The following is a 57,671-nucleotide window of genomic DNA, read 5'->3' as shown; positions in this document are numbered from 1 at the left end:
GCATGGTACAACTACTTACTCCACAATTGATCACTTCGTAATTATTACCTAAAAGGTGTGCGAGCTGTGCTGGATACGAATCTCTTTTCGGATCAGTTGTTAACGCCCCTTCCGTAATACTCGCTCCTACACAGACTACTTTTGTCTGAGCACTAGCTATCATCTGAGAGATGAAAAGACAGAGAATAAGTATATATTTCATGCTGTGCGTTTATTTCCTTTTATATTAGCATGGTGGGATGAAAATCAAAAGAGTAAGTCACACTTTCTTAATACTAGAGCTTAATGTTCATTTCTTCACCTTGATATAGAATTTCTTTATCGGGTTGTGAAGTAATATTTATGCTTTTTCCTTCCTCTATTACTGTAATATTAAAAGATCTGGTTTTCAACATGCCCGGAAATTCTCCTACTCTCTTCCCTATAGTCAATACCTCCGTTCTGTCATTCCATTTGATTGTAATTGTTGAATAGATCCCTTTTTCGTAATTATAGTTGTTGTTCTCATCCTCATATAGTACAAATTCTGCATCTTTTCCGGAATAAACAAATAGCTTAAGATTATCCCATTTTCTTTCCTCTGCATATTGTACTTTCGGGCCCCATGGGAGTATAGTGCCCGCTTTTATATATAGTGGAATAATATCTATTGGTGCTGCTTTGCTGACTTCCTGTCCTCCGTTAAGCTTTTCTCCTGTCCAGAAATCATACCAGTCGGCTCCTTCCGGCAAATATACTTTTCGAGATTTTACTGCATTGAAATCTTCTACAATGCTGCCATTTATACGGTTTACATACATCGAGTCTGTTACAGCTGCAACTAGTATTGACTTACCAAACATAAACTGATTGTCTATATTATGTACTTTTTTGTCTTTGGCAAAATCCATGCTTAAAGCCCTCATCATAGAGCCTGCATTTGCTGTAATATCATGACCAATAGAATACATATATGGCAAGAGGCTATAACGAAGATTGATATATTTCTCCTGAGCATCATAAGCCCAATCTCCTTTTTTGCCGAACAGATATATCTCTCGGGGAGTATTTGTTCCATGCGAACGCATCATTGGTGTAAATGTAGCGAACTGCATCCAACGCACATATAATTCATGGAATGCTCTATCTTCAACCCCTTTAGGATAGACACGCCCTGCCCAAAAACCACCTATGTCTGTGTTCCAGTAAGGAATTCCGCAAAGAGAGAAGTTTAGGCCTGCCGAAATTTGATTGCGAAGCACATGCCAACGTGAATCGATATCTCCCGACCAAGAGTTTGCTCCATAGCGTTGCTGTCCTGCAAAGGCTGAGCGGGTAAGTATATATACGCGCTTTTCAGACGTCGTCTTGCGTTGGTTGTCGTACACACCACCAATAGATGCCAGTGGATACGCATTTGCTATGTCTCTGTATGACCCAAGATATGTAGTCTCATTAAAAGATTTTTCACTCACATTGTATTCTGGCTCAGTGGCATCCAGCCACCAACCGTCCATACCGATAGAGAATATATTTTTATTCATGAAATCCCAATACACTTGGCGACCTTCGGGATTAAAAGCGTCATATACTTTTACTCCATTATCTTGAGGAAATGTATCGAAGTTGAATAAGAGTTTTTTATTTTTTAGTTCTTTATGGATATTTGTATTCGGGCCAAAGGATGGCCAAACGGAGATGGCTATATGTGCATTCATTTTGTGCACATCGTCTATCATTTTCTGAGGATTAGGGAAAGTCGGATTTCCAAATTCTACAGCGTTCCACTGCTTGTTGTCAGTGCTCCAGTATTGCCAGTCCTGCACAATGCCGTCAAGAGGTATGTTTAGACTGCGGTATTTTTTTACCACATCCAGTAGTTCATCTTGCGATGTATATCGTTCGCGGCTTTGCCAAAATCCGTATGTCCATAACGGAAACATTGGAGCCTGCCCTGTCAGTTCTCGTATCTGTGCAATGACACCATCAGCATTTTGTCCATACATAAAATAATAATCAATACATTTACCCGAAGCAGAAGTAAAAGACAATCCTTCTGCCGAATCTTTATAAACTGTAGGCGAGTAATTATCCCAGAAGATGGCATATCCTTTTACCGAATGAATAATTGGTATTGCTATTTCCGTATTTCTCTGGCGAAGCTCTACCTCTTGTCCGCGTTGATTCATATGTCCTTGTTGATGCTGTCCCAGCCCGTAAATGGCCTCTTGCTTATCCAATAGAAATGTTTGTTGTACTTCGTAAGACTTACCGCTCTCGTAGTTTTTTGGCGTAAAGATGGAAGAACTATTCTTCTCTGCTATAAAAGGTCTCGTGTCAGTACCATTAAATAATACATCTCCCGTCTTGAGATTTAGTGTAACAATAACCTCTGATGAAGTTAATGTTATCACATTGTTATATTCTTGTATTTGAAAATTTGTGTTTTCAGCTTCTTTAATCACCGAGAGGCTTTTTTTGTTTGGTATTTCTCCCTGTGGATATTTTAAAATCCTTATGATTTTAGAATTAAAAAATTGAATTTCAATGTTTGTTGAATTTACATCAGCCTTGATGCCTTGAGATGTACGCTGATAATTTTGTGCAGCAAGCTGACTGCAAAAGGTGAGAATGAAAAGTATAATGAGTGCTTTTTTCATGATTGTATCGATTTTTATATTCTCCCTGTGATGTTTTATATTATTTAGCATCACAGAGAGAAATGACTTTTTTATAGTTTCTCGGCTGAAGGTGGAGCTTGGTTTGCTCCCCATGCTTTATTCGCCTTATTACCCATTATTAATACAAGTTTGCCGCCATTTTCTATATCCGAATGATTGAACCAAGGTTTGTTCCACTCTTTTCCATTCAATGTAGCCGATTGGATATACTTGTTGTCTTCGGAATAGTTTTGAGCTACTACTTCAAATACTTTACCATTGCTCAATGTCATATTAGCTTGAGAAAACATGGGGCTTCCAATATTATAAACAGGCATACCCGGAGTAACAGGATAGAATCCCATCATAGAGAATACCACAAAAGCAGATGTTCCTCCTCCGTCTTCATCGCCGGGAACGCCCATCAGGTCGTTTCTAAACCACTGCTTCAATAAAGTATGAATACGTTTCTGTGTTTTCCACGGTTGTCCGGCATAGTTGTACAGATAAGGAATATGAAGGCTTGGTTCGTTGGCCATAGAGAATTGTCCTACATTTCCTGTATGATCGGGCAATTGTGCATAAAATTCGTATTTGCCACGTCCAAGAGGTTCGTTAAAAGTTTGATCCAGATTTTTTATGAATTGTTCGTTTCCTCCCATCAGACTTACAAGGTCCCCCACATTATGAGGTACATCCCAACGATAAACCCAGCCGTTATTTTCTCCGTAATAATCTCGTGCACCCATGCCTCCCGAGAAGCGGTAATCGAACGGTTCTATAAATTTCCCTTCTTTATCTTTCGGGTGGAAAAAGCCTGTTTCTGCATTGTAGACATTTCTATAGTTGTAAGAACTCTTCAGATAATACTTTGCTTCATCTTCTTTTCCCAAGGCTTTGGCTATTTGCGACAAGCACCATTGATCGTATGCAGTGCCAAGGGTTACGGCTATCGGTTGTCTTTTTTCGAAAGGGCTAACATTGGCTACCGTTTCTTTTTCGCCCGGATATAACGCCGGAATATATCCTTTTTCTTTATAAAACTCGTCTAACCATCCGGCAGGAGCTCCCGACCATGGAATAAGCGTTTTTTCTTCGATTCCTTTTTTGCATGCGATATATGCCTTTTCCAAGTCAAAACCTTTTAACCCTTTTGCATAGCCATCTATAACTGTAGCTACGGCATGATTGGAGTTCATCCGGCGAGAATCGCCTGTAATCTCAGGGAAGGTAGGCATCCAGTTGTTGCCCATTTGTTCGGCCATCAACAAGTATGAATTAATGATATTCACTTCTTCCTCAGCATCGATCATTACACGCAAAGGATGAGTTGCACGATATGTATCCCAGATCCAGTCGTCAGTAAAGAACGGTTTACCCCCGTCTTCATGTACTTTTCCGTCGAAAGCACTAAAGTAACGACCGCCTTCGCTGATGCATACCGGGCGTTCATAACAACGGTAGAGAGAAGTATAGAATACCGTTTTGTCAGTATCGCTGTCTCCATTAACCTTGATTTTGCCTAAAGCGTCATTCCATATTTTGCGGCCTTTATCAGCCAGTTGTTTAACTTCATAGTCTTTTTGTTCTCTGCGTAGGTTCTCTTTTGCCTGTTCTTCGCTGATGAAAGATACCCCGTAGCGTAAGCGCAAAGTTTGTGCATTATCTCCATAATATAATACGACACAAGCATTGCTGCCTTCTGCCCTTTTTTCTTTGTCGTTGATTACATTGTCTTTCAATACTCCTGTAAGTACAGGGCTTTGTTCTGTTTCCAGATATATATATACATTCGTATTATTCGCTAGTTTTTGGTATCCGCTTACTGTATTTCCGTCTGTCCTTATCGCTCCGTTGCGCGAATTGAGTATCAGGTAAGCAGGAGTGTTGGGCAAAGTATAGTCTATCTGATAAATAGCGGATTGGTGAGAAAGTGCGTATTGGATATGCGTTTGTTGATCGTCCAAGTCAACCTCATAACTGTACGGCGTGATCTTTTCACGATCGTAGCTGTAGGATATAACAGGTTTTATTTTGCCTTTATCACCCTGATAAGGACTCAGGTTGAAGGCCGAACTACCTCTGTGACTCGTGATGATCAGAGGTAGCCCCTTGATCATATCGCTCGTGAAATCGGCACGTTCGGGGTAAACCCGAAGCATACTGTTAGGCAGATGGATGGTCGGATACGTGGGTACCAATAGGTGACTGATGTTTCCCATATAAGGGTTTACATAATCTATCGGCTGCTTGTTGACACCGCTGTTGTTACTTGCTGTGCAAGCTGATAAAATAGAAATAAAAACAATGGTGAATGCATTTCTAAGCTTCATGATAAGTTTTAATTTAAGTTGGCATTTATTTAATTTCGAGTACAAAGTAAACATATACCATTCGTATAAAGAATTAAGATTTGTATTTTCTATTCAAAGAATGTTTATTAACATATATGTCGAAATAATTTTATCTCCGGATTTTATGATATTTTTATATCACAAAGTAATGTGAGGGCAATTAAAAAAATACGTCGCTAGGTGTTAATAGGAGTATTAAAATGTAATTAAAATGCGATATTAACCGATGATTACATGAAAAATGGGTCTTTTTTGATGCAAAAGCAGTAAAATTTGGGTAATCTCCTTTTTTTAATAAGATATTAAGTCTGCATTAATTTGATTTTTAATATATAAGCTTTTTCTTTGTTCTCGAATGAATACTTGTAAATATCATGAAGAAATACCTTTTGTTTTTATCAATTTTTACTTTAAGTACTATTTTTTGTAAAGCGGAAGACACTAAGCTTTTCTATAAGCGTCCGGCCAAGGAGTGGGTAGAAGCATTGCCTCTAGGAAATTCTCGGTTGGGTGCAATGGTCTTTGGGAATCCTGCAAGAGAACAGCTCCAACTCAATGAGGAAACGATGTGGGGAGGAGGGCCTCACAGAAATGATAGCCCTAATATGTTAAAAGTGCTGGATGAGGTGCGCTCTCTTATCTTTGCCGGAAAAGAAAAAGAAGCAGAGGCTTTGTTGGAAAAAAATATGAGAACTCCGCATAATGGTATGCCCTATCAAACAATAGGAAGCTTATATTTAGATTTTGCAGGACATAATAAATATTCTAATTATTCAAGACAACTTGACTTGGCTACAGCAGTAGCTACGACAAAATATACTGTAGATGACATTAATTATACTCGTGAGATATTCTCTTCTTTTACTGATAATGTCATTGTTATGAAAATCACAGCTGATAAGGCGAATAGTATTAGTTTCACAGCAGGATATGACTCTCCTGTAAAAGATTATAAAGTTCAAGCTAAGGGGGATAAGCTTATTCTCAAAGGTATGGGGGCAGAACACGAAGGAATAAAAGGCGTGATTCGGTTCGAAAACCAAACTCAAATAAAAGCTGAAGGAGGGAGTGTAAAAGTTGGGGGTAACAAACTCTCAGTAAAAGCTGCCAACTCGGTTATTATTTATATTTCTATAGCCACTAATTTTGTGAATTACCAGGATGTGAGTGCTAATTAATCAACAAAGGCTACTCATTTTTTGAAAACCGCAATATCGAAGCCCTATGACAGAGCATTAGCAGATCATATAAAATACTATAAAAAACAATTCGATCGGGTCTCATTAGATTTGGGAAAATCGGACAGTATTCTTGAAGAAACAGATGTAAGAGTTAGAAACTTCAAAGAAGGAAAAGATCAAAGTCTGGTTACCCTACTTTTCCAGTTTGGGCGTTATCTACTTATTAGTTCATCCCAACCGGGAGGGCAGCCTGCAAATCTGCAAGGAATATGGAACGACCAATTAGTGCCGCCTTGGGATAGCAAATACACCATTAACATCAATACGGAGATGAACTATTGGCCTGCGGAGATTACCAATCTAAGCGAAACACATCAACCTCTTTTCCAGATGTTAAAGGAGTTGGCGGTGACAGGGCAGGAGACTGCAAAGGTAATGTATAATGCCAATGGCTGGGTTGCGCATCATAATACGGATCTTTGGCGTACTACAGGTCCTGTAGATGGAGCATTTCATGGTATGTGGCCTAATGGAGGGGCATGGCTGAGTCAGCACATGTGGCAACATTACTTATATACAGGAGACAAGAACTTCTTAAAAGAAGCATACCCTGTGCTGAAAGGTGCAGCAGATTTCTTTCTCGACTTTTTGGTGGAACATCCTACATATAAATGGATGGTAACATCACCGTCTACCTCTCCCGAACAAGGCCCTCCTGGAAAAAACACGAGTATAACGGCAGGATCTACAATGGATAATCAAATTGTATTTGATGTGCTTAACAATGCTCTGGAGGCATCCAAAACCTTAGGCGTAGGTGATGAAGCATATAATCAAAAACTCGAGAATATGATTTCTCACCTTGCACCTATGCAGATAGGAAAATACAATCAATTGCAGGAATGGTTGGGAGATTGGGACGATCCGAAGAATGATCATCGTCATGTCTCTCACTTGTATGGGTTATACCCAAGCAATCAGATTTCGCCATATTCACATCCAATGCTTTTTCAGGCGGCAAAAAACTCACTTCTCTATCGTGGAGATATGGCTACAGGCTGGTCGATAGGTTGGAAAATTAATTTCTGGGCACGTCTGCTCGATGGTAATCATGCCTATAAAATTATTTCGAATATGCTATCTTTGGTAGAGCCGGGTAATAACGATGGGCGTACTTATCCGAATCTGTTTGATGCCCATCCACCATTTCAGATAGATGGAAATTTTGGATTCACTGCGGGGGTAGCAGAGATGCTTCTGCAAAGTCATGATGGAGCAATACATTTACTACCGGCTTTGCCTGATAAGTGGAAGAACGGAAGTGTTAAAGGGCTAGTGGCTCGTGGTGGTTTCGAAATTTCATCGATGGATTGGAGTGATGGTGAGATATCTTCTGTAACAATTACATCTAAACTAGGCGGAAATATGCGACTTCGCTCTTATGTGCCATTAAGAGGTGATGGATTGCAGGAGGCAAGGGGCGTGAATACTAATCCGCTATATAAAACGGCAGATATAAAAGAGCCGTTGGTATCGAAGGAAATAAATCCTCAATATCCTCTGTTGTATAAAGTTTACGAATATGATATAATGACTCAACAAGGTCAGTCATATATCTTTAAGAGAGGAAAGTAAGTTTTCCTGCACTGGATTAAAAGTGTTTTTCGCTATCAATATTATTCTCTTTGTCATTCCTAAATGTAATGAAGAATCTCATTTTCTTCAGGATATTAAAAACTGACAAGGAAATAACGAAAAATACTTTTAATCGCTTACTTACTATACTATAATTTACTGTGTTTCTTTATCCAGTCCAGCATCAAATAACATCCCGGAGCATATACGTTGCCATGATCAAATCCTTGTAGCTCATATAATACAACATCTTTGTTATTCAGCGATTTTAGAATAGCTTCTAAATGTGCATTTTCTTCGTATCTGGCTGTTAACTCGAGTTTACGATCTCCTGTAATTAGTAAAGTGGGAGGGATACCGGTTCTTGCCTTATTCAGAGGAGCGTATTCGTCAATAATTGGGATATTATATGGTATGCCTCTTTCTTTTCGGATGGTGAAATGTGTATTTGTTTGTCCGCTGATAGGTATAAGTCCTTTAATCTTATCGGCATCTACTCCATATTTTTCAAGGTAACTTTTATCTAAACCGACCATCAGGGTCAGATATCCTCCTGCCGAATGTCCCGATACATAAATATCTTTGGTGCTGCCTCCGTAAGATGCTATATTATTGAATACCCAGGCAATGGATGCCGCAGCATCTTCGATATAAGCCGGATTTGTTGCTTTCGGGCTCAGACGGTAGTTAACAGCTACTACAGCAATACCTTTATTCTTTAGTTCGTTAGGTATTCCTTTTTCTCCACCTTCGAGTCCTCCGCCGTGAAACCATACAACAACAGGGAAATCTTTCTTATTTACGGGATAATATACGTCAAGCTTGCAACGCTCCTTTCGATAATTATCTTTTTCGTCCGGACTGATATAGGATATATCTTTATCCGTTTTATACTCGTTACTAACAGAATTTTGTGCAAAGATTGATATTGCACATAACCAAAAGATCAAAAAAATACCTTTTTTCATGACATGAATTATATTAAGTAGAAGAATTTGTGATAAAGGTATAGATTTTTAGTTTTTTGATAAAATAAATGGGGCTAAACACAGAGTTAATAAGAGTATAAAAAATAAAAGCGGGCATCCCTGACCACTTTTATCTTTAGATTGATTCCTCAATCTTACTGAACTTAACTTATTAACTTATTCCTATCTTTTGTTAGTATTATTCTTATTTTCAGGTTTTCTGACTTTTATATATAGAGAGTCTTTTGATTTATCTTTCGAAACAAAATTATATACAAATTATTTCGTAGAAAATAATAATCGATAGAAAGGGCCGAACTCTCGACAAAAGGATGAGATATTTCTTGTGAAAGCTGATAGTAAGTAGTATGTATATTCTAAAAAAGTCTTGGTATCTATGGCTTTGGATGGAGAACGATCTATTCTAATTTCTCCGTAAAACATTTATATCTCCACCCATACTTTTACGTCTTCCTTTCGAGTTGGTATACTCTATCACGTAATAATAGACGCCGGTAGATACATATTTGCCGTTGTGTCTTCCGTCCCAACCTTTCGATGGGTCGTTCCATTGATATATTTTTACTCCCCAACGGTTGAAAATGGTACACTTAAACTTCACGATGGATTTGTAGTAAACCTTAAACTCGGCATTTGTAGTTCCTCCGGGAGAAAAAAAGTTAGGGGCTTTAATGTCTGATTCTTCTATGTTAAGTTCTAAAGTGCTTATATTAGCACAAGTTGCAGATTGATCTGCATTATTAGCCACTTCGAGTTTTATGACGTAATTACCATCTTTTTCGAAGGTGTATTTTTTTACATCACTACCTGTATAGCGTACAATATAGTTTGCGGTATCTTCCTTGTTATATATACTCCATGTATAGAAATAAGCTGCATCACTTCCCCGTCCATATAAGTTGACTGTGACAGGTGCAGAACTTCCTATTTCCCCATTATTTTTCCCTTCTTGCTCTGCTACAATATGTCCTTCTACAGCAATAGCATTGTATTCTTCCGAACTCTTCTCATGTGGTATCTTGAAGTATTCTGCAAATTGATCCCCCTTAAGTTTGAAAACGGTGTTCATTAAAGGTGCATCTATTGTTTCTTCAGTATCTATATTTAAGGTTCTTATGCTTTTTATAAAAGCCTTGTTGTTTTCGTCCCATTCTTGAATGTCGTAGCTCACAGTATACTTTCGGGGGATTTCTCTTCTGCTTCCGTTTGTTGTATAGAAGAATAGTTTATCTTCTGTTTTTCCAACTAGTAATTTAAGAAATTGGCATTTGTCATCATTTTCTCGGGCTTCGATGGATCTTAATATTGATTTATGTTGGTTATAATCAATAATCCAAACAGCGCTTTTGGCAATATTATTGTCTTCTGCAAAATAGCCGTATCCATCTTCCAGATTTGATACAGTATATGTAGAGTTTCCGTTGATAGATGTTATTGAGATATCGGAGTCCGGAATTTGTGTTTTATTTCCAAAAGATTGTTTGTATTTGTAAAATCTGACCGAAATAGCCGATGAACTATACTTTATTGTAGCGCCTGCAAAAGTGTTGAATAGATATACTTCTTCTATGCCTGTACCGGTAAGGCTTTGACCTGATTCTTTTTTATAAGCGTAAGGTGTTCCCAACCCTCCAGAAACTGTATAGGTTTGTGCAAATATTGAGGTCGTAAAAACCAATAAGGTTATTAAAAAGATAGACTTTCTCATAAGTATATTCGAAGAAAGGAAAAACCCTCTATCTTTTAACGGACAGAGGGTTTTCTTATTTTATATTTGAAGTATATTCTTTTGCTCTACCCTTTTTTAGGCTTTTGCATGTAATAATACTCCCATTTTTTTGAATATTGATTCTATTTTCTCAAAAGCAATGTCTACCTGCTCTTTTGTGTGCGTAGCCATCAGTGAGAAGCGAATCAAAGTATCGCTTGGCGCAACAGCCGGAGATACTACAGGATTTACAAATATGCCTTCTTCGAAAAGAAGTTTTGTAATCAGGAATGTTTTCTCATTATCTCTGATAAATAGAGGTATAATAGGTGTAGATGTGTGCCCTATTTCAAATCCGCGCTCACGGAAGCCATCTAATGCATAATGCGTAATATCCCACAATGCTTTTATTCTTTCCGGCTCAGATATTATGATATCCAATGCTGCGCTGGCTGCAGCTGTTGCAGCAGGAGTAGCACTCGCGGTAAAGATATATGGACGGGAATTGTGACGTAGATAATCAAGTATTATTTCGTTACCTGCAATGAAGCCGCCAATCGAAGCTAGCGATTTACTGAAAGTTCCCATAATGAGCTCGACATCATCGACAAGTCCACATTGATCGACAAGTCCTTTTCCACTATAATCGCTTCCTAACACACCTAGACTGTGTGCTTCGTCAACCATTACACTTGCATTATATTTTTTTGCTAATTCAATTATTTCAGGAAGATGTGCCACATCCCCTTCCATACTGAACACACCATCAATAACGATTAGTTTAACCTTATCCGGTTCACATCTTTGAAGTTGCTTTTCCAAAGAATCCATATCGTTGTGACGGAACTTGAGTTTGGTAGAATAAGATACTCGTGCACCTTCTATGATAGAAGCGTGATCCAATTCATCCCATAAGATATAATCTTCACGTCCGGTGATACATGAAATAACACCTTGGTTTACGTTAAATCCTGTGGAGTAAACGATAGCATCTTCTTTTCCAACAAATTTAGCCAGCTTTTTTTCTAGTTCTACGTGGATATCTAATGTCCCATTCAAAAAACGGGAACCGGCCATGCCCGTTCCGTATTTTTTAGTAGCATTGATTGCTGCTTCTTTTACTTTTGGATGATTAGTAAGCCCCAGATAGGCATTTGACCCGAACATCAATACTTTTTTCCCGTTGATAACAACTTCTGTATCCTGGTCGCTTTGGATTTCTCTAAAATAAGGGTAAATACCTGCAGCTCGTGTATTTCGTGCTGCGTCATACCGATACAACTTATCAGTTAATAGACTCATATTAAACTTATAACAAATGTAATTATTATAGCTGCATGTAATAAAATCACGTTATTTCACTAAAATGCAGGCTGCAAAAATAGCTAAAAAAAATAAGATTGTAATCATTTTGAATTAAATATTTAAAAAAAGGACTATTTGACCTAATCTTGTGTGGCTTCAGGTAAAGGTATATCGCTTTTTTTCTTAAATTTGTAGCTTGGTCTATAGTGTGTCTTGTGTGCAAAGTTTATAGGCACACCATCAGTAGTAGCGTGATCAAAAAAATGAATGGTTAAGAAGAAAAAGAACAAACATGATATATGGAAGCGGTTACATTTCAAGTACCGTCTTTCTGTAATGAACGAAAATACACTTGAGGAAGTATGGAGCATAAAGGCATCCATGTTTTCAGGATGTGTGTTGTTTCTGTTATTTGCTATATCTCTCGTTACTATTACCTCGTTTCTCATTATCGCTACACCTATACGATATTATCTGCCCGGATATCTCGATGCTGAAGTCAGAGAAAAGGCTCTGAGAGCTGCTATCAGGGTTGATTCGCTACAGCAACAACTCAACTATCAGGAGGCATATATCAATAATCTGAAGAATGTTTTTACCGGCGTTCTGGATGTTGATTCTGTGAAAATAACCGATACGATATCCGTTTCGGAAAATGATCCGTTGTTGAAAAGGACAGAGAAAGAGAAAGTCTTTGTAGATCGCTATGAGGATAAGGAACGGTATAATTTATCCGTTATCTCTCCTACTGCTTCGGGTCCTATGGAAGGAGTTGTTTTCTTTAAGCCATTGAAAGGATTGGTAATTAGTAAATTCAATCCGTCAAACGACCGATATGGTATTAATCTGAAAGTAGCATCTCAGGAAACTGTTTTGGCAGTACTTGAAGGTACAGTTGTTTTCTCGGGTTATGATTTTACAACAGGATATACTATGCAAATTCAACATAAAAATGGGTTTGTCTCAATTTATAAGAACAATACGTTACTTCTAAAAAAAGTAGGGGATAAAGTTCGTACCGGAGAAGCGATTGCCGTTATCGGTGATGGCAAGGCTAAAGACAATGCTGATTTAGTTCTTGGCTTTGAGCTTTGGTATAAAGGAAATCCTGTAAACCCTGAAGATTATATAGCTTTTTAATAAAAGCCCAGACAAGAAATAGAATATACATGAAACGAAATATTGCAATACTTGGCTCTACCGGCTCTATAGGAACACAGGCTCTTGATGTGATCAGGGAACACAAAGACGAGTTTGAGATATATGCACTTACAGCCAATAATAATGCAGATTTACTAATTGCGCAGGCTCGGGAGTTTATGCCCGAGGTAGTAGTGATTGCCAATGAGGAAAAGTATGCGTATGTAAAAGATGCTTTATCTGATCTTCCTCTAAAGGTTTGGTGTGGATGTGATGCTATCGCCCAAGTGGTAGAGAGCGAACCTATCAATATGGTGTTGACAGCCATGGTGGGTTATTCGGGCTTGAAACCTACGATAAATGCAATCAAAGCAAAAAAGGCGATTGCGCTTGCCAACAAAGAGACTCTCGTTGTAGCCGGAGAATTAATCACAAATCTGGCTATCGAAAATAAAGTACCTATTCTCCCTGTCGATTCAGAGCATTCTGCGATATTCCAGTGCCTGAATGGGGAGAATTCTCAAATAGAAAAAATATTATTAACTGCTTCGGGTGGGCCATTTCGTAAACATTCGAAAGAGCAGCTGCAAAGCGTTACTAAAAAAGAAGCCCTAAAGCATCCCAACTGGGATATGGGTGCAAAGGTGACTATCGATTCAGCCTCGTTGATGAACAAAGGCTTGGAGATGATAGAAGCCAAATGGCTATTCGGTGTCGAACCCGACCAGATTGAAGTCGTGGTGCATCCCCAATCAATCATCCATTCTATGGTGCAGTTCGAAGATGCGTCTATTATTGCTCAGCTGGGCTTGCCGGATATGCACCTTCCGATACAATATGCACTTGCTTATCCCAAACGGTTAAAATCGAATTTTGAAAGGCTTGATTTCTTTAAGCTGCAAACAATGACTTTCGAAAAACCCGATACAGACAGATTCCGTAATCTGGCTTTTGCTTTTGAGGCGGCAAGGCTCAAAGGAAATATGGCATGCATAATGAATGCTGCGAATGAGATCGCTGTTGAGGCATTTTTGCACGACAAAGTCGGCTTTTTGGAAATGAGCGACGTGATAGAAAAAACGATGCAGAAGGTATGCTTTGTAGATACCCCAACGTATGACGACTATGTGCAGACAGACACAGAGGCTCGCTATATAGCAAAAGAGTTTATCAAATAACACTATAATAATTTTTAATGGAAACTATTTTAATTAAGGCGTTACAACTAATATTAAGTTTATCTATACTTGTTGTTATACACGAGTTCGGGCACTTTCTTTTTGCCCGCCTTTTCAAAATAAGAGTCGAAAAGTTCTATCTTTTCTTCAATCCATGGTTCTCGCTGTTTAAATTTAAACCCAAAAACAGCGATACAGAGTATGGTATCGGTTGGTTGCCCCTAGGTGGCTATGTGAAGATATCGGGAATGATAGATGAGTCTATGGACAAGGAACAGATGGCGCAGCCTGCACAGCCTTGGGAATTTCGTTCCAAACCGGCATGGCAGAGACTATTGGTGATGGTTGGCGGAGTGCTGTTTAACTTTATATTAGCAATAATCATATATGGAATAATCCTGTTTTCGTGGGGAGACTCTTACATCCCTGTAAAGTCGGTGAAAAATGGTATGACATTTTCTCAGACGGCAAAAGAATTGGGCGGATACCAAGAACGTGATATCATTCTTAGCATAGATGGCAAGGATATGAACAACCGCAGTGGCGTGTTGAACATGAATACCTTTATGCAATTCCTTGATGCGAAGCAGGTTGTTGTAGAACGCGAAGGCAAACAGGTGACTTTGACCATGCCCGAAAAATTTGCAGAAAATGTTATTGGTGCTGAAGACCTGCAACCGCCATATTATTATTGGACATCAACACGTCTGGATACAGTTTCCGATGCTGCTAAAGCGGCCGGTTTACAAAAAGGGGATAGTATCCTGTCTGTAAACGGAAATAATGTGACATCTTGGATGCAGCTTTCGGGAGAAATCTCTAAAAAAGAAAATAAAGGAAAATATATAGCAATCACTTATATGCGAGACTCACTAACCGCAACAGTGAAAGTCTTGGTAAACGATGAAAATAAAATAGGGATAGGTGGTGTAAGTCCTATATACGATGTTAAGACAGATAAGTTTAGTTTCTTGAAAGCGATACCGTCAGGTGCAGTTCTTGGTGTGGAAACGCTGAAAGGCTACGTAGCTCAGATGCGTTTTGTGTTTTCTTCTAAAGGAGTACAAAATTTGAGTGGCTTTGCCGGAATTGGTAACCTTTTCCCACCTGCATGGGACTGGCATGCTTTCTGGTCGATGACTGCGTTTCTATCTATCGTTCTTGCATTTATGAATATATTGCCTATTCCTGCTCTGGATGGCGGCCATATCATGTTCTTGTTGTACGAAGTCATTACAAGACGGCAACCGAACGAAAAGTTTATGGAAAGAGCCCAGATGGTAGGTATGATTTTCTTATTGCTCTTGCTTGTGGTGGCAAATGGAAATGATATAATCAGAATCTTTTTCAAGTAAAAAATATGACTATTACAGAATTAATCAATAAAAGTGATAAAACCGCTTTCTCTTTCGAAATTCTTCCTCCGTTGAAGGGGAACAATGTAGAGAAAGTATATAATATAATAGATAAGCTAATTGAGTTTGATCCTCAGTATATAAATATAACAACTCACCATAGCGAGTACCTCGATCAGCAAATGCCCGATGGTACAGTAAAAAGGGTGAATATACGCAAGCGTCCGGGTTCTGTGGCTATTGCGGCTTCTATTCAGCACAAATACAATGTGACAGCTGTTCCGCACATGATATGCAAAGGGTTCTCTCAGGAGGAAACTGAATATGCGCTTATCGATCTCAACTTCCTGCATGTGCAAAATTTGCTGTTGCTTAGAGGAGATACAAAACGACTTGCGCCAGAGCAGATATATCCTAACCGAAATGAATATGCGACAGATCTTCAGCTACAGGTGAATAACTTCAATGAAGGTATTGCGGCAGATGGAAGCTTATTCGAAAAAAATGCGACTCCTTTTTCTTATGGAATGGCATGCTACCCGGAGGTTCATGAAGATGCGGTCAGCGCAGAATCTGATATTTTCTATATGAAGCAAAAAGCAGACAATGGTGCAGAATATTTTGTAACTCAAATGTTTTTTGACAATCAGAAGTATTTCTCGTTTGTAGAGAAATGTAGAGAAGCCGGAATTACCCAGCCTATCATACCGGGTGTAAAGCCTATTGTTTTGATGAGCCAGTTGGAAGTATTGCCAAGAATATTCCGTTCGAGCATACCAGAGGAGTTAGCCGTTGAACTAAGAAAATGTAAGACCGATGACGACGCAAAAGAAGTTGGAATAGAGTGGGGTATTAAGCAGTCTAAGGAGCTTATTGAATATGGAGTTCCTAGTATACACTTTTATTCTTTGCTTGCAACGGAGAGTGTAAGACGTATTGCTAAAGAGATTTACTAGAATTTATCTCTATATAAGAGAGTTCTTATAAAAAAGGTAACAATAAAGTAACAACAAAATAGACGTTTATTCTGTCACTTTTGTCACCTTTTGAAAATAAATATTTGAATATTAATTTTTTATGTTTCTAAAGGTTTGTTACTTTTGATGTGTGACAGATAACTGAAAAAGAATGTTTTTTAAAGATATTGTAGGGCAGAGTGAAGTAAAAGAGAGGCTTGTTACATCGGCAAGGAAGGGGCTTATTCCCCATGCTCAGCTTTTTTGCGGACCTGAGGGAGTCGGTAAATTCCCTTTAGCGTTAGCTTACGCCCAATATCTTAACTGTGAAAATCCGACGGATAACGATTCGTGCGGAAAATGCGCATCTTGCGTCAAATATGCTCATTTGACTCATCCCGATCTTCACTTTGTTTTTCCTATCGTAAAGAAAGCAGCGAAGAAAAAAGAGGTTTGTGATGATTATATAGCCGATTGGAGAGAATTTGTAAAGCAACACAACTATTATTTTAACCTTACCCAGTGGTTAGATCATATAGATGCCGAAAACTCTCAAGGGCTTATTTATGCTAAGGAAAGCGAGGAGATTCTGCGTAAGTTGAGCCTTCGTATATATGAAGCTAAATATAAGATAATGATTATCTGGCTTCCCGAAAAGATGCATGAGTCTTGTGCAAATAAGTTGCTGAAGATTATAGAAGAACCGACAGATAATACTATATTTCTGCTTGTATCCGATACGCCGGATAATATTATAACAACTATTCAGTCTCGTTGTCAGCGTATCAATGTGCATGGCGTAGCCGAAAGTGATATTGTGCAGGCTCTCGAATCTGAATATAATATCTTGCCTGATGATGCAGCTACTGTTGCACATTTATCGAAAGGTAGTTACCTGAAGGCTGTGGAAACGATCAGCCTGAACGAAGAACATAAGTTTTTTTTCAATCTGTTTGTGCAGATGATGAGAGCTTCTTATGCTCGTAACATAAAGGAAATAAAAACCATCGGTAATGAATTGGCAGCAATAGGACGGGAGAATCAAAAAAGCTTCCTGATATATAGTCAGCGCATGGTTCGCGAATATTTTGTAAGTAACTTGCATCAGCCCGAAATTACCTATTTAGCTCAGGATGAGGCTAATTTCGGAATACGCTTTGCGCCGTTTATCAATGAACGTAATATTGTAGGTTTTATGGATGAACTGGCTTTGGCAGAAAGACATATAGAACAAAATGTAAACGCCAAGATGGTGTTTTTCGATCTTTGTTTGAAAATAACAATGCTGATTAAACAATAAATATAAACCCACAAAGCTAGAAAAGGGGCTTTGTCTTAATTAATTAAAATGAATAACAATGGATTCAAATCAAAATACATTTAATCCTGCCATGGACTGTCAGGGCACTTGCAAAACACCGATAGGGTGTACTTGTGCCAGGGCAAACCGAAAGGCACTTGTTACAGTTGCTACTAGCGAATCGCAGAAGCAGGCGGTAACTAAAACGTGTGGTTGTCAATCCGGTGGAGGTTGCGGCTGTCAGTCGGGAGGCGGCTGTGGTTGCCAATCGGGAGGCGGTTGTCAGTCTAAAAAAGGCGGATGTTGCAGCGGTACTAACAAATTGGAAGTTTATAATTGGCTTGAAGATCTTCCGGAGATACCGGGCGAATCGCAGATGGTTGAGGTTCAATTTAAAAATACACGTAAAGGCTATTATCTCAACAGTAATAATATAGAACTATTCAGAGGAGATATCGTTGCTGTAGAAGCCACACCGGGACACGATATTGGAGAAGTAACGCTTACAGGCAAACTGGTGAAACTTCAAATGCTAAAGAATAACTATCGTGGAGAGACTAAGCGTATTTACCGTATAGCTAAACAAAACGATATTGAGAAATGGGAAGACGCTAAATCGAAAGAACATAAAACGATGCTTCGTTCGAGAGAGATAGCCGAAGAACTTAATCTTGCGATGAAGATCAGTGATGTCGAATATCAAGGAGATGGGAACAAGGCTATTTTTTATTATATAGCGGACGAGCGTGTCGACTTTCGTCAGTTGATAAAAGTATATGCTTCCGAGTTTCGTGTGAAAATAGAAATGAAGCAGATCGGAGCACGTCAGGAAGCCGGTAGAGTGGGTGGCATTGGCCCTTGTGGGCGAGAACTTTGTTGTTCTAGTTCGATGTCTAACTTTATCTCGGTGTCTACATCTGCCGCTCGATTGCAAGATATTCCGCTAAATCCTCAGAAATTGGCGGGGCAATGTGGTAAACTCAAATGTTGTCTCAATTTTGAAGTAGATACTTACGTGGAGGCTCAACGAAAATTGCCATCACGCGAAGTAATCCTTGAGACAAAAGATTCGTCTTATTATCATTTCAAGACCGACATACTTTCGGGGACAATGACCTATTCCACAGATAAGAATTTTGCGGCGAACCTTATCTCTTTACCTAAAGACAGGGTTTTTGATGTTATAAGGATGAATAAGAGAGGAGACAGACCTCTGCATCTGGCTATGGAATCTCAAGAGCAAACCGAGAAACCAACCTCACATGATATATTGCAAGAAAATATCAATCGCTTTGATGATAATGGAAATGGCAATAACCGTAATAATAAGAAAAAGAAATTTGTAAAAAACAATAAAGGGGAAAATCCTAAACCGGGAAATGTGCAGCCGGCTAATAATCAGCCGAATAGTAAGCCTCAAATAAATAAAGTTCAGGGAGGAAATAATAACAGGCCGCAACAACAAGCTGAAGCCAATTCTCAAGGTAATCCCAATCCGAATCAAAATTCGAATCCGAACCCGAATCGGAATAAAAATAAAAACAGACACAACAGAAACAGATCGAACCGCAATGGAAACTCGGAACAGAAGAAGCCTGAAGCATAAAGTTTTTTTTGCGTTATGTGTTATGTTGCTAACCTTTATAAATATCTCCTGTGACAAGCAGGAGATATACTATCATTTTCATGAACTGAAGGATGAGGCATGGGCACAAAACGATACGCTTGTGTTTGATATAGATTCTACGCTTTTCGAACTGAATAAGCCTTATGATCTTACAATAGAGGTTACCAATAGCGTGAGTTATCCTTATCAGAATATCTGGTTTTTTGTTCAGTCAAATATAGATGCTGACTCTGTATTCGTTGATACATCTAAAGAATTTCTGCTGGCTGATAAACTTGGTAAATGGCAGGGATCAGGGTTTGGCACATTGTATCAATCTTCCCTCCCTTTCGGAGAAATTACCTTTAAGGAAAAGCGAAACTACCGTATCAAGATAGAGCACGGTATGCGAGATCAGACCTTGAGCGGTATAGAGAAAGTAGGCATTAAGATATCTAAGCCTCAATAATCAGAAGTCTAACTTCAACTGCTTGTCGGTTAAATTGAATGTTAGCCTGTGATAAGGTGTGACACCATGTTTGTCTATTGCCTCACGATGCTTTTTTGTCGGATATCCTTTATTGTGATCCCAATCATATAGCGGATATTCTCTGTGTAAATTAAGCATGTAGTCGTCTCTGTATGTTTTAGCTAATACTGATGCCGCAGCAATAGGCAATAGCTTGCCATCTCCTTTTACAACACACGTGTGTGGAATATCTTCGTATTTGCGGAAGCGATTACCGTCAATTAATAAATGTTGTGGACGTGTCTTTAGGTTTGCTACAGCTCGTTGCATAGCAAGAAACGAAGCATTCAGTATGTTGATCTCATCTATCTCCTTCTGATCCACAATGCCGATAGCCCAAGCCAGAGCTTGCTCTTCGATAAGAGGACGTAATGCATACCTTTCTTTTTCGGTTAGTTGTTTTGAGTCGTTCAGCTTTTCACAGATAAATCCTTTGGGTAATATAACAGCCGCTGCAAATACGGCTCCCGCCAGACAACCTCTTCCGGCTTCGTCACATCCTGCTTCTACTAGGTCGGGATATAATGATAATTCCAACATTTCTAAAACTTAATATATAGGTTATTATCTTCTGGTGGGAAATCCAACTCTATTTCATTCATATTGATTGGGATATCCGTTGCTTCAGATAGTTTTTCAAGAGACTCTTTTAAGGATTTGTCAACCTTTTCGTCTCCATAAGCATGTTTGATAAATATTTGTCCTATTATATCGGCAAAGAGACCCGATGTTTCTTCCGAAAGATTATATCCTAGTTTGTTGATCTTACTTTTAGCAAGGGCAGTAGATAGTTTAAGCATTCGCTGTTTATCCTCTTCCGCCAGATTGGAGTTGCCGGGTATTGATGTCACATTTTCAGTTCTTATTTTCATACCGTTAGCATCCAGTTCCACAAAACGATAAGAGAATGGATAGGCTGATAAAGTACCGGTTTCTATATCATATATCACATTGCCTTTGTCGGAGGTAAAGGCTGTGATGTCATTCGAATGAAAGTGCCCTGTGAAGATAGCTTTTAAATCATTGTCTGCAAACAGGTTTGCTAATCTTTGATAATCTTCTACAAGGTAGTCTTTAAAGAATGAAGACTGATACATGATATGCTCTGCAAAGCCCCAGTGCATCATACCTATTACTTGTTTATTCTTTTGTTTGGCTTCTCTTAAGATCTCAAGTATCCATCTTTCGGTTTCGGGAGAGATTTTTCCAGCTGTTATGCTGCCTGTTGTATACTCTTTATATCTGGCTGCATCAATGGCGAGAAGCCATGTTTGATCATCGAGAGAAGCGACATAACTTAATGAATTATCATCTCTTTTCAGCGCATTGCTATAGCCACAATCTTTGTAGATCGACGCAAAGTCATCGGGAGAAATGTTTGCTACAGGTAACTTTTTGTCTCCCTTATATTCCGAAGCATTTGGCATATTAATATCATGGTTGCCGGGGATAACATATACTTTGATTCCTTTATCTTGTAGCGGTTTTAGCTTTTTCAGGAAGTCGAGATGGCTTAATTTTTCTCCGTCTTTGGTGATGTCGCCGCAAATAAGCAGTACTTGTATATCACTGTTAAGATACTCATTTAGCACCTTATCGAGAACCTGTGGTACATACTTGATATTCTTGCCACTGGAAGCTATATAATCATTTAAGGCTTGCCCTTCTTCCATCAATTGTTCCGACAGATAGTGGGTGTCTGTAATTACTCCGATTCTTAACGGCTCCTTGGCAATAGAACAGGATGAAATAAAAAGAAGCACATAAAATAATAGATATTTCACTGTAATTTCGTTTGATATAGACAAAAGTAAAGTATTTATTCTAGTTATTATTCCTATTTTTGTAGATGCATAATTAAATAATGTTACAATGTACAAGAACAAAGCCCTTCTTTTTTCTATACTAACAATTACTATAATTTTATTATCATCTTGCGGTTCTCAGAAACAACGTGTGAAATTCTCCGATATCTCCCATCCCAAAAGGGAGTTTAGGGGCGCATGGTTGAGCACTGCTTGGCAATCGAGATATAAGACCATGAATTCATCTCAGATGAAGGCATACTTTACAAATATATTAGATCAAATGCAGGCTGATGGCATCAACGCTGTTATATTTCAGGCTCGTCCTTATGCCGATGCTTTTTACAAATCAGATCTTGAACCGTGGAGTGCTTTCCTTACAGGGATACAAGGGAAAGCTCCCGATGGAGGCTTCGATCCTTTGGCCTTTCTTGTAGATGAGTGTCATAAGCGAAATATGGAATTACATGCCTGGTTGAATCCTTACCGTGTATCGTCGGGAACCAGCGATGTGTTTTCCAAAAATCATATTTATCATAAATATCCTGAACGTTTTGTGAAATATGACAATAAGATATATTTTGATCCGGGTATTCCTGCCAACCGACAATTTATTTGTGATGTCGTTAAAGATATAGTCATGCGCTATGAGGTAGATGCTATTCACATGGACGATTACTTCTACCCTTATCCTGTCGCAGGGCAGTCTTTCCCCGATGATAACAGTTTCAATACATACGGTAGGCAGCAAGGCTTCTCTCAGAATCAGCGAGCAGACTGGCGTCGCAACAATGTGAATCTGTTGATACAAGATGTGAAGCATACCATACAGACTACAAAGCCATGGGTGAGATTTGGTATCAGCCCTTTTGGAATATATAGGAATAAGAGAAGTACACCTGATGGTTCGGGAAGTAATACCAGTGGATTGCAAAATTATGACGACTTGTATGCTGACGTTAAGCTATGGGTGAAAAATGGGTGGATAGATTATAATATGCCTCAAATATATTGGGAAATAGGACATAATGCTGCAGATTATAAAACATTGATAGAATGGTGGGCGAATAATAATTTCGGACAACCTCTCTATATTGGTCAGGATATAAAGAGAACAATGGATGCAACAACTCAGCCTTCGGGAGACAATCAGTTGACAGAGAAAATGCTTCTGTCTCGCAGTTTTGCCACAGTGCATGGAAATTGTTTCTGGCCTGCTTATGAACTATTGGACAACTATAAGGGAATAGCTAGCCGTTTGCAATCTAATTATCACAAATATCCCGCTCTTATCCCTGCATATACGCATATGTACAAGAAGCAGCCCAAAAAGGTGAGTAACTTGAAAGAGTCGTTTACTGCAACTACTCATACATTGCAATGGGATGCAAAGTCAGATAAATATGATCCGGAGACAGCTCAATATTATGTTGTTTATCGTTTTGCAAAAGGAGAAAAGGAAAACCTGGAGAATGCTCAGAATATTGTTTTTATCACAAGGCAGAAAAGTATAGTGCTCCCTTATGAAGGAGGAGCTAAAGAATATAAATATGTTGTAACGGCTGTAGATGCTTTCCATAACGAGTCGAAAGGAAAATCTAAGAAGTTGAAATTATAAAGGATGATAAAAAGAGAGTTTAAAATGATCGCCAAAACAATGGCGGGACTAGAAGATGTGTTGGCCGAAGAATTAATAGGCTTAGGTGCAAACAATCTTGAGATAGGCAAGCGTATGGTTTCCTTCGAAGGAGACCTTGCTTTAATGTATAAGGCTAACATACAGTGCCGGACTGCTCTTCGTATACTTCGTCCTGTCTATGAGTTTAAAGCAAAGACGACTGATGATATATACAAGAAGGTAAAAGCCATGAACTGGTTTGAGCATCTTACGGAAAATAGTACTTTTGCTATAGACGCAATAACTTTTTCGGACTACTTTACACACTCTAAGTTTGTTGCATATCGCGTAAAGGATGCTATTGCCGACTATTTTATGCAGAGGACGGAGAAACGTCCTTCGGTAAATGTAGAAAACCCCGACTTGTTAATTAACTTTCATATAGCTCATGATAAGTGTACCCTTTCGTTCGATAGTTCGGGAGAGTCTTTACACAAAAGAGGTTACCGTGTTGCTCAAACAGAAGCTCCTTTGAACGAGGTGCTGGCTGCGGGAATGATACTTAAAACAGGCTGGCGCGGAGGGTCTGACTTTATAGACCCGATGTGTGGTTCGGGTACTTTGCTGATAGAGGCTGCAATGATAGCCATGAATGTGCCTCCGGGAATCTATCGTCAGAATTTTGCTTTTGAGAAGTGGAAAAACTTTAATGCAGACTTGTTTGAAACGATATATAACGATGACTCAGGAGAGCGGGAGTTTAAGCATAAGATATATGGTTCGGATATCTCATCCGAGGCTATTGCTATTGCTGCGAAGAATGTAAAGAATGCCGGATTAGATAAAAGTATTGACCTGAAAGTGATGCCTTTTGAGAGCTATACAGAGGCTCCATCCGAGAATGCTATTTTGGTTACGAATCCTCCTTATGGTGAAAGAATAAAGCCCGAAGATTTGTTCGGCTTGTATGAAAATATAGGTGAACGGTTGAAGCATGTATTTATGGGCTATTCGGCATGGATACTCAGCTATAAAAAAGAGTGTTTTGACAAAATAGGATTGAAGCCTTCTAAGAAAATCCAACTGGTAAATGGCTCTTTACAATGTGAGTTCCGTAAATATGATATATTTGCAGGAAAGAAGTATCCGAAGAAGGAAGATTAACTTAATATAGAAATATTATGAAAGCATTACTCGGTCTATTTGGTTTGATACTTGCGTTTAGTTTTCAATCTTGTTATTCTGGTCGTCCGTTAGTAGAAGCCCCTTCTCAGAATAATAAGACGTATGAGGTGTCATATCTGTTCGAACATGATGGATGTAAAGTCTATCGTTTCTATGACAGAGGAAATTGTGTCTATTTTACAAACTGTAAAGGTAATATTACGGCTATAAATACCGACTCAACAAAGAATACGGTTCAAACTGTTATTGATGCAGATTTGACTTTAAAGTAATTTACAGGCTATCTATCTTTAAACTTGATATGGGTATGCTGATATTACCTTCAATACCCATCATTGCGTTTATTAAGTACAGTTTTCTATAGTCTTCAATATCCTCGATCCGAATTACCTTTTCTTTAATAACTCTTTCTTTTAGAAGGGTTTGTCTTTTTGTCCCCGGTAGCAGGTATGTAGAAGGCGTAAATAAACCTTTATCACTTTCGAATACTACATTCGTGAATGACGTATCGGTTACAAATCCATTTTTGACAACGAGTATATCATCACAATTTTCTTTCTGTGCCATCAATTTCTCAAAGGCTGTTCTTTCCGCATACTTGAAAGAGTAATCGATCGAGTTATCATGAATGATTTTCAAACTGTTTATTTCTCTGAATGTATAATGAGAATATTCTATCTCCAGATTTTCAAGAGAGTATACAATACGGCATTTTACCAATCCTTCACGGAATTCTAAAGGAATATCTTCATCCTTCAAACTAAATGGAATAGTAGAACCGAAAAAAGATTGTAACGTAGAGTTCATTCTTTCTATATGTGCAGGAAGATTGAAAATTTTACCATTACAAATTTTTATTACTTCAGAGAATGATGGCTTCATACTATTGGTAGATAAATTTTTTCTAAAACTTCTTTATATTCCTCCTCACAATCGCTATAGGCTGTGATACCTCCTCCACTGCGAAAATGATATTGGTTGTCGTCATTTTCTATATAACGTATTATAACAGCCGAATCCAATTCGTTTCCATCATAATATCCGCATACTCCTGTATAATAGCCTCGAGGTTCTTTTTCTGCATCTTGTATAATTCTTCTTGTCGCCTCTTTCGGTGCACCCGAAATAGACCCGGCAGGAAGCATGCCAAAGATAATATCTCCATAATTAAGATAATTCTCTTCGCGTAGCGTGCCTGTTATCTCTGAGCTGACCTGTAATATATCGTTTTTATTTGTTCTGATACGATCGATATATCTGAATCTGTTTACTCTTACATTATCGGCTATGATGCTAAGATCGTTACGCAGAAGGTCTACTATTGTATTATGTTCAGCTGTTTCTTTATAGTCATTCAGTATAATCTGTTCGGCATCGGGGATGTTTGCATCTATAGTTCCCTTCATGGGATTGGTTGAAATAGTCTTTCCCTCTATTTTGACGAAACGTTCGGGAGAGAAACATACAAACTTATTCGGATATAGCACTTTGTAGGAAGCATTACTTTGAAAGAAAATATCTTCAAGATTAAGATTAAAAGAAACAGGTGTTTTTATTGTCAGGTTGGTCAAATAAGAGTATCCTTCTTTTAAGCTTTTATGTACAATATCAAATTTCTTTTTGTACTCGGAATAGGGGATAGGAATGTAATTGAATGAAGATACTTTTTTTATAACCTCTTGTTCAGGAGCATTCCCTTTTCCGCAGAACTGAAATAAAACATCAGATTGTTGCAAAGGATTATCGATAAATAAACCTTCTGTTTGTTCAAAGTTAATAGCAAAGAAGAACGGTCTCGCTTCCCTGCCATATATATTCATTTTATGTCTTATCTCATTTATAACTGTCGTTGTCATAGAACAGGTTTTGATGAAAAAGTAACAAAAGTAACACTTTTTACCCTGTTTTTATCTGTCACTTTCTCTGTATCCAGATTATAAACCCTTTCTATATAGATAAAGTTTTGTAGTTTTTGTGATTTTAAAAACCAAATACTCCCGTGTCATTGCTATCCTCTTTTTTCGGACATTTTAAGTAAACGTACTTATCTTCTATTTTGAGGATATTTTCTTTTGGGATTCTTTCTATTAGCTTTGCCATATTTTTATCATCAGTCGGATAAATGATTACAGTATTACTTTTCGAGGCGAGCCATATATCGGAGAAAGATATGCCTTCTATCCATTTCAGAAGTGATGGTTGAGCATTTGATATAGACAGATTTCCTTTTAAGTATTTTATAGACGATGAATAAGGAATCTCTTTAGTCATTTCTAACGGTAACGCTATTCTTTTCATATTGAGCGTATCTACGTACAAATACAAGAGTTCATCGGCATTCCTTTTAGCTTTGTTCGAGCCCGACTGAAAAACGATTGAAACATATTTATTCCCAATTGCTGCTTGATATTGGTATGCGGATAGGCAATTGAAAAAACGGAGGGTGTCAGCTCTCATACATTTGAATGTATGTAAGGAATATATACCAAAAGCATTTTCGGGAGACGACATTTCATAAATATCTATTGTATATTTCTCATCCTTGTATTTTATATCTCTCGTTGTTAGTTTTTCGAATCCATATTCGAGGTATAAGTCGGAACCTCCATTCATAAAACCATAGAGACCTGTCCCTACAAAAGTACGTTCCTTTTCAATCGTGATATCCGACAACGACTGCCCTACTGCAAAAAGTGGGAGTAATGATAAAAGCGTTAAGAAAAAGTATTTCATCTAGGCTAGATTTACTTCTGTTAGGTCTATTTTATTTCTGTTTGCCACCCCGAGCTTTATTTCTTCTGCCAGATGCATGAATTTGAGAGCAGCCGGTTTATCTTCCGATTGGATGCCTTCTTCTATCCTTTTTGCTATCACAATGTCATGTCCTATACGGTCAACGGCGACAGGATCCGTTCCCACCAGAATCGTATTGTAATTGCATATAAATTGAGGATTCGCTGCAGGTCCTCCTTCGAAACAACCTATCAACCCGTCCACAATATTCAAAACAACTTTGTCCCGTAGTGGCGGGAAGGCACATACATAGGCAGAAGTTTCGTGCCACAAATCCTTGTGGAGCCTTGCGGTATTTGAAATAGAACCGAACGCAAGGTTCTTCATACAAAGTGTAACTGATGATCCTGCATTTTTCAATACAGGCAGATTGATGATTTTTGTTACCTTTTGAGTACAGATCTTTGTAAAATAAGAATATTTTCCTCCATTTACCATGAAAGGCATTGTATAAGCGTCATACTCACCTTCTACATCAGCATAGAAATAATGATCTTTATCGATACGCTCTTCGCTGTATAGTTTTCCTTCGCTATTATAGTAGCTGCCCGAAGCATCTTCACACTCAGTACCGGTGATGGTTATGCCGGGATAATTTTCTTCTGTATAGCCTGTTTCATGCAGTTGCATTTCGCGCCTGTCCCATATTACCATATTGCTACGGGGTATGCCTGCATCTTCCAGTTGTTTTATTACGGCTTGTGTAACGGCATGCGAAGTCGTCAATAGTTTTCCGGCTACAGGATTAACCTTTAGTCCTATTACGTCATCTTTGCCGACAAATTGTAGCCAAGCCTTGTTGAGATCACTTTCTCCTGTAAGTTTCAGTATCGATTCTTTAAGCATCTCAAAAACGGTTTCTTCCGAAGGTTTACCATCAGTAACAGCCAAACTATGATTGACTCTGACTACTTTACCCGGATATTTCCCCGGCATAGAAGATTCGGTTCTAGAGATAGATAACGCATCCTTTATATTTGTCTCAGGCTTTATATCTGTTGAGGTGAGAGTTGGAGCAGCTTTAAGGATAGGAGAAACTGTTGCACCCAGACCACCAATAACTAATGACTTAAAGAATTTACGTCTTTCCATAGTGCGAAGGTTAAATTAACTGATTATCAAAAGTAAATAAATAATTTGATATCCAATAATAGTCTAAAAACAAAAACAAGAAAGGTGAATTTCCTTTCTTGTTTCTGTTTTATTTTAGTCGTTATCTTTATCCTTCTCCTTTTTTTTCTTTCCCGAGAAGATCGATTTTAGTTTCTTTATTACAAACCGCCATATTATTGGCTGCACAATTTCCCATATTACAGGGTAATAAGCGGTTAATCCGCTAAGCAGACCGCTTGAAGTTGAAGTTTCGTCTTGTCGTTTTTTACTTTTGGATGGTCCTCCAAAACCAAATACGCTCAGTACAGAGTTTATTGTACTTTGAAAAATCAATGAACCTGCATTGTCTGAAAGATACGCCCAATGTTCGGATAGACGTTCTTCACCTTCCTTGCATTCAAGCCTTACTAATTCTTTTTCTTGATGCAGTTCTTCTAATGGTGTCAATCTACTCTTCATCATTTGTATCTATTTTACGCATAAATCTTATAGTATTCTGTAATATCGATTGTTGTATCTTTTTCCGAAAAAGAACTACAAGCAATAAAACAAATAATGAAAACAGAGTCATGATTCCAAAGCCTACAGCCAAGCTGTTGAATAATTCTCCAAGAAAAAAAGCCATACCAATAAGCCCGAAGAATAAAATAACAGCTACAATAGCTATTATTATTAAGCCATATCCCAGACCGGAGGCAGATAAACCTATCTTCTCAAAACTATCCAGTTTAAACAAACGGATACGTCTGTTGATATAGCTTAATAAATCTAATTTAATTTCTTCAATTAAGATTCCTAAGCTTTTTTCTTCTTCGGAGTTATTCAACATCGTCTCTTAATTCTTCTAGTTTATGTTTGCCTCTGCCGGCTGCGTTTCTTACATTTCCTTTTACTTTGTCTACCAGGCTGTTTATATCTTTCAGCCATTCTTCCTTTTTGTCAGAAGCAGCAACATAGCCAACAGCTGCACCTAGCGCAGCACCTATAGCCAAGAACAATAAGTTCGAACCTGTTTTATTCATAATTATTTATTTTATAAATTAATTCTACATTAATATAATAACGTGTGAGAGTATAAATAAATTTCATCAACTCAACACTTTATTATAAATTGGATTGATCACTAAATAATACGGGCTAAACCGCTAATAATCTTCTTGCTTTCCCTAAAAGGACAGCTAATATAGCTATTTTTTGAAATATCGAAAATATTTTTCAGTAAAAATAACTATTAGCCCGATTCTTATATCGCTTCGCCGAATAGTGTAGCCGAAGTATTCCCTGTTACTTTTACGGTAACAAAGTCTCCTATACGATGGTTTCCTTTGTCAAAAATAACAACTTTGTTTTGGGATGTTCGTCCAAAAAGCTGTTCCCTCGACCGTTTAGAGAATCCTTCAACAAGTACTTCAAATACTTTGCCTACATCTCGCTTGTTGCTTTCAAGAGAGCATTCGTTTTGCAAATCTATAATTTCCTGTAAACGTTTTATTTTAACATCTTCAGGTATATCATCTTCTAATTTTTTTGAAGCGTATGTTCCCGGACGTTCCGAATACTTGAACATAAACGCCGAGTCGAAACATACTTCACGCATCAGCGATAGTGTCTCTTGCTGATCTTCTTCCGTCTCGGAGTGAAACCCGCACATGATATCAGTAGATATGCCGCATCCCGGTATGATGCGTTTAATCGCTTCGATACGGTTCAGATACCACTCTCTATCATATTTTCTCTTCATCACGTTTAGCATCTTGCTACTGCCCGATTGCACAGGTAGATGGATAAACTTACACAGGTTATCGTATTTTGCGATTACCTCCAGTGTTTCATCGGTCATATCTGTTGGATAAGAAGTCGTAAATCGGATACGCATTTTGGGTGCAGCTTTCGCTGTCATTTCCAATAGTGCGGGGAAATCTACAATGCTGCCGTCTTCGTTTGTGAAACGATACGAATTGACATTCTGTCCCAACAATGTGGCTTCCTTAAATCCTTTGTCTCGCAGATTCTCCAATTCGTTAAGGATACTCTGTGGCGAACGGCTTCGTTCACGACCTCTTGTATAAGGCACTATACAATACGAACATACCTTGTCGCATCCACGCATGATGGATATAAAGCCCGAAATGTGGTTTCCTCCAATACGTAGAGGGATCACATCTTTATACGTTTCGGTTTTGGATAGTTGAACATTGATTGCTTTGTTGCCATTTTCGGCAGCTCCTACCAGGTTAGGCAGGTCGAGGTAGGCATCGGGGCCTACTACAACATCTACATGATGCTTGTCGTGTAGCTCTTCTTTCACTCGTTCGGCCATACAACCCAGAACACCAATAATCATATTTGGCTTCTTCTTTCTCTTGAGGGCGTTGAAGTAGTCGAGACGTTGAATAACTCTTTGCTCGGCGTTGTCACGTATCGAGCATGTATTTACAAAAACAGCATCAGCTTCTTCCAGCTTATCTGTCATGATATAACCATCCATTTGCATTACGGATGCAACAACCTCGCTGTCTGCTACATTCATTTGACAGCCGTAGGTTTCGATGAACAGTTTCTTGTCTTCGGTTGAAATCGTGGATTTAAAGTCCAGTCCTTTCTCGTTGTTCATAGAAATATATTTTAGTATGTAATTAAGCTTCGATGATTTAGTTTCAAAGCATCTTTGGCTGGCAAAAATACGAAGAAAAATGGAATTGTTTATTTGTTTTGTGCTTTTTAAGGGAATGTCTAAAGAATGGTCGTTAAATATTTGAATGTTTTTTAATCAATCCATGATTATCTTTATCTTTGTCCGTTGACCTAAAAACTCTTTTATCTAAAATATATTTTATGAAAAGGAACCTATTTTTATTCCAATTATTACTTCTCGCATTTGTAATGAATGCTCAACCTAAGAAAGATTTTAAAACAGTACGTATCACCTACCAGACAAGTATGAATGGTAAAGCCTACGAAGGATCAAATACCATCGTAGAGATATGCGGAACTGATGTGCAAATAAGTCGTAAATATGCCGAAGTGCAAGAGGGTACTCCGGTACAATACACCTATCTTGATTATGCAACAAATGAAGAAACGAAAACCGCAAAGTTGGCAAATGGAAATGAGTTTTATACAACCCGATCATTTATATTAAATGATAAACTCGAATTTTTGCCCGAAACAGAAACTATTGCCGGCTACCTCTGCAAAAAAGCAAAGACTGTTATTAATTCTAATACGATAGAAATATGGTATACAACTCAATTAGGAGTCAAAGGATCTATGCAATCCGGTGTTGGTTTGCCCGATGGAGTTGTGCTCAAGGTGGTAAGAAACGGACAATACGAAGAAAAAGCAACAAAGATTGATTTGCTAAAAGAGATTGTGAATGTAAAACCTGTACTTAAAGGGGATAAATTAACAGCTCCTGCCTATAATTACCGTATACAGCAAAGCCAGGTTATTGTAGCCGACGTGTTTAGTAATCAGAGTATATACTTTAGGGATATTCCTAAGCCGGAGCAGTTGAACGATACAGAAATAATGCAATTTGCCAATGGTTCTATCGTTCTGAAAAAAGTAAAACTTCCTGCCGATAATAGTAGCTATTCTATTTTTGCTGAGCTAGCTCAACACTCTGAAGGGGATGCTTATGACCGTACGGGTAGCGTCTTTATCGTGCCTACCGATAAGAAGCAATCATTTATGGATGGATTGCTAAAAGGAAGAGAGGCATTACCTCAGTATACTGATAAACATGGAAAATCGTATGAGGGAATGGTTGCTACAGAAGATTATTTGCCGCCTCTCGAGTTGATGCGTTTTTATACTTCATTCGGAGTAAAAGGATATAACCATATTGAGGTAGCTGAATATAACTGGCCGGACTCTGTGGTGTTTAAACAAGAAATTACAGACTATGCCAAGTATCTGAGAAATGAAGTGTGGGTAGGTGCATGGATCGGAAACTATGCGAAAAACGGACACAATGTTTCTTTGAAGATTAAGTATTATCCCAATGATAAGCGGGCAGAGAAAGAAGTATATCCTCTGTTTACAACTACAAATATTATGGAGATGGCAGGACAGGCTTATCCTGACGGATTGTTCCGCAACGATTCTCTGACTGTGAACTTCAAAACAGATGTAGACCTCAAAGATGCTTATATCCGCTATATATCTACAGGCCATGGTGGCTGGGGTGGAGGAGACGAATTTAATCCGAAGCTTAACGAGATATTTATGGATGGCTCTCGCCTGATCGCTTATACCCCTTGGCGCGAAGATTGCAGTAGCTATAGAGAGTTGAACCCGGCTTCGGGTAATTTCGCAAATGGCTTATCGTCATCCGACCTGAGTCGTTCGGGTTGGTGTCCGGGTACAGTGAGTTATCCTGTGTTTATACACATTGGGGATGTAAAGGCAGGTGAACACCAATTGAAGGTTTCTATACCTGTGGGAGATCCCGAAGGTAGTGCTCTTAGTTATTGGTGTATCTCTGGAGTATTAGTGGGCGATAAGAAATAAGACTATAATATTTTCGGAGCTCTGTGACTTTTATGCTTTTGGTGCGACTAATATAAAAAGAATATAAACCATACTATAGAATATGTATTATCTCGAAGCCCACGATGTGGTGAAACAATATGGTAGTCATAGAGCTCTCGATGGCGTAAGCGTGCAAGTGCCAAAAGGTTGCATCTATGGATTGCTGGGGCCTAATGGTGCAGGCAAATCTTCCCTAATCCGCATAATAAACAGAATAACTGCTCCCGATGAAGGACAAGTCTTTATAAATGGAAGAGTATCGGTAGCCGATGATGTTTTCAATATCGGTTATCTCCCCGAAGAAAGAGGCTTGTACAAGAAAATGAAAGTTGGAGAGCATATTATTTTTCTGGCACAATTGAGAGGCCTCTCGAAAGAAGACGCAGTACAAAAAACTCAATATTGGCTAAAGAAGTTTGATATCCTATCCTGGCAAGGAAAGAAAGTGGAGGAGCTGTCGAAAGGTATGCAGCAAAAGATACAATTTATTGCTACCGTCATACATGAGCCCGATTTGTATATTCTTGATGAACCTTTCAGCGGATTTGATCCTGTGAATACAGAATTGTTAAAGAAAGAGCTGTTAGATCTGAAAGCAAAAGGCAAAACAATAATTCTTTCGACTCATAATATGGAATCGGTAGAGGAATTGTGTGACGAAATATCTCTGATAAATAAATCTAGGGTTGTATTGAATGGGAATGTGAAAGAAATACGCGCAAGATACAGAAAGCATATTTTCAAACTTCAGGTTGTGGGTGAAACTTTCGATCTGGAATCTTCTCACTTTTCGATATTATCGCAATCAACGGACAGTAATATTACGGAATTACTTATTCAGCGTAATGATGAGGCTTCCAACTCAGAGTTGATACAAGAGATAGCCAAACGCTATGAAGTGGTGACTTTTGAAGAAGTATTGCCTTCGATGAATGATATTTTTATACAAATCGTATCAGAGACAAAACAATGAGAGGATTAAAGCTAATTATACATAGGGAATTTACCTCGAGGGTAAAAACCAAAGCGTTTATCTTGACAACGTTGCTAACCCCATTCTTATTCTTGGGAGTGTCTACTATTCCTGCATTGCTTATGATGTTGAGTAGTAATGATGATATAAACAAAGTGTATGTAATCGATCATACAGGTTCTTACTTTGGTTTGTTTCAGTCATCTAAGAACTATGAGTTTGTGAAATTATCGGATAGCGATAGTAAGCCGAGCGATAAGCGGACAGCCATATTAGAGATATCGGAAGATCTGAGTGTAAATCCGAATGCAGCAACTTTCTATTCCGAAAAGCAACAGCCTCCTCGTGAGTTGACTGTTTATATCAACAACATACTTACGGATGCTGTTAGAAATAAAAAGATAGATGATTTTACCCAAAGGAGTAATATCGAACCACAACTTGTTACAGATCTGCAACAAATATTGAAATCGAAAGATCATATTAATGTTTCCACTATCCGTCTCGACGAAGCCGGACAGAAGACCGAGACACTTGGTCAGGCGGCATCTTTTGTAGGGATGGGACTTACATTGTGTATGTTCTTCTTTATCATGATGTATGGGCAAATGGTGGTGCAAAGTGTTGTGGAAGAGAAAACAAACCGTATCATTGAGGTGATTATTTCATCCGTTAGACCTTTAGATCTGATGATGGGTAAAATAGTCGGAGTTGGATTAGTTGGTTTGCTACAATTGGTTATCTGGCTTGTTATAGGAGGCGGCGCACTTGTTGCTATGCAAATATTCCTCGGGACAAGTGTAGATACCACTGCTACAATGGAGGCTCAACAGGCAATAAGTGCAATGACACAGAATAACTCGGAGATTACTTCTGCTGTTAATGGTATATTGGGCGTCAACTGGCTGCAGGTCGGGATCTGCCTTATATTATATTTTGTGGGAGGGTATCTTCTTTTCTCCTCTTTGTATGCCATGTTTGGGTCTGCTGCTAACGATTCGCAAGAGGCTCAGCAGTTGATGATGCCATTGACTATTATATTATTATTAGCCTTTTATACAGGTATTGCAGCATCTCAGAATCCTGAAGGCGCAATGGCCTTTTGGTGTTCGATCATACCATTTACCGCACCTGTCGTGATGATGGTACGTGCTCCGTTCGAAATATCTATATGGGAGTTGGTCTTGTCGGTTGTTGTGCTGTATGTAACTGCCATATTAATGGTTAAGTTGGCTGCAAAGGTCTATCGTGTCGGTATTCTGATGTATGGTAAGAAAGTAACTTTCGCCGAAATGTTTAAATGGTTGAGATATAAGTAATTTAAGATAAGTTTAGAGAAGCAATCCTGTCATATTTATTTTGGCAGGATTGTTTTTTATTATTGCTAATACTTTCCTTAGACTGTTTTTCTCAAGATATAACAAAGCAAAAGCCGGACAAGAATCGCCCTTTACTTAGAATAAATAAAAATACAGTAAGTCTATAAGCCGGGTTCTGTACTCTTCAAGAAGAGTGCTTGCCATTTATCTACGCCTGATGTCACCAACAGGCTCTAGCGACCTACCCCCCGGCATCGGACGAGCAGCCCTACATGCGCCGGTATACATGGTCTTACAACTCGCAAGTGGTACGGCTCTGTATATTGCTATACAGACCGGTGAGCTCTTACCTCACCTTTTCACCCTTACCCCTGATAGGGGCGGTTGTTCTCTGTTACCTTAACTCTGCCCTCACGAACAGCTTCCCATTAAGAAATACGATGCTCTGTGTTGCCCGGACTTTCCTCTTTCTGCCTTGCGGCAGCCAGCGGCAAACCGACCTACTGCAATTTGATGCAAAGATAGTTCATTTTCTTGGAATATATCTTACTGCTGTAAGTTTGGATTTATTCGTTACTTTGTTTAGTTCTCTTATCCTTATACATTTCATTGAACTTAGGACGAATTAGTAGCCGTAGCGAAACATCATAATTCAGATAACTCCATACCCAGTCGATGAATACAGAAACCTTATTTCTCATACCCACAATAGAAAGGATATGTACCAGCAACCACAACCACCACGCAACCCAGCCTCCAAAGCGGAGTTTCCCTAGGTCGGCAACAGCCGCATTACGTCCAATGGTAGCCAATGAGCCTTTGTCAACATATACAAACTTATCCCAATTGCCCGATTCTCCCTTGTTGATATTTTTTGCTAGTTGCTTTGCCATCTGTAGGGCTACTTGGGCTACCTGAGGATGACCGACCGGATAACTTTCGGATGTTTGTAAAGAGGTATCGCCAATTGAGAAAATATCTTTATAGCCATTTACCTGATTGTATTCGTTTACAACCAAACGTCCTCGGTTGTATGCCGTTTCGTTAAGGCCTGCTAAGCTATTTGGCTTAACGCCTGCCACCCAAAATACATTACGTGAACGTATTTGAGTGCCGTCAGCAATATTCACATAAGGGCTTTCTACCGATTTTACCGATTTCTCCTGATAAACGATAACACCTCTGTCTAGTAATGTTTTTAATGCTGTTTCGGATGCTTGTTCCGACATGCCTGCCAGTAAGCGAGAGCCTGCATTTACCAAGTGGATTTCCATTTTAGTAAAGTCTATCTCCGGATAGTCTCTTGGCAAAACAGTTCTTCTCATGTCGGCCAATGCTCCGGCTAATTCAACTCCTGTTGCACCTCCTCCGACGATAACAAATGTCAACAGTTCTTTTCGTTTTTCTTCGTCTGTTGTGATCAAAGATTCCTCGAAGCTTAGTAATATCCTGTTTCTCATCAAGAGTGATTCGGATACAGATTTTAGAGAGAATGTGTTTTCTATTAGATCTGTATTCCCGAAATAATTTGTATCACATCCTGTGGCGATAACTAAAAGATCATATGTAATGATGCCGATATTTGTTTCAATCTTCTTATCAGATGTATTCAGACTTAAAGCCTCACACATTCTGAAATGAAAGTCTTTATTTTTCTGAAAGTTCTTTCTATATGGATAAGATATCGAACTCGGTTCTAATCCTCCGATAGCTACCTGATAGAATAGAGGTTGAAACTGATAGTAATTGTTCTTGTCTATCAGTACTACCTGATATTGATTCTTATCCGCTCTTTTTGCAAGTTCGAGTCCGGCAAAGCCTCCTCCGATGATAACCAATCGTTTCTTCTTTCCGGAGTCGGGTAAGTTTGCTTTTATAATCATATTATAGATATATTTAAATTAAAAAACCATCTTACTGATAAGAGTTGATCAGTAAGGTGGTTTTATTTATATATAAAGATAAATTTAATTATCTTTCTTAATTTCCTATTTTGGCTTTAGCTTTCGCTTCCTTTTTTGATTCCCACTTAGCCTTAGCTACTTCGTAAACACCCGGAAGAATAGATACGACAACAATAATAATGACTACCTTGTCGAGATTTTTTTCTACCCATTCGTTACTTCCTATAATAGCACCTAAAGCACAAAAGATAACCACCCATGCTATACCTCCTATAACATTGTAGGAGAAGAAATGTTTATAGCTCATTTTGCCCATACCTGCAACAAAAGGAGCGAAGGTGCGAACAATAGGCACAAAGCGGGCAAGGATGATGGTTTTACCTCCATGTTTTTCGTAAAACTTGTTTGTTTTTTCGAGATATTCTTGCTTGAATATCTTCGACTTGGGATTGCTGAAGAGCTTTTCTCCAAAGAGACGGCCTATCGAATAATTTACTGCATCTCCTATAACAGCTGCTACAATCAGTATACCGACAAGGTAATAGATATGTAGTGGATTGTCGGGGCGTACAGCGATAGCTCCCGCTAAAAATAATAAAGAGTCACCCGGTAAAAATGGTGTTACAACCAAACCTGTTTCGCAGAAAATGATCAAAAACAAAATGGCATATACCCATAAGCCATATTCAGTTACCAGCATGTCTAATGTTCCGCCTGTATCTCTTAACAGGTTAAGAAAGAAGTTCCAAACTTCGTGTAAGAATTCCATTTTAATGTTGTGTTACTTAATTTTTATGGTAATACGAGAAATGATGAGATTCGCACCTCATCATTTCCCATTAAATTTTTCACTGAACCAACAAGCCGGCTGCGACTTCATCTCTCTTTGTCTTCCCTGCCAATTGTTCAACAAGGCTTAGTGCAAAATCGATAGTCAGTCCGGGACCTCTTCCGGTAGTTATATTTCCATCTATTACAACAGCTTTTTCTGTTTGCAATGTAGCTCCTTTCAGGTATTGTTCATATCCGGGATAGGCTGTTGCGCTCTTCCCTTCCAAAAGACCTAAGCCTCCTAAGACCATCGGTGAAGCGCATATTGCAGCAACCTTTTCACCTTTGTTGGCAAAAGCGAGTAGTTCTTTTTTCAAGCCCTCGTGTTCGTTGAATTTTGTTGTACCTCCGGGCAAAACAAGCATTTCTGCTTTAGAGAAGTCAACCTCGTCGAACATCAGGTCGGCTATTACAGGTATTTGATGACTGGCAACCACTTGTTTGCTATCAGTCAACGAAACTGTTTTCACATCCAAACCTCCACGGCGAAGAACATCGACTGTTCCAAGAGCTTCGATCTCTTCAAATCCTGTGGTCAGAAATAAAAATATAGTTTTCATATCCATTTAATTTAAATTAAACTTATATGTGATTGTTCCTTTTTGATTGGTGACAGATGACACCGTATTGAACTTTGTTCTTTTTGCTGCTCTTAGAGCTTCGTTCCGTAGATTTGTGTTTGGTGTATTTGTGCCTTTTCCGATAGTGGCTTCTACTACATCACCTTTAGCATTTACCAATATATCGACAACAACAGTACCGTAATCGTCTACCGAATAGTTCGGTTTGATTAGTCCGCCACTACCAAGGCTGCGCCCTCCAAGATCGAATGATCCCCAGCCGCCAACTCCTGACGTTTTACCATAACTGGCATTTCCTGTTGGTACACCTTGTGTGCCTGTTCCTTCAGTATTACCTCTGCTACCGCTGCCTGTTCCATTGCCAAACAGTCCCGCCATTTGGTTGTTGATCTGTCCTTTCTTAGCCGCTTCTTGTTGTGCTACACGGTCAGCTTCAGCTTTCTTCCGTCTTTCGTCTGCTTCTTGCTGTTTCTTTTCTTCCGCTTTTTTCTTAGCTTCTTTTATAGCTACTGTTTCTTCCAGATTTTGAGTAACGGGAGCTTCCTTTGTGTTCGAGACTGCCGGTTTTGTTTTGGTTGCAGTATTTTCTACCATCGGGATAGGATCTTCAACCACATTTGGTGAAGTGGCTTCTTCAGCACCAACGTCTCCATTGCCTCTACCAAAGGGCTCATCGTCTCCAAATGCATCGGGTACGTTGCCAAACATAACAGGAACTCCTCCCAAATCTTCGGCAGTCCTTGCCATTGGTGTCAAATCGAGGGTATAAAAAATAAGAGCTAAGATAATTAGCAAGTGAAATCCGATTGTTGCACCTAGACCTATTATTTTATCCTTCTGAGCTTCCATTTTTTAGTCTACTTCAGTTTTTGGTTTCAGGCAATCCTTGTATGCCTTTATTGTATTTTCAAGACCCAAATACAATGCGTCGCTGATAAGGGCATGCCCAATAGAGACTTCATCTATTGTGGGTATATTTTCATATAGATAATTCAAATTTTCGAGACTGAGGTCATGACCTGCATTTAATCCTAGTCCAAGTTTCTTCGCTAATTTAGACGCAGCTACAAAAGGCTCTATGGCAGCCTCTTTGTTTTTGACATAATTGGAGGCATAAGGCTCTGTATATAGCTCAATCCTGTCTGTTCCCGTTTTTGCTGCTGCTTCTATTATTTCGAGTTCTGTGCCAACAAAGATAGATGTGCGTACACCTACAGCCCTGAATGTATCAACCAAATCGGATAGGAATTGTTGATGTTCAACAGTGTTCCAACCTGCATTGGATGTAATCGCATCGGGCTTGTCCGGAACAAGTGTTACTTGTGTGGGACGTATCGTTGTAACAAGGTCTATAAACTTTTGTGAAGGATAACCTTCGATATTAAATTCAGTTCTGATCTTCGCCTTTAAGTCATACACGTCTTTGAATCGAATATGTCTTTCGTCGGGACGGGGATGAACTGTTATACCTTCTGCACCAAATTTTTCGCAATCGAGAGCAACTTGTACAACATCTGGAACATTACCTCCTCGAGCATTGCGTAGTGTTGCAATCTTATTAATATTTACACTTAACTTTGTCATGTCAAACCATTAAAAACCGCCGTTCTTCACAAATTGCCAGAGATAGATGTTAATAGATAAAACTTTTTTAGCACCTTTGTGGAACGATATCAAACTACAAATGTAATATGATTTGATGAGAATGCGCGTATCAGTTCCGTTTTATTAACAGCTTAGAAAATCATTTGTTTGTATATAAATAGGTTCCGTTAAAAGTAAATGCGATGAAAATAGCCATATTCGGTAGCAAACATCAGAAGAAAGAACAGGTTGAAAAGTTATTTGGAATCTTAAACGATAACAACGTAGAAATCTATCTTCAGGAGAAATTCTATTACTACCTAAGAGATTGTCATCACTTGCAATATAATGTCGCAGGTATTATAAAGAACGATGAGTTCGATGTTGACCTCGTGGTAACAATCGGAGGAGACGGAACATTCCTGCGTACGGCATCGGTAATAGGCAAAAAGAATATTCCGATACTCGGTATAAATGCCGGACGATTAGGCTTTCTGGCAGATGTAGGCGAAGAAGATCTGGAAGCTACCTTCGAAGATGTATTTTCGGGTAACTACCGTATCGAACATCGTAGCCAACTGCATCTGACTACCGAACATAAAATATATCATGGCTTCAACTATGCTCTCAACGAAGTGGCTATTATGAAGCAAGATACGGCTTCGATGATCACCGTGCATGCATATATCAACGACGAATACCTGACTTCGTATGAAGCTGACGGACTCGTTATGGCTACACCTACAGGATCTACGGCATACTCACTCAGTGTGGGAGGGCCGATAATAGCACCCGATGCTCACAACTTCGTTATTGCTGCCATAGCCCCTCATAGCTTGGGAGACAGACCTTTGGTTATAACAGATGATAGTATCATCACCTTTGATGTAGAAAGCCGTAACAATAGTTTTCTCATCTCATTGGACGGAAGGTCTAATGTATTTCAGGCAGGGACGAAGCTGACTGTAAAGAAGGCAGACTTTACCCTTCAGGTATTAAAACGGAAAGATAATACCTTCTACAAAACGTTGAGAAGTAAGCTGATGTGGGGCGTTGATCCCCGCCAGAGCTAAGACCTTCCCGTAAGACTATAAGAACAGCGATTCATGTATAATCTCTCCTACTGTAGGATGAGGGAATACAATTTTCTGAAATTCTTCTACAGTAAATCCTTTTTCGATGGCAATGCCCGCTATAACCACCAGTTCCGAGGCGGGATTACCTAACATGTGGCAACCTATGATTTTTGAATCTTCGTCGATGATCAGTTTACAAACACCATTTCCAAGTTCATTTTCAGCCACAAAACGTCCCGAATATGCCATTGGGAGTTTGTGAGCAGTGTATTTTATACCTTTAGCCGTAAGCTCTTCTTCTGTTTGTCCTACTCCTGCAATCTCAGGGTTGGTGTATACCACTCCCGGTATTGCCTTGTAGCTCATGCTGTCGGTCTTACCTAGAATATGATTGATGGCTACTTCTCCTTCACGTACCGCAGTATGTGCGAGCAGTGAATATCCTGTAATATCTCCGCATGCATATACATTGGGGTGAGATGTCTGCATATTCTCATTCACCTTCACGCCGTTTCTAAACAACTCGATATTTAGCTTATCCAGATTCAGGTTTGCTGTAACAGGGCGTCGTCCTGTGCTCAGTAATATCTGAGAGGCTTCGATTGTCGATTGTTCCCCGTCTTTTTCGATAATAATCTGACCGCCTTTTATTTCAACGACCTTGGTGTTCAGGTGAAAGTCGATACCTTTCTTGGTATATTCTGCACGAAGCATGGCTGATAGTTCTTTGTCCATTGCGCCGAGTATTTCGGGTAACATTTCTATCACTGTCACTTTTACTCCCAGACTATTAAAGAATGAAGCAAATTCGACACCGATAACTCCCCCTCCGATAACGGCTAAAGATTCCGGTACGTCTTTATTGTCCAACGCCTCTTTCGATGTCCAGTACCCTGATTCGCTGAGTCCCTTGATGGGAGGAATAATTGTTTCAGAGCCTGTTGATAATAACACCTTTGCTGCGGTAATCGTTTCACCGTTGCATGATATGAGGATATTACGCTCTCCGTCTTCACCTTCGATAGTTGCTTCGCCTATGATTACTGTTACATCATGAGCAGCCATTTTCTGTTTGATGCCGGCTACCAGCTTGCGTACTGTTTTTTGTTTGCGGGCAATTATTTTAGGCAGATCGAAAGTTGGGCTTCCTTCTACGCCGACTCCATACTTTGCAGAGTTTTTTACATTATCTAGGGTCTTTGCCGAGTATAGAAGTGTTTTGGTGGGGATGCAACCTTCATTGAGGCATACGCCACCCAATGCATTCCTTTCGAATAATACAGTTTTTAATCCGTTGGCAGAAGCTCTTTCGGCTGCGGTATAACCTGCGGGCCCTCCTCCAATAATAGCAACATCGTATAAAGTCATATTCTAATTATATAGTAAAAAAAGTAACAAGGTTACAAAAATAATTGATATTCATTTTCAGTATCTTATGAGCAAAAGGTGACAAAAGTGACAGTTTTATCGCTGTCTTTATCTGTTACTTTTTATCCTCTGTGCCTACTCTGATAAAGATAAAATCTTATTGTTTTTATACAAGACGAGTTTGTCATATTATAAGATATAGCAACATGGTAAAGATAGGGAATTTAGTGATTTGTTCCTCCCAATAGAAGTTAGATTATTCGACCTGCTATTGTTTTTTGCTTTACATTACTTAAATACATTGTCTCAGATTATTTGTATGAAAGATATCTACTCTTTTAATGTTATCCTTTCCCCTGTAATTATAATTAATCTTTATATACCTGAAAGTAGGTGTTTTTTCTATTCAAAATCATTATTTATGGTGATTGTAGTTTTTTGTACTGATTTATATTTTTGTGCCGAAAAAGCACTGTTTATTTTTATATAAACGAGTAAGCAAATTAAGGAGACAAAAAATGCCGGGCTCATCCCAAAGGATAACAAAAATATCTATAATCTTTTGATAGTAGAAATAAACTTTGTTTACGTATATCTGAAACATACGTGTGTTAAGCTGATTAACATACAAAATTATTATCATAAAATTACTTACAAATGCAACAACAACGTATTTCTTTACGCCTGTTCGGTATAATGTTTTTGCTTATGGGCATTGTCATATCATTGTCTGCACAGCAAAAATCGGCTGTTATAAGTGGTCGGGTATTTACTTCTGATGGAAAACCAGCTTCTAACGTTAGTATAACGATAGAAGAATTACATAGGAGCGATATGTCGAATTCTCAAGGATTCTATAAGATATCAGGCGTTCATGCCGGACGTTACACGCTCTTGTTCTCATCTGTGGGACTGCAATTGTCTAAAGTAGAAGTCGCTTTAGAGTCAGGCAAAGACCTACAGGTTCAGGATGTTTTCTTGAACGAAACGACCGAAAATCTGCAAGAGATAGAAATTATAGCAACCAAGAAGAACCCATTTGCTGAGAAAATAAGTGCATCGGTTGCTAAACTACCACTTGCCGACTTGGAAAATCCACAGGTATATAATACAATCAACAAGACGGTTATTAAAGAACAAGTCGTTACAAGCCTCAATACAGCATTGAAAAATGCAACAGGTATAACCCGTCTGTGGGAAAGTACCGGACGTGCAGGCGATGGTGCGGAATATTACACCATGCGTGGATTTTCTTTGCAACCTACCATTGTGAATGGTGTGGCTAACATCAGCAACGGAGCTTTGGATCCTGCGAATGTAGAAAATATAGAAGTGGTAAAAGGTCCTTCGGGAACACTTTACGGTGGAAACCTTATTTATTATGGTGGTCTGATCAATGTTGTTACCAAGAAACCGTACGATACTTTTGGCGGAGAGTTTGGTTACATTACAGGTAGTTATGGGCTAAATAGAGTAACTGCGGATGTAAACACACCGTTGAGTGACAAAGCCAGTATGAGAATCAATGGAGCTTACCATTATGAAAATACATTTCAGGATAATGGTTATTCAAAATCATTTTTTATAGCTCCTAGCTTTAAGTTTAAGGCTTCAGATCGCTTAACTTTCTTTATTAATACGGAATATAAATCGTTGGAGAGAACAACAGCTCCTATGATTTTCTTATACCGTTCTGCTCCTGTTACTTTCTCAAATATCGATTTGTTTGAAAAGAACTATAAAAAGTCATATACAAGTAATCGCCTTGCTGTCAATAATCCAACCTATGGTATGCAAGCTCAGGCTTTATATAAAATCAATGAAAACTGGAACTCGCAGACTATTGTGGCTGCCAGCAATACAAAATCTGACGGATATTATCAGTATTTATGGGACAATGTAAATGGTAGCGATTTTACACGCTATATTTCCAGATTAAATTCTTCTACCGATGCTATAAATGTTCAGCAAAACTTTACAGGAGATCATAAGTTTGGTAACATGCGTAACAGAGTTGTTTTCGGTGTAGATTATTTACAGAAAGAATATCAGGATAATGGTTATGCTTGGGTTGCAAACGGAGTTGTGTCGCTTGCCAATCAGACAGATACAGGCGTACTTACCGCTACAGGGGTGGATGCTCTCTTATCTGCTGATCCGGGAAGTGTATCCAATTCTACCGTTAAGATTTGGAGTGCCTATTTGTCTGATGTTGTCAACTTTACTCCTCAACTGTCGGCATTAGTAGGACTTCGTTTGGATAACTATTCAGCATCAACTTCATGGAATACTAAAGAGGTGAAAAATCAGGTGACTTTCTCTCAAAAATTAGGTCTTGTTTACCAGCCAATTTTGCAACATCTTTCTTTGTTTGCCAATTATATGAATGGTTTTCAAAATCTTGAACCTGTAACCCAGCACGATGGTTCGGGTAATACTTCTATGAAGATCTTGAAACCTGAGAAAGCGAATCAATGGGAAGTGGGTGTGAAAAGCAACCTGTATAGCGATAGAGTTTCGTTGACTGTGAGCTACTATGACATCAAAGTTTCTAACAAGACGATGGCTGATCCAGCGAATGTGTTGAATGTAATTCAAGGCGGAGTGGTAAAGAGCAGAGGGGTAGAGGTTAGCCTTATTGCCAATCCTGTTGTAGGGTTGAATATGATTGCGGGTTATAGCCACAATTACAATAAGATAACAAAGGATGCTGCCGATGGTGATTATATCGGTCTAAGATCGGAAGAGTCAGGTCCGGCAAACTTGTTTAATGCATGGGTAAGCTACAAATTGACTACAGGTTCATTGAAAGGGTGGGGAGTAGGCGCAGGTGCTAACTACGCATCAGAATATAAAACACTCAACAGACATTCTACCGGTAGTTTCACTTTACCAAGTTATACTATTTTCAATGCGTTGATTTCTTATAATGGAGATAACTATACCATCAGTTTGAAAGGGGATAATCTCGCCAATAAAAAATATTACGGAGGATGGAGTACAGTTACACCGCAGAAATTGCGTACCATATCTCTTGCATTGAATTATAGATTCTAAGAAATAATGAGGTTGTCCCAAAAGTAATATTTTAATAATGAAAATTACTTTTGGGATATCCTCTTTAAATTTTCTAATTAAAAAAAACTCTCATGACATTCAAAAAGATAGCTTATCAACTGCATCTTTACCTGGGGCTTATCTCCGGGCTTATTTTTTTTATTGTATGCCTGACGGGAGCTATTTGGGCATTAAAGCTGAATGGATGGGTAGATCAGGAGAAACTACCCGAAGTATCGCAAGGCAAACATACGACGGTTGTTTCGCCCTCATCGGTAATAGAAATTGCCAAGAAAGAATTTAAAGATAAAACGCCTGATTATATAGAGTATTCGGAAGATGCCCCAATTAAAGCAACTTTCCGTGGACAAAGTTATAATTATTCGCTACAAATGGATCCTTATACGGGCAAAGTGATATCGGTAAAAGGATCAGATGGTTCTTCGGGTTACGACTTTTGGGATTTCATTGGGATGGGACACTTTTCACTTTGGCTTCCTTACAGTATAGGACAACCCATTGTAGGCTATTCTACATTGGTTTTTGTGATTGTAATAATTACAGGACTTATTCTTTGGATTCCAAAAAGTAAAAAAGCCCTTAAATACAGTCTCTGGTTCAGATGGAAGAAGAAAACCAAAATGTATAAGAAAGTGTACGATTTGCACAATATTCTTGGCTTTTATGCCGCTTTTATACTCCTTATCATAAGCCTTACGGGTATGGTGTGGGCATTGGAATGGTGGTCGCAGGGTGTATATAAGGTTACTTCGGGTGGCAGGGTAATGCCTGAATGGAGAATGGCGCAATCTGATACATTGCATGTTGATACTCCTGCTAAAGATATTTATCTGGGAATTGATTCATTGTTTTCGGATCTGTCGCAAAAAGCTCCTACAGCTCAGGCTTTTTCGATATATCTACCCAATCTAGAAGATAAGGCTTCAGCCATTATGATAACCGTATTCCCCGACAAGAAATTGTATTATAATGTCGATAGGTACTCGTTTGACAAATATAGCTTTAAGCAGGTTGAGGTTGATCATCCGTATCAGGGCAAATATGAAAACAAAGATTTTGCGGACAAACTACGCCGTATGAATTATGATATTCATATCGGAGCCGTAGGCGGTACAGCGGGCAGATTATTGGTATTTCTTTCTACTCTATTTGGTATGAGCCTGCCGTTGACAGGATTATATCTTTACATCAGAAAGAGGAAGAAAACGAAGGAGAAAAAGAGTAATATTGCTGAATAAGATTATCTACCCACTTGCAAAACTCTTTTAGTTCAGCCGGATTATAGCCATCCTTGCGCCAATGGTTTAATAGAGAATCGGACTTGTTTAATATCTGGTTTTCTATAGGTTTTATCTTTTGCAGAATGCCGTTGCCATCAGCGGTAATGAGTGCTGCTAGATTGATATAGTCATTGTCTTCTCCCCGGTCTATGGGGAAGAGTTGTTTCTTTAGTTTCAGTGACCAATCGCATAGCTTTGCATTCCCTGTTTCATCGGCAAGCATTGTGGATGGGTACCAATTCTCTTTATTGAGCCATACGGGTACAGCCACTGTGGTAAGTGGTGAACCTAATATCGTCCACATAGTGGTGAGCGAAGCCGGTTCAGCCTTTTTCACGCCTTGCACAACGATAACCGAAGAGGTAGAGTAGCGGGGTATATAGTCTCTGAATGCTGCAAAAACAGTCTTTGAAGTGTCTTGAGGCATTATGTCATATAAGTTTGTCCCGGTCAGTCCGTGTGTGAGATGACGTGAAACATCCTGTAACAAGAAGCGGTAAGAAAGTGAGCCTGATAAAGCAGCATTGTAAAATAACGGTTCCGCAGCCTGATAGCGGCTCAAACCCTTATCTCTGGCTCTATCTCCCGAAAAAGAATAATTGGTGCGTATAATATATCCCATAGGAGCTATGGAAGGATCATTTGCATCGTATTTCTTGAAGGTATAATCGCCTGTTTCGTAATAGGCAGCTCCTCCTTGTGCGTCGATCACCCCGAAGTTTGCATTTACATAAAGAGGCTTCGGTAATGTTTCCAGCATTTTTTCGAAATCGGCGAGCGTTGCACATTGTTGCAGAGCCATTTTTATGACAATCCCTTCACGTTCCTCAGGTCCTACTTCCTTCTCATTCAGATTGTACGATGCTGAATTCATTATGGCAAAGCCTGTAGAGTTGTAGCCTCCCCATACTTCTTTGCCTGTCTTATCTGTACTGTTTACAATACCAATGTACTGATACTTACCATCGCTAAAAGCCATTAGTTTATTCTGTAAGGCACTTGTATCCCTATGTTTGTAGAGCAAGGGGCGTCCGTCGATAGTTCCTTTACCTGATATAATAGCAGTGGTACATGCTATGGCGTGACCTGAAAGGACGAATAGCAAAAGATAAATAAAATATAGGCGTTTCATAGTGACTGATTTTAAGACAGATAAAAGTAATATATTTTATTCTATATATATCATCTTTTTTGTCATACCTCCGTCAACTACAATATTTTGTCCATTAATAAAATCATTCGCCGGTTCGCAAAGGAACAGGCAAGTGCGAGCTATATCTTCGGGTTTGCCTACTCTGCCCGATGGGTGCTGCTTATGGTCTTCGGGACGTAAATCGCCGTAATGCCCTGTGTCTATCCAGCCCGGACTGATACAGTTCACCGTTATATTATATTCACTAAGGGAAATAGCTAAAGCGTGGGTAAGTGATACGATTGCTCCTTTAGATGCGGCATAGGCTTCGGAATTCGGTTCGCTCATCAGGTAGCGGGTAGATGCCATGTTGATTATTCGCCCGTAGGTGTTTAACTCTTTATTTAGTGAGCGGTGTTTTGCTAATAATTTGGCTAATATGAATATAGGACGTAGGTTGATGTTCAGAACTTTGTCGAAGTCTTCTACTGACACATCGAGTATTGATCCGAAATTGCTAACTCCTACATTGTTGATAATGATATCTATATTTCCTTTCTTGGAGATAATAGTATGAATAAGGTAACTCAAAGCCCCTGCATCGGAAACATCAAGTTGGGCGAATGAGCATTTATAGCTTTTCATCTCTTCGCTTAGTCGCTTTCCTGCCTCTTCATCCATATCGCAAAAAGTAACATCTGCTCCTTCTTTGCAAAAAGCTTTTACTATGCTTCTGCCAATGCCATTGGCTCCGCCCGTGACAAATACTATCTTGTTTTGCAAACTCTCCATAATTATTGTGCTTATTTGGGGATGAATACCTCTTCAAATAATTCTTTCATTTTACTTTTTACTTCTTCCATATCTACCTTATGTCCAAGCTCTTTTTCAAGCGATGTTACTCCTTTGTCAACAAAGCCACAAGGATTGATAAGTGAGAAATAAGATAAATCTGTATTTATGTTGAATGCAAATCCGTGCATTGTCACAAAGCGGCTACTACGCACACCTATCGCCGCAATCTTTCGTGTGCGAGCAGAGACTGTTGTATCTATCCATACACCTGCTGCACCTTCGAGTCTTTCAGCTTTGATATTGTAAGACGCCAAAAAACGAATTATAATTTCTTCTAGGTTAAAGATGTATTGTCTCAGTCCGATGTCGTATGATTCTAAATCGAAGATAGGATAACCCACAAGTTGTCCCGGACCGTGATATGTAATATCTCCTCCGCGATCTATTTGGAAAAGTGATACTCCTTTTTCTTTTAGAAAATTTTCCTGAAACAGAAGGTTCTCATGTTTACCATGTTTGCCAATTGTGATCACATGTGGGTGTTCGCAAAACAAGAGGTAGTTTTCGGGCTGTTCCCCTTTCTCCTTAAGGGATAGGGCTTCTGCGAATAACTCTTGCTGGTATTTCCATGCATGCCCGTATTCTATATTTTCTAGATCTTTGTATATCATTGTGTTTGCTTATTTATTTAACTTTTCCCGGATTTTTATTTATAAAATCTTTCCAACTTGTAAATTTCTTTTCTTGTGTAGGGTTGTTTGTTTGGAAATAATGGCAAACTGCAGCGGCTAAACCATCGGTAGCATCCATCTGAGTTGGCATATTACTGTCGGGTATATGGAGGAAATGTTGTAACATATAGGCAACTTGTTCTTTAGCTGCACGTCCATTTCCGGTAATTGACATTTTTATTTTCAATGGGGCGTATTCAAAAATGGGAATGTCCCGCGATAATGCAGCAGCCATAGCTACCCCCTGTGCTCTACCCAGCTTGAGCATACTTTGTACATTCTTTCCAAAGAAAGGAGCTTCGATGGCTAGTTCATCGGGTAGGAATTCATCAATCAGTCCAATTATCCGTTCAAAAATCCGTCGGAGTTTCAGATAATGGTCGTCATACTTGCTAAGTTGTAGTACCCCCATCGCTAATAATTCAGGCTTGTTATTCACTACACGCAAGATACCGTATCCCATTACTTGTGTGCCGGGGTCGATACCCAATATTATTCGTTCTTTTTGTATCATACTACAAGCTTATTTCTTCTAATAATGTAACAAACCCCAAAGCCTTATTTCCAAACAGAGAGGTTAGCTCTTTCTGGAGAGCTTCGCCTTCTGTAGCATACCAGTGATTGAGCGTATCTACATTCTTCACCTTGAACTGTAATGAATAGCTGGTTCCACTTTCCTCATGCTGTGCGTGGATACGTGCGAAACGAGGTTCGTATAAGAAACCGCTATTCGTTGCTTTGATTATGTAAACATCTTTGATAAAACGGATATAATCGTTGCAGACTTCGTCTTCTACATGAAATGTAGTATTGAAAATGATCATTTGTCAGTGTTTTTTTTCTAAACAAAAATACGAAAAGTTTATGGGTTTTTCTTCAAGAATGAAACAAGCTGTTCTTGCTTATGGAATTTTATAGATTTAGATATCTATTAGAGAAAGATAATTATTATGATTATGAGAAGTATGTTTTCAACTTACTATCTATCATTTAATGCGGCACGTATAGAATGAAGATAAGGATAACCGACTGTTTATACTTATCTTACTCTATCACTCATCTTTAAATTAAAGAGGTTGTCCTGAATCAATTTTCAGGACAACCTCTTTGAATATTTATATCAGTTAATTAAGGTTTTAAGTCGACAAAAGAAGCCTTGTTATTCAGTACATTATTTACTTTTTCTACAATTTTTGTTTCCGGCAACATAAATGATTCTTTCAGCTTTGTGTCTAGAGCAGATGCTGCCACTTCAATCTGATAAGAACCTTTGTCAGCTACCCATGCGCTCTTTCCTTGATTAAAAGAAGCTAGCTCGCGAAGAGTTAAACGTAAAGTTATTGTTTGTTCTTCTCCCGGTTTTAGCAACCGGGTCTTGGCAAAAGCCTTAAGTTCTTTTGCGGGTTTATCTATAACGTTAGTTGGCGAGGATAAATATAATTGAACAATCTCTTTTCCTGCCACTTTTCCTGTGTTCTTCACATTAACGCTTACATACAGTTCGTTGTCAAACACCTTGTCGCTTATTCTCATATCAGAATACTCAAATGTTGTATAAGACAAACCATATCCAAACTCGTATGCAGGTTTTACATTGAAGGTGTTGAAATATCGGTATCCTACATATACTCCTTCTTTATACATCACTTCGGTCGGTTTGTCGGCAGGAAGTCCTTGGAAATTCTCGGCAGAAGAAACATCCTCATATTTTATAGGGAATGTCATTGATAATTTTCCTGATGGATTTTCTTTCCCTGATAAAATGTCTGCTACAGAGTTTCCTGCTTCTTGCCCCGGAAGCCAAGCCATTAAGATTGCGTCCACTTTGTCTTTCCAGCTTGTAACTTCTATTGCTCCTCCATTATTGAGAACCACTATCACTTTTTTCCCTTGAGCGTGAAATATAGATGATACATTATCTATTAGGTTCAGTTCTTCTTGTGTCAGTTTAAAATCAGCTTCAATCTTTCTATCGTCCAATTCTCCTGAACTTCTTCCTATAGTAATTATTGCAACATCATTTTTTGAGGCACTTTCTTTTATCATCGACTCCTTAAGTTTTGGTTGAGGCATCAGCGGAACCAGCATTAATGGGTTAGCCTTCAACGCTTCTTTTACTTTGGCTGCCTCAGCATTTACAAATGGAGTATAAAATTGCTCCAGTTTTTGATCTGTCGAATAGCCTGCATTCTTTAGTCCCTCTTTTAGTGATACAATATATGCCTTGTTTACATCTCCACTACCTGTTCCTCCGGCAATGAGATTGTAAGATAAGCTTCCGAAAACAGCCATATTCTTTGTGCTTGGAGCAAGAGGCAGAGCATTCTCTTTATTTTCTAATAAAACCATGCCTTCGGTTGCTGCCTGACGTGTGAGTTCTGCATGTTTTTTCAAGTCGGGTTTGTTTGAAAATTGATAGTTTCTTATTTTGTTTGAAGACAAGATCATATTCAAAATTCTCTTTACACAAATATCCAAATCCCCTTCGGTAAGAGCTCCCGATTTTAAATCATTCAGTATGTCTTCTTTTTGCGAAGGGATGCCCGGCATTAATAAATCATTACCGGCTTTTAGTTGCAGCGATGTGTTGTGTTCTTTCCCTTTACCCATCAGTGCCTCTAGTCCGTTGCTATATCCACCAAACCAGTCTGTTATAACTACACCTTTGTATCCCCATTCGTCTCTTAGTATTGTTGTCAGCAAATCATAATCGGCAGAAGTATATATTCCGTTTATCTTATTATAAGAAGACATTATGGTTGCTGGGTTTGATTCTTTAACTGCGATTTCGAAACCTCTTAAATAAATCTCTCTTAATGCCCTCTGAGATACGTTGACATTCAAGTTCATCCTGTTTTTTTCACTGTTGTTTGCCGCAAAGTGTTTTACCGATGTTCCCGAGCCGTTCTCCTGTATACCGTTTATCATTGCCGCCGCAATTTTTCCTGTCAATAAAGGGTCTTCCGAGTAGTATTCATAATTTCGTCCACAGAGTGGGTTCCGCATAATATTGATAGCCGGAGCAAGTTGTATGTCAGATCCGTATTCCAATACTTCGTTTCCTATTGCTCGCCCTACTTGTTCTATCAACTTTGTATCCCAAGTGCAAGCTAATAGAGTGCCCACTGGGAAACCGGTTGCATAAAATGTTTGATCTGTGTTTTTTCTGGTTGGGCTGATGCGCACACCTGCCGGCCCGTCTGTCATCACAATAGCCGGGATACCATATTTGTCAAGAGGATAAGTTGTGCCGGCAGCACCCGGGACTAGGTATTCCGTTCCTCCTACTACCATGTCTTTTATCAGCCCTTCGAAGCCTTTCATACCCGTTCCCAACACTATATTTATTTTATCGTCTAGTGTCAGGCGAGTCATTAAGTCTGAAATTCGTTTGTTGTTGGGCAAACGAGTATCTTCATACGGTTGTAGTTTTCCGTCATTATTTAAGTCTGGGAGTGTTTTTCCATCTACAACAATTTGTTTAGGCGGTTGGCCTAATAATTGAAAAGTTGCGATAATTAAACAAAAACCTGTTAAAATATATTTTTTTATCATATCAATATTTTTTTATCAATTTTATAATAACGTATTTTACACACCAGAGGCAAAATTAATACATATGCCCATATGACGTACATAATACGCTTTTATTTTTTATGTTGTATAACATGCAGCATGAGGGATCATGTCGTCTGAAAAATAGATATTGGTTTAATGATGTAAAGAAGAGAGACTTATGGAATCATTGTACTTGGAGACTTTTAAAGCACAGACAGAGAATATACACCCGGGACTATCTGTAGACTGTGTTATTATATCTTTTCATGAGCAAAAAATGAAGATATTGCTCAATAAATATAAATTAAGTAAACTGTGGATGTTGCCGGGAGGTTTAGTCCATAAAGAAGAGGATGTTGATGAAGCTGTACAAAGGGTTTTACTTCAGCGCACCGGTTTGACTAACATAAAATTGAGACAATTCTATTTATTTGGAAAGAAAGATCGTTGTAATATAGATAACAATAGAGATCTGCTGGAAAGTTACGGTGTTAGCCCTGACGATATCCCCAATTTGATGAGCCGATATGCGACGTTGGGTTATTTTGCTTTCGTGCGTTACGATCAGGTATCGTTGAGCGAAGACGATACAGACTTGAGTATGTGGTTTGATATAGATAAAATACCTAAACTCAGCCATGACCATAATGAAATCATAAATCGGGCAATAAAGCATATACGACTGCTTATAGACGTTATTCCTATCGGATATGAATTGCTTCCCGAGGAGTTTACGATAGTAGAGTTGCGAAAGATATATGAAGATATATTGGGAGAGGAACTTGATAAGCGTAATTTTAGAAAACGAATGCTAACTTCTGAATTGATTGTTAGTCTTGATAAAAAGAGAGAATCAGATCCCTATCCTCAGCCAAACTTGTACTCCTTCAATATGAAGAGAATAGAAGAGCTGTTGGATTTATGATATAATCATTTTGTTATTATTTATGTGTATCCAAGTATGTTTTATTCATGCTTGGATATTTTTTTTCTTATTTTATGTTTTAAAACATGTTATTTTGTTGTGGCGTATATTGTACGCTAATAAATAATGCTATACTTTTGTATCGCGTATTAAATACACCACACGTAAAAGACTGAACTTAACAAAATTAATCCCTAATGTTTTAACATAAATATGAGAAATATAAATATCAATAAAGTAATATATACCGCTATCTTACTATCCTTATTGGGTAGTACAACTATATATGCGCAAAAGGTTGAGTCGCTAAAAAAGGATACGGTTGCAGCCGATGCTAAGGATGAAAAAAACATGATGCTGAATGCCAGCAGCAGTACGGGCCCTCGTACGGTAAATATCGGACTGCCTGCCGGCGTTGGCGGTACATCGGTTATGGAAAATGGACTACCTGTCTCTTACTTTTACTGGCCGGTTCTTCCTACTAGAGCATGGCGATTGGATGCTTCAACTATAGGTTTCGAAACTCTAAACTTAAATCAGACAGCATTGCGTACGGGAGATGTCGGCATTTCTATTGCTACGTATGATAATCTGGGGACAGATAGGGTATTTGGTAATTTTGACATTACCGGAAACCATTACGGCTTGATGAAAGCTACCGGTGCTATAAGTGCTCCGATCAATAAAAATGGACTTTCTTTTGCAGCAGGGTTTTATCTTAATTATGATCCCGGAACATTAGATGTCCCTTTCAAAAAATACTATAATGACCAGACTCAAATGTTTAAAGGAGCATTGACCCAGAAATATAACGGAGGCAGGGATAAGATCAGCGTTATGTATAAATATATGAATACAGGTGGAATATCTTTAGGATTCAGTCCCTTTTACTATAATGGGGATGGTAGTATAAAGGAAATTCCAGGCGTAAAAATCGGACGGTCTTCATTCTTTGAAAAATCAGGAAAAGTATGGATGAAAGACGTGTATTCAGGGAATATGATTGAAGAGGATATGTTTGACCAAAATAAATGGAAAACACATGAATTATATCTTATCGGAGAAAACAAATTTGATAATAACTGGAACTTAAACTATACATTTAAATTATCACAAACCAAAGGCTCTCAATTGATTCAGGTGCTGTTAGGTGCACACGACATCACAGGTTATAGCTATATGGATGGTACGCCTGTAAAAGGGAATGCCGGAATTCAGCATTGGCTCTTCTCTAATCCCGAAATGACTATAAAAACTCTATCAGGAGTCTTGAATCTGAATAAAAAGACCAATACGCATGATTTTAATATAGGCTTAATGGGGGCTATGTATAATCCGGGAGAATATTATACAAAAACCTCAACATATTATACAGACGTAAAAGAGAACCCTTCTAAAGTTGTTGATAACTCAAATCAGATATTTCAATTTGATCAATACGGTCAAATCAAAAGTATAGTAGGAAATGAAATGTACAATATAGGAACAGAGTACGATAGCGGATATGAAAGAAAACTGGCTTTATATTTTTCTGATAAATGGAATATCAGTCCAAATTTTAATCTGGGATATGGTGCGAGAGTGGAATGGCAAAAAGTTAAGGGAACTTATGCCCCTAGATATAATAAGAATGGAGATCTTTTGTCTGTAACAGCACGTAATGCCGATGGGACTTTATCTAAAGACAAATCTAAATATAAAGCAATAAATGATGATTATCTGAATCTTGTTTTTAATGCTGATGCTCTTTATAAACTGACAAATAGCTTTGGTTTACTAGCTGATGTCGGATATAACAGGCAATCACCTCACTTGGAAAGCTATGCAGGTCAATACGAAGTAGATGCCAAACAAAATACAGTATTAAGTGGAGGTTTAGGTTTATACTTCAATCACCCGTTGGTAGAGTTGGTGTCGAAAGGTACTTTTATCAGTAAAAATAATTATGTTGGACGCATGGACCTGAAGTTAGGAAATGAAAGTGCTAACACGGTTATTTACTACGACATTCAAACACTGGGTTGGACGACAGACTTTATGTTTACGCCGTTTAAGTTTTTCGACAATTCTCTAAAAAACTTTAACCTTCACTTTTTAGTGACACTGCAAGATCCTGTTTACAAAAACTATTCGATCAATCCTAAGTTTCCGAGTGGAGCAATGCTTCCGGAGCCTGTAAAGTTTGACGATAAAAATGTTCTTGTGGTTTCTAAATTCTTGCTCGAGATAGATCCTAGCTATTCATTCGGTATAGATAAAAATACAAACGCAAGAGTTTGGCTAAGTGGTCGTTATTATAGCAAGCAATATGCAAACCTGCCAAACAACTTATATTATAAAGGTCACTGGGAAACATTTGGAGGTTTGAATATAAACTACAAAGGACACTTCGATTTTTATGCCAATTTTGTAAACCTGCTTAATCAAGAAGGTATCGGCGGTACAATCGGAGGAACAGACCTATATAATCAAGAGCAGGCAAATGCAGTTGCCGGAACTATACAGGGTGCGACCTATATTCGTCCGTTTACAGCAGAATTTGGTATTAAGTACAGATTTTAATATAATATTTTAATAAATAGAGATTATGAGAAAAGTTTTATTATTAGCTCTTTGGGGACTATCCTTATGTGTGTATAGTCAAAACAAAGGCGATACAAAGATGAATCAGTTTATAGATAATCTGATGCAGCAAATGACGTTTGAAGAGAAAGTGGGGCAGTTAAATCTTGCAGCATCACCTGCTCTGATGACAGGGACTACTTTTACTGAGAATATAAATGAAAAGCTTACAAAAAGCCAACTCGGAGCTTTCTTGAATGTTATAAGCCCTGAAGAACAGAAAAAGGCTCAGGAAATAGTAACTACACAAACACGCATGAAGATTCCGCTTATTTTTGGATTGGATGTTATTCATGGCTATAAAACTATTTTTCCTATTCCGTTAGCTCTTGCATGTACATGGGATCCGGCTTTGATTGAGAAAACAGCACGCAGAGCTATTGTAGAAGCTACCAGTACAGGTATAAACTGGGTATATTCACCGATGGTAGATATCTCTCGCGATCCGCGTTGGGGACGTGTGGCTGAAGGAGCAGGCGAAGATCCGTATCTTGGCGGACTTGTTGCAAAAGCAATGATTAGAGGTATTCAAGGTGACGATCTGAGTGCTGATAATACAGCTATGGCATGCGTAAAGCACTTTGCCCTTTACGGAGCATCGGAGGCCGGTAAGGACTATAACACAGTGGATATGAGTCGGGTTCAGATGTTTAATTACTACATGGAGCCATATAAAGCAGCCGTAGAAGCCGGAACAGGAAGCTTGATGACATCATTCAATTTGGTAGAAGGAATTCCTGCTACAGGAAACAAATGGTTGCTTACAGATGTATTGAGAAAACAGTGGGGCTTTGATGGTTTTATTGTTACTGACTTTACATCTCTCAACGAAATGATAGATCATGGTATGGGAGATCTGGAAACAGTAACCGGCTTAGCTCTAAATGCTGGAGTAGATATGGATATGGCCGGAGAAGCTTTCTTAACGAAGTTAGCCGGATTAGTAAAAAAAGGTGTTGTAAAACAAGCAGATATAGACACGGCTTGTA

Annotated in this window: 45 protein-coding genes, 1 other RNA gene and 3 pseudogenes (2 of these 49 running past the window's edge); 20 read left to right on the top strand and 29 right to left on the bottom strand. The window is 38.7% G+C overall.

Annotated elements, in window-relative coordinates; all coding sequences use genetic code 11:
• From QOX35_RS11045 to QOX35_RS11035, 3 genes are all read right to left on the bottom strand, one after another.
• Positions 1–202, bottom strand: partial view of a GDSL-type esterase/lipase family protein gene (locus QOX35_RS11045; RefSeq protein ID WP_283686931.1) — the start only. 1,193 nt of this gene lie to the left of the window's left edge; 202 of the gene's 1,395 nt are visible here — the first part of the coding sequence; the start codon lies at positions 200–202; the stop codon falls past the left edge of the window.
• 73 nt (positions 203–275) lie between these two features.
• Entirely contained in the window at positions 276–2,639 is a 2,364-nt protein-coding gene (locus tag QOX35_RS11040) for a glycoside hydrolase family 31 protein (RefSeq protein ID WP_283686930.1), read from the bottom strand.
• Between the two features lie 71 nt (positions 2,640–2,710).
• Complete coding sequence (locus QOX35_RS11035; RefSeq protein WP_283686929.1) at positions 2,711–4,972, bottom strand: GH92 family glycosyl hydrolase; 2,262 nt, start codon at positions 4,970–4,972, stop codon at positions 2,711–2,713.
• A gap of 395 nt (positions 4,973–5,367) precedes the next feature.
• Between QOX35_RS11035 and QOX35_RS11030 the strand changes: the two are divergent.
• Positions 5,368–7,809 (top strand): annotated as a pseudogene (locus QOX35_RS11030) (glycoside hydrolase family 95 protein).
• A 149-nt stretch (positions 7,810–7,958) separates the two neighbouring features.
• On the opposite strand, the gene QOX35_RS11025 reads toward QOX35_RS11030, so the two are convergent.
• The 3 genes from QOX35_RS11025 to spt all read right to left on the bottom strand — a co-directional run bounded on the left by QOX35_RS11025 (position 7,959) and on the right by spt (position 11,808).
• Positions 7,959–8,777, bottom strand: coding sequence for an alpha/beta hydrolase (locus QOX35_RS11025; protein ID WP_283686928.1), 819 nt, complete (start codon positions 8,775–8,777; stop codon positions 7,959–7,961).
• Between the two features lie 424 nt (positions 8,778–9,201).
• On the bottom strand, positions 9,202–10,506 hold the full coding sequence (locus QOX35_RS11020) for a T9SS type B sorting domain-containing protein (RefSeq protein ID WP_283686927.1): 1,305 nt from the start codon (positions 10,504–10,506) through the stop codon (positions 9,202–9,204).
• A 96-nt stretch (positions 10,507–10,602) separates the two neighbouring features.
• A complete protein-coding gene (gene spt / locus QOX35_RS11015; RefSeq protein ID WP_135103410.1) occupies positions 10,603–11,808 on the bottom strand; it encodes a serine palmitoyltransferase in 1,206 nt (401 codons plus the stop codon).
• 270 nt (positions 11,809–12,078) lie between these two features.
• On the opposite strand from spt, the gene QOX35_RS11010 reads away from it, so the two are divergent.
• From QOX35_RS11010 to QOX35_RS10980, 7 genes are all read left to right on the top strand, one after another.
• On the top strand, positions 12,079–12,951 hold the full coding sequence (locus QOX35_RS11010; protein WP_283686926.1) for a murein hydrolase activator EnvC family protein: 873 nt from the start codon (positions 12,079–12,081) through the stop codon (positions 12,949–12,951).
• A 29-nt stretch (positions 12,952–12,980) separates the two neighbouring features.
• Positions 12,981–14,129 carry a 1-deoxy-D-xylulose-5-phosphate reductoisomerase gene (locus QOX35_RS11005; RefSeq protein WP_135103412.1) on the top strand — a complete coding sequence of 383 codons (1,149 nt, stop codon included), beginning with the start codon at positions 12,981–12,983 and terminating at the stop codon, positions 14,127–14,129.
• 17 nt (positions 14,130–14,146) lie between these two features.
• A complete protein-coding gene (gene rseP / locus QOX35_RS11000; RefSeq protein ID WP_283686925.1) occupies positions 14,147–15,484 on the top strand; it encodes an RIP metalloprotease RseP in 1,338 nt (445 codons plus the stop codon).
• A 5-nt stretch (positions 15,485–15,489) separates the two neighbouring features.
• Positions 15,490–16,440 (top strand): methylenetetrahydrofolate reductase, encoded by a 951-nt coding sequence (locus tag QOX35_RS10995; RefSeq protein WP_135103415.1) that lies wholly within the window; start codon positions 15,490–15,492, stop codon positions 16,438–16,440.
• A 172-nt stretch (positions 16,441–16,612) separates the two neighbouring features.
• A complete protein-coding gene (gene holB / locus QOX35_RS10990; protein ID WP_283686924.1) occupies positions 16,613–17,740 on the top strand; it encodes a DNA polymerase III subunit delta' in 1,128 nt (375 codons plus the stop codon).
• 58 nt (positions 17,741–17,798) lie between these two features.
• Complete coding sequence (locus QOX35_RS10985) at positions 17,799–19,346, top strand: PSP1 domain-containing protein (RefSeq protein ID WP_135103418.1); 1,548 nt, start codon at positions 17,799–17,801, stop codon at positions 19,344–19,346.
• The gene (locus QOX35_RS10980; protein ID WP_283686923.1) at positions 19,312–19,815 is read left to right on the top strand and encodes a gliding motility lipoprotein GldH; all 504 of its coding nucleotides are present in this window, start codon (positions 19,312–19,314) and stop codon (positions 19,813–19,815) included. The genes QOX35_RS10985 and QOX35_RS10980 overlap by 35 nt, the downstream gene beginning before the upstream one ends.
• On the opposite strand, the gene rnhB is transcribed toward QOX35_RS10980, so the two are convergent.
• Both rnhB and QOX35_RS10970 read right to left on the bottom strand, forming a co-directional pair.
• Positions 19,816–20,415, bottom strand: a complete 600-nt coding sequence (rnhB, locus tag QOX35_RS10975; protein WP_283686922.1) for a ribonuclease HII — start codon at positions 20,413–20,415, stop codon at positions 19,816–19,818.
• Between the two features lie 2 nt (positions 20,416–20,417).
• A complete protein-coding gene (locus QOX35_RS10970) occupies positions 20,418–21,659 on the bottom strand; it encodes a metallophosphoesterase family protein (RefSeq protein WP_283686921.1) in 1,242 nt (413 codons plus the stop codon).
• A gap of 88 nt (positions 21,660–21,747) precedes the next feature.
• On the opposite strand from QOX35_RS10970, the gene QOX35_RS10965 reads away from it, so the two are divergent.
• From QOX35_RS10965 to QOX35_RS10955, 3 genes and pseudogenes are all read left to right on the top strand, one after another.
• Positions 21,748–23,298 carry a glycoside hydrolase family 10-like protein gene (locus tag QOX35_RS10965; RefSeq protein WP_283686920.1) on the top strand — a complete coding sequence of 517 codons (1,551 nt, stop codon included), beginning with the start codon at positions 21,748–21,750 and terminating at the stop codon, positions 23,296–23,298.
• 24 nt (positions 23,299–23,322) lie between these two features.
• Positions 23,323–24,435, top strand: a pseudogene (locus QOX35_RS10960) (THUMP domain-containing class I SAM-dependent RNA methyltransferase); the annotation flags it as partial.
• 44 nt (positions 24,436–24,479) lie between these two features.
• Positions 24,480–24,755 (top strand): DUF4884 domain-containing protein, encoded by a 276-nt coding sequence (locus tag QOX35_RS10955; RefSeq protein ID WP_283686918.1) that lies wholly within the window; start codon positions 24,480–24,482, stop codon positions 24,753–24,755.
• A 1-nt stretch (position 24,756) separates the two neighbouring features.
• On the opposite strand, the gene QOX35_RS10950 is transcribed toward QOX35_RS10955, so the two are convergent.
• The 8 genes from QOX35_RS10950 to miaB all read right to left on the bottom strand — a co-directional run bounded on the left by QOX35_RS10950 (position 24,757) and on the right by miaB (position 31,003).
• Positions 24,757–25,365, bottom strand: coding sequence for an aminotransferase class IV (locus tag QOX35_RS10950; protein ID WP_283686917.1), 609 nt, complete (start codon positions 25,363–25,365; stop codon positions 24,757–24,759).
• Positions 25,362–26,339 carry an aminodeoxychorismate synthase component I gene (locus tag QOX35_RS10945; protein ID WP_283686916.1) on the bottom strand — a complete coding sequence of 326 codons (978 nt, stop codon included), beginning with the start codon at positions 26,337–26,339 and terminating at the stop codon, positions 25,362–25,364. Before QOX35_RS10945 ends, QOX35_RS10950 begins: the two co-directional genes overlap by 4 nt.
• A gap of 124 nt (positions 26,340–26,463) precedes the next feature.
• The gene (locus QOX35_RS10940) at positions 26,464–27,216 is read right to left on the bottom strand and encodes a DUF6599 family protein (RefSeq protein WP_283686915.1); all 753 of its coding nucleotides are present in this window, start codon (positions 27,214–27,216) and stop codon (positions 26,464–26,466) included.
• Positions 27,217–28,368, bottom strand: a complete 1,152-nt coding sequence (locus QOX35_RS10935; RefSeq protein WP_283686914.1) for a DUF362 domain-containing protein — start codon at positions 28,366–28,368, stop codon at positions 27,217–27,219.
• A 114-nt stretch (positions 28,369–28,482) separates the two neighbouring features.
• Positions 28,483–28,851, bottom strand: coding sequence for a hypothetical protein (locus tag QOX35_RS10930; protein ID WP_283686913.1), 369 nt, complete (start codon positions 28,849–28,851; stop codon positions 28,483–28,485).
• Complete coding sequence (locus QOX35_RS10925; RefSeq protein ID WP_135103434.1) at positions 28,838–29,218, bottom strand: phage holin family protein; 381 nt, start codon at positions 29,216–29,218, stop codon at positions 28,838–28,840. Before QOX35_RS10925 ends, QOX35_RS10930 begins: the two co-directional genes overlap by 14 nt.
• Positions 29,208–29,411, bottom strand: a complete 204-nt coding sequence (locus QOX35_RS10920; RefSeq protein WP_006844524.1) for a hypothetical protein — start codon at positions 29,409–29,411, stop codon at positions 29,208–29,210. Before QOX35_RS10920 ends, QOX35_RS10925 begins: the two co-directional genes overlap by 11 nt.
• 221 nt (positions 29,412–29,632) lie before the next feature.
• The gene (gene miaB / locus QOX35_RS10915; protein WP_135103435.1) at positions 29,633–31,003 is read right to left on the bottom strand and encodes a tRNA (N6-isopentenyl adenosine(37)-C2)-methylthiotransferase MiaB; all 1,371 of its coding nucleotides are present in this window, start codon (positions 31,001–31,003) and stop codon (positions 29,633–29,635) included.
• 221 nt (positions 31,004–31,224) lie between these two features.
• On the opposite strand from miaB, the gene QOX35_RS10910 reads away from it, so the two are divergent.
• The 3 genes from QOX35_RS10910 (at position 31,225) to QOX35_RS10900 (ending at position 35,217) form a co-directional block, all read left to right on the top strand.
• Positions 31,225–32,904 (top strand): PNGase F N-terminal domain-containing protein, encoded by a 1,680-nt coding sequence (locus QOX35_RS10910; RefSeq protein WP_283686912.1) that lies wholly within the window; start codon positions 31,225–31,227, stop codon positions 32,902–32,904.
• A gap of 82 nt (positions 32,905–32,986) precedes the next feature.
• The gene (locus tag QOX35_RS10905) at positions 32,987–33,898 is read left to right on the top strand and encodes an ABC transporter ATP-binding protein (protein ID WP_135103438.1); all 912 of its coding nucleotides are present in this window, start codon (positions 32,987–32,989) and stop codon (positions 33,896–33,898) included.
• Positions 33,895–35,217, top strand: a complete 1,323-nt coding sequence (locus tag QOX35_RS10900) for an ABC transporter permease (protein ID WP_283686911.1) — start codon at positions 33,895–33,897, stop codon at positions 35,215–35,217. Before QOX35_RS10905 ends, QOX35_RS10900 begins: the two co-directional genes overlap by 4 nt.
• 148 nt (positions 35,218–35,365) lie before the next feature.
• Here the strand turns inward: QOX35_RS10900 and rnpB are convergent.
• The 6 genes from rnpB to QOX35_RS10870 form a co-directional block, all read right to left on the bottom strand.
• Positions 35,366–35,724, bottom strand: an RNA gene (rnpB, locus tag QOX35_RS10895) — RNase P RNA component class A.
• A 59-nt stretch (positions 35,725–35,783) separates the two neighbouring features.
• Positions 35,784–37,100 carry an NAD(P)/FAD-dependent oxidoreductase gene (locus QOX35_RS10890; protein WP_283686910.1) on the bottom strand — a complete coding sequence of 439 codons (1,317 nt, stop codon included), beginning with the start codon at positions 37,098–37,100 and terminating at the stop codon, positions 35,784–35,786.
• Between the two features lie 97 nt (positions 37,101–37,197).
• Complete coding sequence (locus tag QOX35_RS10885; protein ID WP_135103443.1) at positions 37,198–37,890, bottom strand: DedA family protein; 693 nt, start codon at positions 37,888–37,890, stop codon at positions 37,198–37,200.
• A gap of 79 nt (positions 37,891–37,969) precedes the next feature.
• A complete protein-coding gene (locus tag QOX35_RS10880; RefSeq protein ID WP_135103444.1) occupies positions 37,970–38,512 on the bottom strand; it encodes a DJ-1 family glyoxalase III in 543 nt (180 codons plus the stop codon).
• A gap of 6 nt (positions 38,513–38,518) precedes the next feature.
• Entirely contained in the window at positions 38,519–39,382 is an 864-nt protein-coding gene (locus QOX35_RS10875; protein ID WP_135103446.1) for an energy transducer TonB family protein, read from the bottom strand.
• Between the two features lie 3 nt (positions 39,383–39,385).
• On the bottom strand, positions 39,386–40,117 hold the full coding sequence (locus QOX35_RS10870) for a pyridoxine 5'-phosphate synthase (protein ID WP_135103447.1): 732 nt from the start codon (positions 40,115–40,117) through the stop codon (positions 39,386–39,388).
• A gap of 203 nt (positions 40,118–40,320) precedes the next feature.
• On the opposite strand from QOX35_RS10870, the gene QOX35_RS10865 reads away from it, so the two are divergent.
• The gene (locus QOX35_RS10865; protein ID WP_283686909.1) at positions 40,321–41,190 is read left to right on the top strand and encodes an NAD kinase; all 870 of its coding nucleotides are present in this window, start codon (positions 40,321–40,323) and stop codon (positions 41,188–41,190) included.
• Between the two features lie 15 nt (positions 41,191–41,205).
• Here the strand turns inward: QOX35_RS10865 and lpdA are convergent, their stop codons facing one another.
• Positions 41,206–42,561, bottom strand: coding sequence for a dihydrolipoyl dehydrogenase (lpdA, locus tag QOX35_RS10860; RefSeq protein WP_283686908.1), 1,356 nt, complete (start codon positions 42,559–42,561; stop codon positions 41,206–41,208).
• A 657-nt stretch (positions 42,562–43,218) separates the two neighbouring features.
• Here lpdA and QOX35_RS10855 point away from each other — a divergent pair.
• Positions 43,219–45,618, top strand: coding sequence for a TonB-dependent receptor (locus tag QOX35_RS10855; RefSeq protein WP_283686907.1), 2,400 nt, complete (start codon positions 43,219–43,221; stop codon positions 45,616–45,618).
• Positions 45,619–45,710: 92 nt separating this feature from the next.
• Positions 45,711–46,877, top strand: a complete 1,167-nt coding sequence (locus QOX35_RS10850) for a PepSY-associated TM helix domain-containing protein (RefSeq protein WP_283686906.1) — start codon at positions 45,711–45,713, stop codon at positions 46,875–46,877.
• Here QOX35_RS10850 and QOX35_RS10845 read toward each other — a convergent pair.
• The 6 genes from QOX35_RS10845 to QOX35_RS10820 all read right to left on the bottom strand — a co-directional run bounded on the left by QOX35_RS10845 (position 46,828) and on the right by QOX35_RS10820 (position 53,132).
• Positions 46,828–48,051 (bottom strand): C45 family peptidase, encoded by a 1,224-nt coding sequence (locus tag QOX35_RS10845; protein ID WP_283686905.1) that lies wholly within the window; start codon positions 48,049–48,051, stop codon positions 46,828–46,830. The genes QOX35_RS10850 and QOX35_RS10845 overlap by 50 nt on opposite strands.
• 36 nt (positions 48,052–48,087) lie before the next feature.
• Positions 48,088–48,843 carry an SDR family NAD(P)-dependent oxidoreductase gene (locus tag QOX35_RS10840; protein WP_283686904.1) on the bottom strand — a complete coding sequence of 252 codons (756 nt, stop codon included), beginning with the start codon at positions 48,841–48,843 and terminating at the stop codon, positions 48,088–48,090.
• Between the two features lie 11 nt (positions 48,844–48,854).
• Positions 48,855–49,517 carry a lipoyl(octanoyl) transferase LipB gene (gene lipB, locus QOX35_RS10835; RefSeq protein ID WP_283686903.1) on the bottom strand — a complete coding sequence of 221 codons (663 nt, stop codon included), beginning with the start codon at positions 49,515–49,517 and terminating at the stop codon, positions 48,855–48,857.
• Between the two features lie 13 nt (positions 49,518–49,530).
• Complete coding sequence (ruvC, locus tag QOX35_RS10830; RefSeq protein ID WP_283686901.1) at positions 49,531–50,091, bottom strand: crossover junction endodeoxyribonuclease RuvC; 561 nt, start codon at positions 50,089–50,091, stop codon at positions 49,531–49,533.
• A gap of 1 nt (position 50,092) precedes the next feature.
• Entirely contained in the window at positions 50,093–50,401 is a 309-nt protein-coding gene (locus QOX35_RS10825) for a DUF4286 family protein (protein WP_283686900.1), read from the bottom strand.
• A gap of 304 nt (positions 50,402–50,705) precedes the next feature.
• Complete coding sequence (locus tag QOX35_RS10820; protein WP_283686899.1) at positions 50,706–53,132, bottom strand: beta-glucosidase; 2,427 nt, start codon at positions 53,130–53,132, stop codon at positions 50,706–50,708.
• Positions 53,133–53,313: 181 nt separating this feature from the next.
• Here QOX35_RS10820 and QOX35_RS10815 point away from each other — a divergent pair, with 181 nt between their 5' ends.
• From QOX35_RS10815 to bglX, 3 genes and pseudogenes are all read left to right on the top strand, one after another.
• The gene (locus tag QOX35_RS10815; protein WP_283686898.1) at positions 53,314–54,060 is read left to right on the top strand and encodes an NUDIX hydrolase; all 747 of its coding nucleotides are present in this window, start codon (positions 53,314–53,316) and stop codon (positions 54,058–54,060) included.
• 213 nt (positions 54,061–54,273) lie between these two features.
• Complete coding sequence (locus QOX35_RS10810; RefSeq protein WP_283686897.1) at positions 54,274–56,622, top strand: hypothetical protein; 2,349 nt, start codon at positions 54,274–54,276, stop codon at positions 56,620–56,622.
• A gap of 25 nt (positions 56,623–56,647) precedes the next feature.
• Positions 56,648–57,671 (top strand): annotated as a pseudogene (gene bglX / locus QOX35_RS10805) (beta-glucosidase BglX) (it continues 1,251 nt past the right edge of the window).

Origin of the sequence: Dysgonomonas sp. Marseille-Q5470, assembly GCF_951230145.1 — a bacterium.
Lineage (GTDB): Bacteria > Bacteroidota > Bacteroidia > Bacteroidales > Dysgonomonadaceae > Dysgonomonas.
The sequence above is the reverse complement of the archived record's forward strand: the minus strand, read 5'-3'. Positions and strand labels throughout refer to the sequence as shown.

Coding starts and splice junctions, on each gene's coding strand:
- QOX35_RS11040 (WP_283686930.1), bottom strand. CDS start 2,639: ATGAAAAAAGCACTCATTATACTTTTCATTCTCACCTTTTGCAGTCAG.
- QOX35_RS11035 (WP_283686929.1), bottom strand. CDS start 4,972: ATGAAGCTTAGAAATGCATTCACCATTGTTTTTATTTCTATTTTATCA.
- QOX35_RS11025 (WP_283686928.1), bottom strand. CDS start 8,777: ATGAAAAAAGGTATTTTTTTGATCTTTTGGTTATGTGCAATATCAATC.
- QOX35_RS11020 (WP_283686927.1), bottom strand. CDS start 10,506: ATGAGAAAGTCTATCTTTTTAATAACCTTATTGGTTTTTACGACCTCA.
- spt (WP_135103410.1), bottom strand. CDS start 11,808: ATGAGTCTATTAACTGATAAGTTGTATCGGTATGACGCAGCACGAAAT.
- QOX35_RS11010 (WP_283686926.1), top strand. CDS start 12,079: ATGGTTAAGAAGAAAAAGAACAAACATGATATATGGAAGCGGTTACAT.
- QOX35_RS11005 (WP_135103412.1), top strand. CDS start 12,981: ATGAAACGAAATATTGCAATACTTGGCTCTACCGGCTCTATAGGAACA.
- rseP (WP_283686925.1), top strand. CDS start 14,147: ATGGAAACTATTTTAATTAAGGCGTTACAACTAATATTAAGTTTATCT.
- QOX35_RS10995 (WP_135103415.1), top strand. CDS start 15,490: ATGACTATTACAGAATTAATCAATAAAAGTGATAAAACCGCTTTCTCT.
- holB (WP_283686924.1), top strand. CDS start 16,613: ATGTTTTTTAAAGATATTGTAGGGCAGAGTGAAGTAAAAGAGAGGCTT.
- QOX35_RS10985 (WP_135103418.1), top strand. CDS start 17,799: ATGGATTCAAATCAAAATACATTTAATCCTGCCATGGACTGTCAGGGC.
- QOX35_RS10980 (WP_283686923.1), top strand. CDS start 19,312: ATGGAAACTCGGAACAGAAGAAGCCTGAAGCATAAAGTTTTTTTTGCG.
- rnhB (WP_283686922.1), bottom strand. CDS start 20,415: ATGTTGGAATTATCATTATATCCCGACCTAGTAGAAGCAGGATGTGAC.
- QOX35_RS10965 (WP_283686920.1), top strand. CDS start 21,748: ATGTACAAGAACAAAGCCCTTCTTTTTTCTATACTAACAATTACTATA.
- QOX35_RS10955 (WP_283686918.1), top strand. CDS start 24,480: ATGAAAGCATTACTCGGTCTATTTGGTTTGATACTTGCGTTTAGTTTT.
- QOX35_RS10950 (WP_283686917.1), bottom strand. CDS start 25,365: ATGAAGCCATCATTCTCTGAAGTAATAAAAATTTGTAATGGTAAAATT.
- QOX35_RS10945 (WP_283686916.1), bottom strand. CDS start 26,339: ATGACAACGACAGTTATAAATGAGATAAGACATAAAATGAATATATAT.
- QOX35_RS10940 (WP_283686915.1), bottom strand. CDS start 27,216: ATGAAATACTTTTTCTTAACGCTTTTATCATTACTCCCACTTTTTGCA.
- QOX35_RS10935 (WP_283686914.1), bottom strand. CDS start 28,368: ATGGAAAGACGTAAATTCTTTAAGTCATTAGTTATTGGTGGTCTGGGT.
- QOX35_RS10930 (WP_283686913.1), bottom strand. CDS start 28,851: ATGATGAAGAGTAGATTGACACCATTAGAAGAACTGCATCAAGAAAAA.
- QOX35_RS10925 (WP_135103434.1), bottom strand. CDS start 29,218: ATGTTGAATAACTCCGAAGAAGAAAAAAGCTTAGGAATCTTAATTGAA.
- QOX35_RS10920 (WP_006844524.1), bottom strand. CDS start 29,411: ATGAATAAAACAGGTTCGAACTTATTGTTCTTGGCTATAGGTGCTGCG.
- miaB (WP_135103435.1), bottom strand. CDS start 31,003: ATGAACAACGAGAAAGGACTGGACTTTAAATCCACGATTTCAACCGAA.
- QOX35_RS10910 (WP_283686912.1), top strand. CDS start 31,225: ATGAAAAGGAACCTATTTTTATTCCAATTATTACTTCTCGCATTTGTA.
- QOX35_RS10905 (WP_135103438.1), top strand. CDS start 32,987: ATGTATTATCTCGAAGCCCACGATGTGGTGAAACAATATGGTAGTCAT.
- QOX35_RS10900 (WP_283686911.1), top strand. CDS start 33,895: ATGAGAGGATTAAAGCTAATTATACATAGGGAATTTACCTCGAGGGTA.
- QOX35_RS10890 (WP_283686910.1), bottom strand. CDS start 37,100: ATGATTATAAAAGCAAACTTACCCGACTCCGGAAAGAAGAAACGATTG.
- QOX35_RS10885 (WP_135103443.1), bottom strand. CDS start 37,890: ATGGAATTCTTACACGAAGTTTGGAACTTCTTTCTTAACCTGTTAAGA.
- QOX35_RS10880 (WP_135103444.1), bottom strand. CDS start 38,512: ATGAAAACTATATTTTTATTTCTGACCACAGGATTTGAAGAGATCGAA.
- QOX35_RS10875 (WP_135103446.1), bottom strand. CDS start 39,382: ATGGAAGCTCAGAAGGATAAAATAATAGGTCTAGGTGCAACAATCGGA.
- QOX35_RS10870 (WP_135103447.1), bottom strand. CDS start 40,117: ATGACAAAGTTAAGTGTAAATATTAATAAGATTGCAACACTACGCAAT.
- QOX35_RS10865 (WP_283686909.1), top strand. CDS start 40,321: ATGAAAATAGCCATATTCGGTAGCAAACATCAGAAGAAAGAACAGGTT.
- lpdA (WP_283686908.1), bottom strand. CDS start 42,561: ATGACTTTATACGATGTTGCTATTATTGGAGGAGGGCCCGCAGGTTAT.
- QOX35_RS10855 (WP_283686907.1), top strand. CDS start 43,219: ATGCAACAACAACGTATTTCTTTACGCCTGTTCGGTATAATGTTTTTG.
- QOX35_RS10850 (WP_283686906.1), top strand. CDS start 45,711: ATGACATTCAAAAAGATAGCTTATCAACTGCATCTTTACCTGGGGCTT.
- QOX35_RS10845 (WP_283686905.1), bottom strand. CDS start 48,051: ATGAAACGCCTATATTTTATTTATCTTTTGCTATTCGTCCTTTCAGGT.
- QOX35_RS10840 (WP_283686904.1), bottom strand. CDS start 48,843: ATGGAGAGTTTGCAAAACAAGATAGTATTTGTCACGGGCGGAGCCAAT.
- lipB (WP_283686903.1), bottom strand. CDS start 49,517: ATGATATACAAAGATCTAGAAAATATAGAATACGGGCATGCATGGAAA.
- ruvC (WP_283686901.1), bottom strand. CDS start 50,091: ATGATACAAAAAGAACGAATAATATTGGGTATCGACCCCGGCACACAA.
- QOX35_RS10825 (WP_283686900.1), bottom strand. CDS start 50,401: ATGATCATTTTCAATACTACATTTCATGTAGAAGACGAAGTCTGCAAC.
- QOX35_RS10820 (WP_283686899.1), bottom strand. CDS start 53,132: ATGATAAAAAAATATATTTTAACAGGTTTTTGTTTAATTATCGCAACT.
- QOX35_RS10815 (WP_283686898.1), top strand. CDS start 53,314: ATGGAATCATTGTACTTGGAGACTTTTAAAGCACAGACAGAGAATATA.
- QOX35_RS10810 (WP_283686897.1), top strand. CDS start 54,274: ATGAGAAATATAAATATCAATAAAGTAATATATACCGCTATCTTACTA.